This is a genomic window from Pseudoalteromonas sp. OFAV1, assembly GCF_021532595.1.
GTDB lineage: Bacteria > Pseudomonadota > Gammaproteobacteria > Enterobacterales > Alteromonadaceae > Pseudoalteromonas > Pseudoalteromonas lipolytica_C.
In genome coordinates, this window is sequence record NZ_JAKGBG010000005.1 from 115343 (window position 1) to 173013 (window position 57671).

Here is a 57671-nt window from a genome sequence, read left to right on the forward strand (position 1 = left end):
ACAAGCGAGTCTTGTCCGTCTAGCGCTGCGGCTATAATCGCTTCTTGGCCATCACGAAAATCCTTGTAACCAAACACTTGTTTGAGTACGGCGTGTGGTGATCGAACGGGTGTGTTGGACATTGCGGTATTGGTATTCATCGCCGAGCATTTTAGTGGTTTTTTAAGGCGATGTCTTTAGCAATATACCAAATGACCTCAAGATGCAGAATTAAGCGTTTCACAGGTGCTTAATATCAAGGCGTTACTTTGCAACAATGGTAGTCCCTTTTTAGAAGTAAATACATGGGTTTATTTAACGCGTTTTGCTTGCGTCACTGCTTAGTGGGCGTAAAATAATGTTTTTAACCTACAAAGCCAAGCTTATGCCTACCAATATTGAACAGCGAAAAGGGGTTATTTTCGCATGTTTAGCTTTTTTTATGTGGGGTCTTGCACCCATTTACTTTAAGTTTTTGCAGCAAATATCTGCATTTGAAATCTTGATGCATCGCGTTATTTGGTCGGTGTTATTTTTACTTCTTATTATCGCAGCTCGTCATCAATGGCAGCGTATTCGTATTGTGCTTGGGCAACCTAAATTACTACTGATGTTGGTGATAACAGCCAGTTTACTAGGCTTTAACTGGGGCTTATTTATTTGGGCTGTGAACAATAATCATATGCTTGATGCAAGTTTAGGATATTACATCAATCCATTGATCAATGTGTTACTTGGTATGTTGTTTTTAGGTGAGAGACTGCGTAAATGGCAAGGCGTTGCGGTAGGTTTAGCACTTTGTGGTGTGTTACTTCAACTTGTGAGCTTTGGTTCATTCCCCGTGGTTGCTTTCTCACTAGCCGGTTCGTTCGCCATTTATGGATTATTACGCAAAAAGCTGCCAATTGAATCATTACCAGGCTTATTACTAGAAGCGCTTATTTTATTGCCTGTGGCGCTTATTTACTGGTGGTTGATGGCGCCTTCAGCAAGCTCTGATTTAACAGCGAATGATTGGCACATTAACCTGTTACTCATCAGTGCCGGAGTGGTAACAACCTTGCCGCTGTTATGTTTTACAGGTGCCGCAAAGCGCCTGCAGTACAGCACGCTGGGCTTTTTCCAATACATAGGTCCAAGTTTAATGTTTATACTTGCAGTGGCTTTTTACGGTGAAGTATTTGATGCTGAGCGTGTAGTGACTTTTGCGTGCATTTGGAGTGCGCTGGCACTATTTAGTTGGGACTCGTATCGACAAAGCCGTAAACAACGAAAGGCGCAATTAGAAGCGGTGACAAAGCCTGTTTAGGCTTTAGCTAACTAACTTATTGCGTCCAGACTCTTTTGCTTGATAAAGCTTTAAATCAGCCTGTTTAATCAGTTCATCTAGACTGTAAATAGGCTGATGATGAAAGCCTATGGATAAAGTGAAATGAATTTGCTCTTTACTAAACTCTGGGCTGTGCTTTTCAATAAAAGCGCGAAATTTTTCTAGGCGTTGTAATGCTTCTTCTGGATCTTGATCTGCAAAATACACGGCAAACTCCTCACCACCAAAGCGGCCTACTAAATTATCTGCAAAATATTGGGTCATGTGATGTGATAACGCTTTGAGCACTTCATCACCTGCATTATGGCCATAATTATCATTAATAGATTTAAAATGATCAATGTCGATCATGCCCAGGGATACCGACGAGCCAGCTTGTTTAGCGGCTTTTAAATGTCTATTTGCTTCACCGAAAAAGTAACGTCGGTTTGGTAGTTTAGTTAGGTAATCGGTATTTGCTTGTAAACGAATCGTTTTGATGTTTTCAAGCATGTCGACGTTTTGGCTTAGTCGACAGTAGAATTCTTCATTATTAAATGGCTTTCGTAGGTAGTCGTCTGCGCCTGATTTTAAAAAACGCGTTGATAGATGCAAAGTATCATAAGCAGAAATACCGATAATTGCTTTTTCATCGTTGGAGTATAAACGGCGTATTTCAACACAGAGCTCTGCACCGCTCATGTTCGGCATTTCGTTATCAGTTATTATCACTGAAATTGTTGGGTTTTCAGCTAATACTCTGAGAGCATCGACGCCATCAACGGCTTCAATTGTCTGGTATTTGTGGCGAGCTAATAAATGACAAATTAGCTGACGAGTTGCTTTTGAATCATCGACCACTAACACCAGTATTTGCTCATTGCGAGGTAAACGCGCCAGTTGTTTTTCTAGGTATTGATAAGCTTGTTTATTTTCTTTGGTAATGTAATCAATGATTGGGTGCTTTTCGACGATATTACGCGTGGTTTCATCAAGGTTACCGGTCATAACAATAGTCGGTATATCGGCAGCGATGGTGCAGGGGACGGCTTCACCTAAAGGTGCGTCTGGGAGAATAAAATCAACCACAGCACAAAAATAATTGTGCTCACTTATAAGCTTTTTTGCTTCGGCTAAATTACCTGCAATGTCTGCTTCATAGCCAACTTTTTGCGCGATATGTTTTTGCACTCGCGCAATGGTTGGCGTATCTTCAATTATTAGTATTCTTCGAGTCACAGCTTGCCTTGTAATAACTTATTGGCGAAACAAAAGTTATTACAAGTTTTAACCCTAAAAGGGTAAAAAAGCAAATCGTTATAAGCTATCTGACTCAGAATAATACTCAACACTTTGCGGTGTAGGACTGGCAATACGTGAACGACCAAACAAAGTGTGAAACTTCGTTTTACAGGTTGTTTGTTTTAGGTATTTCATCCAAGCGCGTTCAACTGGGTTTGTTGCTTCAAGGTTACCGGTAACAACTTGCACAAATTGAGTTTGAAATTCATTTTGTGGTTCTAGGGTTTTGTTGTATAAACCCTTTAATACAACACCATGCTGTTCGAGAATGTCGGCTTCTAGCAAAGTGAAGTGACCACTACGACCAAAACCGCGTGGGAAGTTTTGATCATCATAAAATTGACGTTGGCTTGCAAATGCCTGACGAAGTGATGAAATGTCATTGCTCATGGCTTTATCCTCATGCCCTAATTTCTTGCAGGAGTATGGATCAAGTTGTCGATTTTATTAAACAAGTTATTTTTATCGTAAGGGTAAAAAATGGATATCGATTTATTGAAGACTTTTGTCGAAGTGGTTCGTACTCGCCATTTCGGCAAAGCAGCTGAAAATTTATATATTACGCAGTCTGCAGTGAGTTTTCGGATCAGGCAGTTAGAGCAAGGTTTAGGCGTTAACTTATTTATTCGTCAACGTAACAATATTCAGTTAACAGCACCGGGTGAGCGATTACTGCCACATGCGCAAATGATCATTACCGGCATGCAACGTGCAAAAGTTGATGTGGCGCTTGCTGATAATATGCACAAGCAGATTAGTTTAGCAGGTACACCTAATATTTGGGATGCTTTTTTACAGTTTGGCATCACAAATATTGTTTCTGCCATGCCGGGTGTATCGTTAGTCGCTGAAGTAAAAGCACAACAAGAAAGTACTCGCTTACTATTAGAGCGTACATTAGATTTAGCGGTACTGTTTGATCCTCCTAAAGTGGATGAGCTAGTTGTTGAACGAATTTGTGAGCTGCCAATCATTCCTGTGAGTGCTTTTGAAACAGCTAACAGCGAAAACTTTTTCGACAATCAATATGTTTATGTTGATTGGGGTACTACCTTTTCTTTGTGGCATGCTCGTGAGTTTAACGGCCACGCGCCTCCTTACTTTAGAACCAGCACAGGGCGTATTGCTCTTGATTTAATTTTGAAGTGCGGTGGTAGTGCGTTTATTCCTAAGTTATTAGTAGAAGAGCAGTTAAAAGCGGGTGATTTATACCATGTTGAAGATGTTGCTCATACCTCGCGAGATGTGTTTGTTGCTTACCACAGAGATAATGAACAAACACCTCTTTTAGAAAAGTTGGTAACCTTACTAACTGAGCTGCAAATAAAAACTTAAAATTTATTTAAATTAGCTTTTATAAAAACTTAACCGTGAAACAGTAAGTTACGTTTTTATTTCAGAAATAATTATATTTCGTGAAGCTAAATTGACGATTTTATTTCAATTGTCATCTTTCTGTCATTTTTCGCTGTCACACTGCGCGCATTGAAACACAACATGTGTTTTTTGTTGCGATTATTGAGGAAACGACATGAAATTTGCAAAGTCTAGCTTATTCCTAGCTTTATTTGGTGGCTTATCTTTTTCTGCATTAGCTGATGTAGATGTATATGGTAAAGCAAACGTGACTGTTCAATCATCAGATGATGGCGAAGGGTCTTTCACAGAAATTAAAAGCAATAACTCACGTTTTGGCTTAAAAGGCTCAGAGAAAATCTCTGAAGGCTTAGAAGCGGTTTATAAATTTGAGTTTGGTGTTGACGTATCTGACGCTGATTCAAAAGGCGACAATGATGACAACATCACTGCACGTAACCAATATGTAGGTCTTAAAGGCAGCTTTGGTCAGGTTGTTATCGGTCGTAACGATACAGCTATGAAGCAATCTCAAGGTAAAATTGATTTATTCAATGACCTTGAAGCAGATATCAAAAATGGTTTCAAAGGCGAAAACCGTTTAGGTGACACAATTTCTTATGCTTCTAAAGATTTCAGTGGCTTCAAAGTATTAGCAACGTATGTGGCTGAAGATGATGTAGATGCTGATAACGGTTACTCAGTAGCGCTAACTTACGGCGATGCAAAACTTAAAGAAAGCAAACTTTATGCATCAATTGCAGCTGACAGCGAAGTAAAAGGTTACGACATTGTTCGTGCAACAGTGCAAGGTAAAGTTGGTGACTTCAAACTAGGTGCTATGTACCAAACACAAGAGAAAGTGGATGGTAGTGCAGAAGCTGATGGTTACTTAGTAAATGCTGCTTACCAAATGAATAGCAACACCTTCAAAGTACAATACCAAGTAATTGACTTTGATGAAGGCGACAAGAAAACAGCTATTTCTGCAGGTGTTGATCACAAGCTAAGTAAAAACACGAAAGTATTTGGTTTCTACTCAACGTTTGATACAGATAATCAAGTTGACCAAGATTACTTAGGTGTTGGTATTGAATACAAGTTCTAATCCAACCCTTGGATAACTCCCTAACTTGTCAGCCCAGCTTATTAGCTGGGCTTTTTTATTGTTTAGTAGGAAATTTATAAATCAGATTGCGCTTTGATTTGCGATCAAGCTTGTGCGTAGTCTGATTTGCCAGCAAGCCAGCGTTGAATCAATTTATCGGTAAGCGTTGGGTAGTCGTTTAATATTTTGAAGGCTATAGGTCTGACATGATTGAGCGTTTGTTTGTCGCGGTTTAGGTCTGCAATTTTAAATTCAGCTAGGCCTGTTTGTTTGGTTCCAAGTACTTCGCCTGGGCCACGAATTTCAAGATCTCGTTCAGCAATCACAAAACCATCATTACTTTCACGAAGCACCCCTAAGCGTTTTTGCGCTGTGGCTGACAATGGTGCATGATAAAGTAAAACACAGTGTGATGCAGTTGCCCCACGACCAACACGACCACGCAGCTGGTGGAGTTGTGCAAGCCCCAGCCGTTCAGGGTTTTCAATAATAATAAGGCTAGCATTAGGCACATCAACACCCACTTCAATCACCGTTGTGGCAACGAGTACATGAATATTACCTGCTTTAAACTCGCTCATAATGGCTTGTTTTTCAGTGGCTTTCATTCGGCCATGTACTAAGCCGACGTTTAGTTCGGGTAGTGCTGCTTTTAATTGCTCTGCGCTATCTTCTGCGGCTTGGCATTGCAGTACTTCAGATTCATCAATCAGGGTGCAAACCCAATACACTTGCCGGCCTTGATCTGTACATGCGGTTTTAACACGTTGAATGATTTCGTCTCGACGGGCATCAGGAATAGCCACCGTTGTAATGGGCGTTCTACCCGGTGGTAATTCATCAATTACTGAGGTTTCTAAGTCTGCGTAGGCTGTCATGGCTAAAGTACGCGGAATAGGCGTTGCAGTCATCACTAATTGGTGTGGGTAACAGTCACCAAAACGGCCTTTTTCACGCAGTGATAAGCGCTGATGAACACCAAAGCGGTGTTGTTCATCGATGATGATTAGCACCAGATTATTAAACTCGACCTGCTCTTGGAATAACGCATGGGTGCCAACAATCATTTGTGCTTCCCCTGAGGCTATTTTTTCAAGAGTGGTTGCGCGCTCTTTACCTTTGCTTTTACCACCTAACCAAGCGACTTCAATGCCTAATTGATTAAACCATTGGCTAAAGTTGATGCCATGCTGTTCGGATAAAATCTCAGTAGGTGCCATTAAAGCTACTTGATAGCCTTCGCTTATAGCGGTGAGTGCACTAAGTGCTGCAACTAAGGTTTTACCTGAACCTACATCGCCCTGTACTAAGCGCATCATCGGAAACGGGTGTTGTAAGTCACCTTTGATTTCTGCCACGACACGACTTTGCGCGTTGGTTGGGCTGAAGGCTAAATTTGCTAAAAACTGTTGCTCAAGTTGGTTATGGGGCTTTAAAGGGACGGCTTTTACGGCTTGCCCTTTTTGGCGTAACTTTAAAAGGCTTAAATTTTGCGCAAGTAACTCTTCAAACACTAACCGTTGCTGGGCAGGGTGCATACCTTGTTCAAGGGCGGTTAAATCAACATCGTTTTGTGGGCGATGTAAGGTCATTAACGCATCGGCTAAGCTCATTCCGGTTGGTTGAAACTGTTCTGGCAGTAATTCTTCTACCGGGTATTTAGACAATAGCGCAAGCGCTTGATCGCTAAGCGCGCGAATAGATAATTGTTTTAGTCCTTCAGTAACAGGATAAACCGGCGTGAGCGTGGTATTTGTAGGTTGCTCTGAAGGGGTATCCGATAGGCTGTATTCAGGGTGTGTCATTTCAAAACCAACACGACCACGGCGTATTTCACCAAAGCAGCGAATGATCTTACCTGCACTTAAAGCATTTTTTTGAGCTACGCTAAAGTTAAAAAATCGCAGCGTTAAACGGCCCGTGCCATCGTTAATTTGGCAAACCAGCATGCGTCTTTTACCAAAGGTGATTTGGCTGGTTTCAATGGTGGCTTCAACACTAACATGGCTATGCGGTTGTAGTTCGCAAATTGGGTGAATGCGGGTGCGGTCTTCATAGCGGTGAGGCAAATGAAACAGCATGTCTTGCACCGTATGAATATTTAGCTTAGCGAGGCGCTCGGCCATTTTCGGGCCGACGCCTTTTAATTCTGTGATTGGGTATAACGCTAAGCTAGGGTGACTCAAAGGTGACTCAAATTGTTAATTAGTAGACTATTTTTTCAGTTTACTTGCACTCGTTAGAGGCATCAAGCGATTGCGTATGTTTTAAGGTATGCCAAAACGTTTCATCAGCAATAATGTTGCCGTTTTCATCAAGCTCAGGATAAGGCAGTTCCTTATCTCGGCATTGCTCAGCAATAATAGGGTGGCAGCCTTCAAATAAAATACGATGCTTAACTTTAGCATCAAGCATATTGCGGTCGTAGAGCCCAGCTACTTCTCTTTGGCGCTGTGCTTCAAATAGAATAAGTGCAGCAGCAACAGACACATTAAGAGACTGCACCATGCCTTGCATTGGAATGATGATGTGCTTATCGGCATGTTCAAGTGCCCGAGGTGAAATTCCATCTCGTTCTTGACCAACAATAACAGCCGTCGGTTTGGTGTAATCAATGTCACGAAAATCAACGGCATCATCACTGAGATTAGTTGCTAAAATTTGTACCTCAGGATTATGGGCACGCATTGTGGCTACAGCCTCATCAATATTGCGGTGTAAATGAGTTTCAAGCCAATTCTTACTACCGCCTGAGGTATTGTTAGTTAACCACTTTTGGTTATCGGGCCACACTGCATGTACATGATGACACCCCGTGGCATCTGCTGTGCGGGCAATGGCTGATAAATTATGATGTTTATGTACTTCTTCTAAACAAACCGTTAGGTCCGTTTGGCGGCGATCTAACACGCGCTTTACACGCTCAAAGCGAGTTGTATCCATAGTTGTGTGCTCGTTGACGGATTCTAATTGGCGCTGATTATACCCTAGGGAACAACAGCACGGCTAATTGGGTTTTGAAGTGAGATCAGCGTTTCTGTTGATTGAATGGCTTCAATCGCTTGGATTTTATTGATCAGTACATCTTGTAAGTGATCAATTGAGCGAGCCATTACTTTGATAAAAATACTGTAATTTCCCGTGGTGTAATAGGCTTCAACCACTTCTTCTAGCTCTTTTAGGTGCAGCAAGGTTTGCGGATAATCACGGGCGTTATTGAGGTTAATACCAATAAAGCAACAGACATCATAACCAAGTTGTTTAGCATTAATACTTACTTGGGTGCCTGTAATAATACCTGCTTGTTTCATTTTTTCGACTCGTACATGAATAGTACCCGCGCTCACAGCAAAGCGTTTAGCAAGTTCTGCATACGCTGTTCGGGCATTTTCCATTAATGCGTTAAGGATGTTTTTATCGAGATTATCGATTTGATAATTTTCCATAGTATTTCTTGCTGCTAATTGTTGAATCAGTAATTTTTATAGCATTATTTTTGTGAAAATTTCAATGTTAAGTTCTTTTTGTTGATGGTTATTGAAAATAATCTTGGTTTAGTTGAGGATTGCTTTATCGGAGAAAGCCAAGCAGCGGGCTTTTCTCATAAAGCAAGTAACAATAACTGGGAATGAGGCCAATTATTATGAGTTCACACTATCTGCAGCAACAGCAGCAAATTAGTAAAGTAAAACAGTTCTTTTCAAGCCAATTAGAACAACAATTAGGGTTAGTTGAAGTACAAGCACCAATCTTGGCAAAGGTGGGCGATGGTATTCAAGATAATCTAAGTGGTACTGAAAATGCTGTCTCGGTCGCAGTAAAAACAATTCCTGGTAGTCAATTTGAAGTGGTTCATTCTTTAGCTAAGTGGAAGCGCAAAACCTTGGCTGATTACGGTTTTTCAGTAGGTGAGGGGCTCTATACGCATATGAAAGCGCTTCGCCCTGATGAAGAGTCACTTAGCCCAATTCATTCAGTGTATGTTGATCAATGGGATTGGGAAAAAGTAATTTGCGAGAGCACGGAGCGTACTCTTGATAAGCTTAAAGAAACTGTTACATCACTTTATCAGGCGATTAAAGCAACCGAGCGCTTTGTAGCGAGTGAATTTGATTTAACGCCGTTTTTGCCTGAGCAAATCACCTTTATACATAGTGAGCAGTTGCGCCAGATGTATCCTGACTTTACTGCGAAACAACGTGAAAAAGCGGTGGCGCAAGAATACGGTGCGGTATTCTTAATTGGTATTGGCGGCACACTCGCCGATGGTAAAATTCATGACGTACGAGCACCGGACTATGACGATTGGTCAACGCAAACATGCAGCAAATTTGCAGGCTTAAATGGTGATATTTTAGTTTGGAATCCTGTGCTTGAAGATGCTTTTGAAATATCTTCAATGGGCATTCGCGTAAGCCCGGATGCTTTAGCTACTCAGTTAGCGATTACTGGCGATCAGGCTCGCTTAGAGTTTGATTGGCATAAACAGCTACTTGCGAAAAAGTTTCCGCAAACAATAGGTGGTGGTATTGGTCAATCTCGACTGGCTATGTTGCTGTTACAAAAGCAGCACATTGGACAAGTACAAGTAGGTGTTTGGCCTGAACAACTAAAACAGCAAGTGGAAGGAATTCTTTAAATTAAGATTAATGACCCTGGTAAAAAGAGGCTTTAAGCCTCTTTTTTATCAACTGGTTTTGAACTCTACCTCAACCTTGTTTTCTTCAAGCTTGACCTTACACGGTGGGTATTGGCGGTTTGTACGCAATACTTTGTCGAAAATATGAATTTCTACACCAGAGTGCAGTGTTTTATTAACAATGAGCTTTGCGTCTTCAAGTAAGTCATGTAGGTGGTTCTCAAGCGTTGATAGTTTTTTTTCTAACATTTCAGCTTGCTCACAGTAATGCATTTGTGTGGCACCTATTTTAGCGAGTAATAGTTTTTTCTTCTCAACATCTTTTACTTGATCCGCTTTTTCTATTGCTTCTTGAAGAGTGTCGAGTTGTGAGTCTGTCTGCGCAAGATCCTTTAGGCATTGATCTGTTTGTGCGGTGACGTCGGCACCTGATGCTGCTAAGTTTATTAACATTTTTGCGCCAGATTCATTGCCAATTTCACCAGCAATAACCATTTGTGCATCTAAAATCTCACCGCCAAACAGTTTGCCCTGTGGGTTATCTTCTTGACCAACTTGTAACAGCTTAGTGGCCTTCATGACACAGTGGCTAGATTGACGTTCAATAAGGATATTATTCGCTTCTAAGTAGCAATATTGGCCATGAGATAAGTGAATATCACCTTGGCAAATAATATTACAGGAAAGACTTTTATCTTCTAGCTGATGGCCAATGACGCCTTGCTTTATTGTGATGTTGCCAGCGGCGGATAAGTTACCTGACTCAACGGTGCCCATTACGGTAATGTCGCCTTTGGCGTTAATACGCATGCCCGGTTCAACGTTGTGAGTAACAATGACGCTACCTTCAAAGTCTACGTGACCACTTTTTACGTTTACATCGGCGATAGTAAAAATATCATCTACGCGCATTCCGTTGGCGATCTCAACCGGCACACCTGCAATGACAGAAATAAGTTCTAGTGGGTTGTTTTTAGAGATTTCGGTGCCTTCACCTGCGACCAAAGTGAGGCTCTCTCCCGGTTTGGCGGGAAGTACATCGCCTGTTACAGTAAAGCCTTCTTTTCCTGGAGTCGCTGGAATTTGCTTAATCAACAGCACGCCGGGCTCAACGCTAGCTAATTTACCAAAATCACGCATGTCAACAGTGCCATCTTCGCGAAGTTTTGGTTTTTTTAGGCGATCTTTTAGTGTTTCGACTTGTGGCACAAACTTGGATGGCTGACCATCAATTGGAAGACGGCCTTTTGCTAAAACACCTTCTGTTTTGGTGCCTGCTGGTAATTCAAATTGCTGTTGTAATAACTTTTCTAAAAATGCCTGTTTGTAACCTCGTGCTACACCTGCTTTTATTAGCTCTTTTTTGGCGTCTTCTAAGCTCATAACTTTGCCGCCTTCAGCGACTGTTAATTCGCCTATCGCCTGCATTTTGTCATCACTTATTTTTACTTCTAGAGTTGCATCATGTTTAGAGGCAACAACGAGCGTACGCTCATTCGATTCACTTTTAAAAAAGTTATTAATAGAGTCGTGATCAACTCGGCACTCACTATAAGGTGATTTCTCAAGTGCTTCGATGATAAATGCAGCACTTGGTGGCGAATGTTCATGAACATCTAATAAAACGTTGCCATTGTGAGCGAGCTTAAACACGTGGAGATCCTTTTATACAACAATAGTGAAAGGGTTACTTAGTAAACCCAAACCATCTCAAAAATTTAGCTTCTAATTGGTATTCAAGCGCTTCAAATAAGGTTTTGATTCACATAATGGTAAAAATCAATAACGCAATATAAATCGCTTTTAAACCAATCGTTTGAACATTTCTTTGAGCCTAATGTTTATCGGTAGTACTTCTTCAAATAAATTGCCAACAAAGGCAAAGTAATTCGTTGATATTAAGCCTATTTAAAATGCAAACTATGACATTTTGAGGTGATCTGAATACCTTTACTATACAGATTGCTAGAGAATCGTTGGTGAGTCAAGAATTTCGGATGAGGTAAAATAGAAATTTGTCAATAAAAGTGCCAGCAACAAATAGCTGCTGGCATAGCTGATTAGTTTGTTGAAGGCAGCTCCATGATACCGTCAATCTCAATTTGCACACCTTTTGGTAAAGCGCTAATACCAATTGCAGCGCGTGCAGGGTAAGGCTGCTTGAAGTATTGACTCATAACTTCGTTAACAATCGCAAAGTTTGATAAGTCAGTTAAGAAGATATTTACTTTCACCATATCTTGAATTTGACCGCCAGCAGCTTGGCAAACAGCAGATAAATTTTTGAATACTTGGTGCGTTTGTTCAGTAAAGTCTTCTGAGATCACTTCCATTGTTTCTGGCACTAATGGAATTTGACCTGATAAATAAACAGCCGTGCCTACTTTAACTGCTTGGCTGTAAGTACCGATTGCTGCAGGCGCATTATCAGTAGAAATAAATGATTTGTTCATAATTATCCTTGTTACTTTTTACGATAGACTCTTTGCACATCAGGCATCACGCGAATGCGGCGCATAATGTTGGCAACGTGAACACGGTTTTTAACCGTGATACCTAGGTCTATCATGTATAAATTGCTTTCTTTTTCATCGGTGGCTATCTCAACTATGTTAGCTTGGGTTGAGGCTACAACATTGGTTAATTTAGCCAGCGCACCCTGATGATTGATGATCTCAATACGCAGAGCGGCTATATATTCTTTTTCTGGGTTATCGTCCCATTTTACAACTAAGTATTTTGAGCGTTCTTTTTCCCAGCCTCGAATGTTCTTACATTCTTGGCGGTGGACAGTCAGACCTTTACCTTGGCTGATATGAGCTGTGATGGCATCACCTGGTACGGGACGGCAGCATTTAGAATAGTTAACTAACATGCCTTCTGTGCCTATGATTGTTGCTTTGGCTTTTTTGGCGATGTCGTTTATATCTTCAACATCGTCTTGCATCAAGCGTTTAGCAATTAATACGCTCATAAGATTACCTGAACCAATCTCTACGAGTAATTCAAGTAAAGTATTTAGATTATGTTCTTGTAATACTCGACGGATATTTTCATCTGGGATGTCATCTAATTTTGACTCACCAAGTGCAGAATCTAATAAACGGCGACCAAGCAACATCGCTTCTTCATGTTGTTGGCTTTTCAGATAGTTACGTATACCTAAACGTGCTTTACCAGTTACAACAAAGTTTAGCCACGTCGCATTTGGGTGCGCGCCAGAGCTGGTGATTACCTCAACAGTTTGCCCTGTATCGAGAGGTTTGCTCAAAGGGTGAGGCTTACGGTTTACTCTTGCACCCACACAGGTATTACCTACGTCTGTATGTACTGCATATGCAAAGTCAACAGCGGTTGCTCCCATTGGGAGCTCAACGATACGGCCATCTGGCGTGAAAACATAAATTTCCTCTGGGAAGAGTTCAGTTTTAACGTTTTCTACAAATTCAAATGATGAACCAGCACTTTGTTGCAGTTCAAGTAAGCTTTGCATCCATTGGCGAGCGCGTTGTTGCGCAGTATGTCCTGCGTTATCACCGGCTTTTTTATACATCCAATGTGCAGCTACCCCTTTGTCTGCCATATGATCCATATCGTGAGTGCGAATTTGAATCTCAACAGGAATACCATGCGGGCCAACCAAAGAGGTATGTAAAGATTGGTAACCGTTGGTTTTAGGAACCGCTATATAATCTTTAAAGCGGGTTTCAATTGGCTTATAAAGGTTATGTGCCACACCTAGTACGCGGTAACAGGTATCCATGTTATCGACATTGATCCGAAACGCGTAAATATCCATCACTTCGTTAAATGACAGCTCTTTATTTAGCATCTTCTTGTAAATGCTATATAGATGCTTTTCTCGGCCAGAAATGGTGGCGTCGATACCTGATTCTTCTAAGCGTGCTTCTATTTCTGTTTTAATATTACTAATGACTTCTTTTCGGTTTCCACGGGCTTTGATAACCTCTGATTTCAAAGCGCGATGACGCATTGGGTATAACGCTTGAAAACCTAAATCTTCCAATTCGTTTTTAATATCATGGATACCTAAGCGATTGGCTATCGGGGCATAAATTTCGAGAGTTTCACGGGCAATACGACGGCGTTTGTCTGGGCGAAGTGCGCCTAAGGTGCGCATGTTGTGAGTTCGGTCAGCAAGTTTAATTAAGATCACGCGAATATCTTGGGTCATCGCCATGATCATTTTTCGATAATTTTCAGCCTGAAATTCTTTTTTATCTTTAAAGCTGAGTTTATCTAGCTTACTCACTCCTTCAACAAGCTCAGCAACGGTCTCGCCAAAAATTTCTGCTAAGTCTTGCTGGCTAAAATCGGTATCTTCAATCACATCATGCATCAAAGCTGCCATGAGTGTTTCATGGTCTAAGTGCATGCCGGCAAGTATTTGTGTAACTTCAACTGGATGAGTGATGTAAGGCTCGCCGCTTGAGCGAGTTTGGCCTTCGTGAGCTTCACGGGCGACCACGTATGCTTTTTGAACCAGCTCTATTTCAGCAGGTGGCAAATATTCGGTTATTTTCTTTTTTAGGCCTTCGAATAGATACAAAGTCACACTCCAATGCGCAAATGAAGTAAATCGGTAACGGTATGAATAGAATATACGATGAAAAGAAGGGCTTGCCAACGGCTAGTGTTGAAATACTAGCCGTTAAGCTAAATCAAAGCAGGGCGCTTGATTATTGGTTGCCACCAACGATAGCAGCAACAGCAGCCATTTCTGCTGCTTCTTGATGTTGTTGCTCTTCACGGTCGATCAGGTCCATAGACGAGCTATTTACTAACCCTTTCTCAATTTCACGTAGAGCAATTACAGTAGGTTTATCATTTTCAGCATCAACGAGTGGATCTTTACCACCAACCGCGATTTGGCGGGCACGACGAGCCGCAACTAAAATTAAGTCAAAACGATTACCAATTGCATCTACTGCATCTTCAACAGTTACGCGAGCCATCTTAGCACTCCAAATAAATTCTTAAGCAAAGGCGTAGTTTACTGTACCAAGTTAAATTCGCCAATAGCTTGTGGTTAATTTTTATCTTATTCTTAAAAAAGTATTATTTAAGTAAGTTCTCTAATAGCGCCTGATGGCGCACAGTTTGGCTTTTTAACGATAAACGTTTAGCCATCACGATCGTTTCGATTTCTGAAAGTGCAGTTTCAAAGTCATCGTTTACAACAACGTAATCATATTCATTGTAGTGGGAAGTTTCAGATTGTGCTTTTGCCATCCGTCCGGCAATTACTTCTTGTGAATCTTGACCACGATTATTTAAACGTGATTCAAGTTCTTCTTTTGACGGCGGAAGAATAAAGATAGTCTCAACATCATTAACTAATTTACGAATTTGCTGAGCACCTTGCCAGTCAATATCTAAAAATACGTCGATTCCAGCGTCTAACTGACTCTCGATTGCTTGTTTAGAAGTACCGTAGTAATTATCAAAAACTTGCGCCCATTCAAAAAAGTCATTTTTCTCGATCAATGCTTTAAACGCTTCAACAGAAACAAAATGATAATGAACACCGTTTTCTTCACCTGGTCGAGGTGAACGAGTCGTGTGTGATACTGACACTTTCATATCGTTGTGTTTTTTGAGTAAAGCACTTATAAGACTTGATTTTCCTGCACCAGAAGGAGCCGATAAGATAAATAAATTTCCGCGAGTTTGCGCCATGATCTGTCTCTAATAAAAAATAAATAGGCTTGGACTATTGCTAACCCAAGCCTTTAATTTATCCATTGTACTTTATTTCGCTAAATGCGCTCAAGTTCACACAAGCGAACCTTTGACATTAAGGAATAAGCTGTATAGATAATCTAAACAGTCTTTTGCAAATTAGATTTTTGCGAAAGCGTCTTGTAGTGGTGGTACTACTTGCTTCTTACGGCTTAATACACCATCTAACCAAACGCGACCGTCTTCTGATTTAACATCATAAGCAGCTTCGATTACTGCTACGTCATCAGACGCAATTAGCATTTCTGAGCCTTCTTTCATGATATCAGTTAACAGGAGTAATACTGAGTGGCGGCCGCCTTCTTCTTTAAGCTTTGCGATGTCTGCTTCAAGATCTGCTTTGATTTCATCAAATACAGCAAGGTCGATAACTTCTAGCTGGCCAATACCTACTAGCTTACCGTTCATATTGAAGTCTTTGAAATCACGCATTACTAAATCGCGTGCTGGCGTGCCTTCAACTGCTGATTTAACCTTGAACATTTCCATGCCAAGTTCTTTGAAATCTTCAATACCAGCGATTTCAGCAAGTGCTTCAACACACTTGATATCAGCCGTTGTGCAAGTTGGTGATTTAAAGATCACAGTGTCGCTTAGGATAGCGCATAACATTATGCCTGCGATATCTTTTGGAATTTCTACATTGTAGAAGTCATACATCATTTTGATGATGGTGTTTGAACAACCCACTGGGCGGATCCAACATTCAAGTGGTGTTGACGATGTTAAGTCGCCTAATTTGTGGTGATCAACAACACCTACAACACGTGCTTCATCGATGTCATCAGGTGCTTGTGTTTTTTCTGTGTGGTCAACGATATAAACGTCTTCGCCTGCGTAGCTAAGTTTTAGCTCAGGTGCTTCGAAACCGAATTTATCTAGGATAAATTGTGTTTCAGGTGATACTTCACCTAAACGCGTTGGGATCGCAGGTTCATTGATTTGGTTTTTTAAGTAAGCAAGCGCAATTGCACCGCAAATTGAATCTGAATCAGGGATCTTATGACCCACTACATACATTGACATTGACGGAACTCCTTTAAATTTGGCGGATATTTTAGCAAAGTATCGACAGATTGATACATAACAGACATGAAATTTTGTTGATCAATTACAACTGCCAATTAATGTCCTTTTTGGTTACACTTTAAGATATTGAAAACTGAGGAAGATACTGATGCGTTTGAGCCGAAAAGCATGGAATAATGTGGTGATTATTTCGATGCTACTGATGATTTTTTTCTTCAATGGCCTCCATAAAAAGCTCAATACTCAGCCCGTTGAAGAAGGAGTGCAAGCGTTACTCCCAGAGCAAAGCTTCATTTTGGCGATGGCATTTCCAGAATTAAAAATTGAGCGTATCGGCACCTCTTGGCGTAGCCAGTCATTGCAAAAAGCCTCTTGGCAAGGCGATGAACAACAGCTCGAACAACTCGTTGAGCTTTGGCAACATCAAAAACTCACTATTGCCAGTATTCCTGTTAGTCAAATTTCTCAGTCGTCAGCAGATTATGTTGCTTCTGTGTGGTTAGCCGGGGAGCAATTGCCTGCTGTTTATCAGTTGTACCATATAGATAGTAAATATTATTTATTAGATAAGCGGTTACAGCGGGTGTTTGTGCTTGAGCAAGCTGATGCCGCTAAGTTATTTCCGTTATACCCGTTTTAAGAGAGTCTCAGATGCCTGAATTACCTGAAGTTGAAGTGAGTCGGTTGGGGATCACCCCACATGTGCTGGGTCAAACTGTTGCTAAAGTAAATATTCACAATGCGAGCATGCGTTGGCCAGTGCCGGATGATGTCTATCAATTACAAGGCCTTAAAGTGACATCAATTGAGCGCAGAGCAAAATATTTACTACTCGGCTGTGAGCTGGGTAGTGTTATTTTGCACTTAGGAATGTCGGGCAACTTACGAGTTGTGAGCGCTGATGAGCCATTAAAAAAGCACGACCATATCGAATTTATTTTAGCTTCAGGTAAAGCGTTGCGGCTTAACGATGCTCGTCGCTTTGGTGCTTGTTTATGGCAAGCGCCAGGTGAATGTCATAATTTGCTGAGCAAGCTTGGGCCAGAGCCATTAACAGATGAGTTTGTGGCACAGCGTGTTTACGAACAGTCGAGAAACAAAAAAGTACCCATTAAACAGTTTATTATGGATAACGCGGTGGTAGTTGGTGTAGGTAATATCTACGCTAACGAATCGTTATTTAAAGCGGGGATCCATCCAAAGAGAGAAGCTGGCAAGGTTTCTTTGCAGCGTTATCAGCAATTAGTGCCTATTATTAAAGAGACACTCGCTGCAGCCATCACGCAAGGCGGCACAACGTTAAAAGATTTTGCTCAAAGTGATGGTAAGCCAGGTTATTTTGCCCAGCAATTACTGGTGTATGGCCGCAAAGGTGAGCCATGTGTTAATTGCGAGGAGCCATTAAAAGAAATTAGATTAGGACAAAGAAGCACAGTGTACTGCTCTAATTGTCAAAAATAACAACGAATCCCTCATCTATGTAGTATTGCAACAGATAGCAAGATAGAGACAGGCTTAAGGAATGAGAAGGTTGTATGCTATTAAACAAATACCTCATAGGATATGTGTTGGTAATGGTGCTTGTTGGTTGCTCAAAAGAGCAACCAAACGAGGTAATTGAAGAAGTTGTTACTGCTAAGGTCAAACAGTTTGATGTGCCTTTATACGGAAACTACGTGGCACGCACAGATGCGTCGCTGGATGTTGAAGTACGCGCGCGGATCACAGGCTTTGTAGAAAGTGTTGAGTTTGTCGAAGGAAGCTGGGTTGATGAAGGGGATTTACTCTATACCATTGACGATAGACCTTACCGAGCCAAGCTTAATCGCGTTAAAGCGGCACTGCAAAAAGACCAAGCAGCGTTGGCTAAAGCCAAACGGGATGTAACTCGTTTAAAACCCCTTTACGAGCAAGATGCAGCAAGCCAGCTCGACTACGACAACGCTATTTCTATTCAAGAGCAAGCGCAAGCGTCATTATCAGCAACCCAAGCAGAGCTTGAAGAAACGAAGCTCGAACTCGAATATACCCGCATTACAGCGCCAATTAGTGGCATGGTAGGTAGCTCTGAAGCTGATTTAGGTGCGCTAGTCGGCACTAACGGTATTTCTTTGCTAACCACTATTCAGCAAATAGATCCTATCTACGTTAATTTTAATATGTCGGCACTGGATTACTTAAACGCAAAACGCCGTATGAGTAGTTTGATGGATCAGCTACAAGCCGAACAAAAAGGTAAAGCGCTTGAAGGATTCGTGCGTATTTCTTTGCCAGATGGCAGCGAATATCGCTACTGGGGTGATGTGAGCTTTACTGACCCTAAGATTAGCCCGAAAACAGGCACCTTTAAAGTACGGGCACAATTACCCAATCCCGACAGTGAGTTATTACCAGGCCAATATACTAAAGCGCGCATAAAGTTGTCGTAGATCAGTAACGCCATTGTCGTCCCTGAGGAAGCTACACAAGTTGAACAGGGTGGTATTTATGTGATGGTGGTGCTTGATTCAGGTGTGATAGAGCGGCGCTTTATTGTTGTTGAGCATTATGGTGAGCAAGGTATTGTGGTCAGTGGTGGCTTGAGTGCGGGTGAACTAGTCGTGGTTAAAGGCTTGCATCGTATTCGTCATGGCCAACAAGTGAAAGCGATTTCACTCGAGGAGTTTGAAAAGCATCAACTAACCCCAAACGCCGATCATCAACTACTCGCCCCAGATAAACCTGCAAAACAGGAAGATAAAAATAAAGCGCAGGGAGTTTAATTATGTTTTCGCATTTTTTTATTAAGCGCCCGGTGTTTGCCATCGTTATTTCGCTAGTTATTTTACTCACTGGCTTGGTCTCGCTTTTTACTTTGCCAATTGATCAATACCCCGATATCGCTCCGCCATCGGTTAAAGTGTCGGCTTCATTTCCGGGAGCAACCGCCGAAACCGCATCTGAATCTGTAGCTATTCCACTTGAACAAGAATTAAATGGCACGCCAAACATGTTGTATATGGAGTCAAAGGCCACTAACTCGGGGAGTGTTGGGATCACACTTACCTTTGATGTTGGTACCGACCCTGATCTCGCCCTTGTAGATGTGCAAAATACTGCAAGCCAAGCTGGCAGTAATTTACCTGTTGATGTGCAAACTGAAGGGGTGACAGTGTCTAATGAAAGCTCAGTCGAGCTTTTGAAGCTAGCGCTGACATCTGATGACCCTCGCTATGACGAAATCTACTTGAGTAACTATGCCAGCATTAATGTTGAAGCGGCTTTAAAGCGCGTACCGGGGGTTGGGCGAGTTCGTAATACCGGCTCGCGCTCTTATGCTATGCGGGTCTTGTTAAAACCTGACATTTTAGCGGGCTATGAATTAACCGTGAATGATGTGAGTGCAGCAATCAAAGCACAAAACAAAGAGGCCGCTGCCGGTGAGATAGGTGCACAACCTATGAAAGATGCCATTAAACTTAACTTTCCGGTACGAGCGCAAGGAAGGCTTAATAAGGTTGATGAGTTTAATAATATTATGCTGCGAGTTAATAGTGATGGCTCGATGATTCGCTTGCGGGATGTCGCAAGGGTTGAGCTGGCTTCCTCTGCGTATACCTTAAACTCAAAACTCAATGAACAACCAGCGACTATTTTACAGGTTTATATGTTGCCAGGCTCTAATGCATTAGCGGTTACTGAGCGTGTTAAGGCAGAGATGGAGCGCTTGAGCGCGGCTTTTCCGAAGGGAGTGAAATGGCAGCTTTTTTATGATGCCTCTGAGTTCATCAAGCTGTCGATTAATGAGGTGATCAATACCCTTATTCAAGCACTAGTTTTAGTGATTTTAGTGGTGTACTTATTTTTGCAAAATTGGCGAACGACCTTGATACCTGCTTTAGCTGTGCCGGTGTCGATAATTGGTACTTTTATCGCCTTGGCTGCATTTGGTTTTACCATCAACAATGTCAGTTTATTGGCTATGGTTTTGGCAATCGGTATCGTCGTTGATGATGCGATTGTGGTGGTCGAAAGTGTTGAGCGACTGATCAATGAGCAAAATATGGAGGTAGTTGCTGCCACTAAACAAGCCATGACAGAGCTTTCAGGTGCCATAGTAGCAACGTCTTTAGTACTTGCGGCAGTGTTTGTGCCGGTGTCGTTTTTAGCCGGTATTACGGGCATTATGTACCGTGAATTTGCGATTTCAATTACCGTTGCCGTGCTCATATCAACCTTAGTTGCTTTGACCTTGAGCCCCGCTTTATGTGCGATTTTCTTAAAACCTAGTACCCCCTCAAAGAATAAGGTTTTTGTTAAGTTTAATAGCTGGCTTGAAGGTATTGGCGAAAAATACACCTGGCTTGTAAAGGCTAGCTGTGCAAAAGCAAAGCGCAGCTACATTGCCTTTTTTATTATGTTAGTAGGAGGCTATTTTATGTTTAGCCAACTACCAAGCAGCTTTATGCCGCAAGAAGATCAAGGGCGCTTTTTTGTTGATATTACCTTGCCAGATGCGGCAACGGTTTCACGTACCAATGAAGTAATAAGCAAAGCAAACCAATTTGTTATGAGCCATGCGGGGGTGGCTTATTCATTCACTCTAGCGGGTGAAAACCGCCGTGCTGGTAGTGCGCAATCGCATGGTCAAATGGAGGTGATTTTACAACCTTGGCAAGTGCGTGCGGAGCAAGGATTTACGGTCACAAGTGTGATGAATGATATACGTAAGCAGCTGTATGCCATTCCCGATGCTGAGTTTAATGTGTTTCAACCATCAGCTGTGGCAGGGCTTGGTTCGGGCTCTGGCGTTGAGTTTGCACTACAAGAAAAAACAGGAGGCAACTTAACAAGCCTAGTTGAATCGCTTGAGGTTTTACTGGCAAGTTTAAATAACCGCCCTGAAGTTGCTAAAGCAAGTAGCTCACTGCGTGGCTCAGTACCTCAGCTGTTTTTAGAGTTAGATAGAGAAAAAGCCATGGCATTAGAGGTGCCGATTGCCGATGTCTACAGCACAATGAAAGTGCTTACTGGCTCATCAACAATTAACGACTTTAACTTATTTGGCCGCGTTTATCGGGTTAAAGTTCAGGCTGAAGATGAATTTAGGGCACGCCCAGAAAACCTCAACGAATTTTATGTGCGTTCTAAAAATGGCGCTATGGTGCCATCAAATGTGCTTGCTAAGCTTAATCTAACAACCGGTCCGTCTGCGATAAATCGCTTTAATATGTTTACCAGTGCCATGGTGAATGTGTCACCAGCTACTGGCTATGCATCGGGTGACGTAATTAACGTAATTAAAGAAGAAATGGCAAAACTACCGCCTAACCTTGGCTATGAATGGACGGGATTAACTTATCAAGAAATTCGCTCATCGGGTCAACTAGGTATTGCGGTGAGTTTGGCGATTGTGTTTGTTTTTTTGTTTTTAGCAGCGCTTTATGAAAGTTGGGCATTACCATTTGCAGTATTGCTTATCAGCCCTATTGCCATGTTAGGGGCCTCTATATTGACCTTGGTGACAGGGCATGAAAACAACTTATTTTTTCAAGTCGCGTTTATTGCCTTGATAGGCCTTGCAGCGAAAAACTCTATATTGATTGTTGAAGTGGCTAATCAGCTTTATCAAGAAGGTATGAATGCCGTTGATGCTGCAATAGAAGCCGCCCGTTCTCGTTTTCGACCCATCTTAATGACCGCAGCCTCTTTTGTGCTTGGCGTTTTGCCGTTAGTACTTGCATCTGGCCCCGGAGCAGTTGGTCGGCAGTCGGTTTCTATGCCTATTTTAGGGGGGATGTTACTGGCAAGCTCTATTGGCATCATATTAGTGCCGTTGTTTTTTATTACCGCGGCACGCTTTGTGAAAAAACAGCAAGCACCCGCCTCTAAAGTGTTAGCAAAGGAGCAAGTTGATGCATAAATTGTTGCCATTGTTTTGTTTTGCTTGCTTACAAGGCTGTGCTGTTGGCCCTGATTTTGAAGTGCCTGAGCATAGCAAAGTCACTAACTTTATGGGGGCCGCAGCAACGCCACAGTCTGAAGCTTTAGCTGGCTGGAAGCAAATATATAGCGACCCACATTTGCAAAAACTGATTAGCCAAGCGCTGGTCAATAATCAAGATATGTTAATTGCGCAATCGAAAATTATCGAAGCGCGAGCTCGATATCGGATTACCGATGCCGCTTTATGGCCTGATGTAAGCGTAGGGCTTACTTCAGAACGAGAAGAAGAGCTTAATAGTAGCCCTGAAAACTCATTTGATTTAAAAGGTTACTTAAGTTGGGAGCTAGACTTATTTGGCAGTAATCGGCGCGCAAGCGAAGCCGCACTGGCAAATTATTATAGCCAAGAGCAAGCTCGCAATGCGTTGCAGCTCGCCTTGATTGCTGATGTTGCACAGCAGTTTTTTGCTCTTAAAGAAGTAGAAGAGCAATTAAAAATTAGCCTGAGTACAATTAAGCTTCGTGAGAAAGAGCTTGAAATTGCGCGTATTCGTAAAAAAGGCGGTATTATTTCAGGGTTAGAACAACGCCAAGCTGAAGTAGAGTTAGAATCAGCAAAGGTGAAGATCCCGCCATTACAGCACAGTGAAAGGCGGATTATTAATCAGTTAAAGTTTTTAATTGGTGATGCTAATGCTGATGTGCAAGGGGGTAATGAGTTATCTGTGCAAACCCTTCCTAAGCAACTACCAACAGGGTTACCTAGCGAACTGTTAAAGCGTAGGCCAGATGTGCAACAAGCCATGTATCAATGGCAAGCAGCAATGGCTGAGATTGGGGTCGCAAAAGCGGCGTTATTTCCAAAACTTAATTTGTATGCTGAGCTTGGTAGTGAAAGTACTGATTTTAGTGATTTGCTTGCCAGTAATTCGCAGGTTTGGTTGCTGGGCTCAGAGCTGTTAATGCCAATATTTAATATGGGCCGCAATCAGGCAAATTTAACGGTTGCGGAACAACGGGCTTATCAGGCAAGTATCAAATACCAAAAAACAGTGCTGGTGGCACTGCAAGAAGTGAGCAATCAGTTATCGAACTACCAGTCGGCAGAGCAAAGCTATGATGCGCAAAGAAGCTTGGTGCTCAGTAGTCAAGATTACTACCGCTTAGCACGACTTAGGTATAGCAATGGTGTTGCCAGTTCACTTGACTTAATGGATGCCCAGCGGCAGTTATTTTCGGCAGAAATAGCGTTATCGCAGGCAAAGAATGACCGTCTGCAAAGCTTAGCAACACTCTATAAAGCCCTTGGTGGCGGATGGTATGATACCAATCCGCAATAATACTTAATCATTTTGAGGGATTAAACCTGTCGCTATCTACGTTAAAAATTTCTGATTTAGAACAACTAAATAACGAAATTTTTGCCTTGCTATCAACGAGGTTTAATTGCCTCAAAATAGATCACTTAATTAAGCGAATTGGTATGAATTGAGCGAACAGGAATTAGAAAAAGTAGTGGATTAATTTAAAGAGCATGCAAAAGCATGCTCTTTAAAAACTTATAACTCAAATGGTGCTACGCCAACGGCTTTCATCTTGTAGCCTACTTGAGCAATTTCACCAGACCAGGTTTCTGTGCTGATAACGCCTGTCACTACGATCGCATCGTACAGGCTTTCGATTGGCACACCGCCTTTAATAGTAACATGCACAATTTGGTTTGGTGGCGGTGGTGGTACGTGAATACACGCTCCAAAATAAGGCACTAGTAAAAACTCGGTGATCACTTCGCTATCGCCTTCTAGTGGTACCACAAAACCAGGCAAACTCACTGATTTTCCATCAAGCTCTTTTACCACAGGTGCATCAAGGTCTGGTTGCACCCAGTTTTGCTCGCTACCTTCATGGTTTGCTTGTGCTTGGGTGTCGATTTGCACATGACCTTTGGGAATTAAATCTTCCCAGAAAATTTCTTTTGGTGCGCCAGCATTGGCTGTAGCGCACATAAATAATGTGACTAAAGCGACGAGTTTTCGAAAAAACGGCATAACATTCCTTAAATTTTAATACTCATACCATCAGCAAGAGAGTAGAAATACGCACGGGTTGCAGGAATTAACCCAACAATAAAGCCTGCGACCATTATCGCAGCTAAGAGCATAAGTTCATAGGATGACAATAAAGCTATATTTAGGCTTATTCCGGCATGGCTTTGCAAGTAATCTGCGCCGAGTAGCATTAAAGCATAGAACAATGAGGTGCCAACAATGCAGCCAAGCCCTGTAATGAGTAACGATTCGACACTGATCAAGGTGAAAATATGCCAAGGCCGTGCGCCAACAGAGCGTAAAATAGCAAGCTCTCTGCGGCGTTGATTTAAGCTTGAAAGCAGGCTCGTTAACATGCCAAGTAAACTGATCAGTACCACGACAATAGAAAATAACAGCAAGATTTTTTCCACGATAGAAAGCATTTCCCAAAGTTCACGCAAGGTAACGCCCGGCATAATGGCAAGCAGTGCTTCATCTTTGTATTGGTTGATATTACGACGCACTTGTAAGGTATAAAGCGGAGAGTCAAAACCAAGTAAAAAAGCGGTTATTTGTTTTGGTGTACCCACTAAATCAACATCATCATGCTGGTCGTGGTCGTGGTCGTGGTCGTGGTCGTGGTCGTGGTCATTTGCATCAGCCTGAGCGGGTTGATGTTGATGAGCATGGCCGCCATGAATCTCATCAATTGCTGCCAGTGGAATATGTAGGGTTTTATCAACAGGCGTCCCCGTTGCTTTTAAAATACCAACCACTTTAAATGGGTTATCGTCATGGTTATGAAAGCTGGTATTGCCCATGCCGTGTGCAATCACCACTTCATCGCCAAGCTGATAGCCTAAGGTGTTGGCAACCTCAGCACCTAACACAACCTCAAACAAGTGATTAAATTCATGACCTTGTGAAAAGCTTAACGGTTGCTTTTTAGCAAAGCGATAGTGCTCAAAATAGTCTTTATTTGTGCCAAGCACAGCTAAGCCTTTGTGGCTGTCGCCAAGCGACATAGGAATAGCCCATTTTACACCGCGTTGACCTGTGATGTATTGGTAACTTTTCCAGCTCACGCCATTGTTAGCATGACCAATACGAAATACTGAAGACAGCAGTAGTTGGATGTCACCGGTACGTGCGCCAACAATTAAATCAGTGCCTGAAATTGTATTGCTAAAGCTACTTTTGGCATCGACTCGAACGCGCTCAATCGACATCAGTAGCATAACGCTAATTGCTATCGTAAATAACGTGAGTAGGGCACTGGCTTTACGGTTTAATAAACTTTTCACGGCGAGTTTAACGAGTAGCATGTGTGCCTCCTTGTAACTCGACAAGGCTGATACTACGAGTAAATAATGTTTGTAGTGTTTCATCATGGCTGACAAACACCAGCGTGCTATTTGCCGCGCTTGCTTGCTCAAATAATAATTTTACGAAGGCTTGGCGATTTTGTGTATCGAGTGCTGAGGTAGGTTCGTCAGCAATGATAATTTCAGGGCTGCCTATAAAAGCACGCGCTGCGGCAACTCTTTGTTGTTGACCAATACTAAGCTGTGCAACGGCTTGATGTTGCAAGGAATCATTTAGCCCTAAAGCACTGAGTAAGCGGCTTGCCTCTGCTGCTAATGTTGCACTATTTTTTAATGCGTTTGTTTGCCTTTGTTTTGAAAACTGGCATCCCAAAGTTACGTTTTCAATAGGGGATAAATAAGGTAATAGATTAAAGTTTTGAAAAATATACCCTATATGGTCGGCACGAAAACGGTCACGTTGACTGTTGCTAAGCTCGTTTATCGCCTTATTAAGTAATTCGATACGACCTTGATTAGGAATAGTAACACCAGCGAGCAGTGATAATAAGGTTGATTTACCACAGCCGCTTGGACCATGAAGAAAAACATGTTCGCCTTGATCAATATCTAATTTAGAAATATTGATCGTCGGCTCAGGTTGTTTTGTGTGCCACTTGAATAGCACGTTTGCAAGCGTGATCATAACGACCTATCAATTGTTACCATCGCCAGTAATTTAATTTTTTGCGCATCTTAAAGTTACGAATAAAGTTACGTGGTTTTGGCTTAAGTGCTGGATTGCTCAATAGTAATTCATTGCTTGCAGCAAGTACACGTTGACTCGATAAGCCGTCTTGATAAGGGTGAAGCTGTTGACAAAACTGCTCAATTTTTTCCATTAATTCAGCTGGTCGTGTAAAGGCATAATCTATCGCCCCAGTTAGCTTATCGGCATCAGTGATATCTATTAGGTGTTCGCCAGGTGCTTGGTTACAGAAAGTGACAACAGGCTTTCTTTGTAAGATAAACATCAACAAAATAGACGAGGTATCACATAGCATGACATCTGCCGCTTGTAATAGCGGTAATACATTATCGGTCTCGACAAAGGTAAGATTCTCATTTTGAAGCGCTTTGTATTTCGCAACAAGCTCGCTTGGCATTTTCGGGTGAAACTGCATTAAAATACGCCACTTTCCTTGCTCACTGTACGCTTTTATCTGCTCGTATAATTTAGGGGCAAGAGATAGGTTGCGAGAAAATGTTGAACAAATTAAAAGCGTTTGCCTTTGATCGCTTTCATCTATGTATGGATTGTTCGCCATTTTCGAAAATAACGGATCAAGAGTTGGCCAACCTGTTTCTTTGGTTATAAAAAAGCCATGTGCTTTAGATAACTCTGAAAATCTTTTACTCGTATTTGGGCCTTGAGTGCAATATAAGTCAAAACAACCTCTTATATTGAAGTGATCTTCATATCCTCTTCGATTTAACTTTCCTGAGTTAAAGCCATGAAAAACAGCTACTTTTTTACCGGGTATAAAGTTTGGAATAATATTGCCAGGTATAAAAGAAATATCCGGATTCCAATCTATTACCGATTCAATTGAAGTGAGACAAGATTCATCAGAGTGCAAAAAGTCAGGATTAACTTCATCACCCTCTAAAAACCATTTTACTTCGCCTCCGCGCGCTAGAATCTCTTTCTGTAAAGGGCGCAAAATAGCGTAAGAGTAGTTTTGAGAAATATACATTAAGTATTTTTTGTCTGCTGTAGCTGCTAAATAATCCAAGAACACCTCCTATTGCGAGACAATATTATAACGAAATCGCGCTTATGACAGCAAAATTACAGAATCGTGAATTATTTATTGTATTTAGCGTTCTTGATTATGCGCAGATAACCGGGCAATGATTGAGCTTTAAGCACGTCTGGATTATTATAGGCGGCCATAACCCCAATCCCATACATGTGCTCACAGGAGCATGCCAAATACTATCGGAGATAGCATGACTAGCTATAAAGTTTTAGACGTAAACGATGATTTACCGATCCGTACAAAAGGTGCGGTTCATAGTGGTAAAGTGCGTTCAGTTTATTGGTTAACTGATGAAGACAGCGCTCGTTTAATTAGTGAAAAAGGGTACCAAGTTCCAAAAGGTACTGAGCTGGCTATTATGGTTATTTCTGACCGCATTTCAGCGTTTGATTGTATTTGGCAAGGTGAAAACGGCTTAAATGGCGTGCCAGGTAAAGGGATTGCACTGAACTCAGTGGCATCTCATTGGTTTAAGTTATTTGATAAAGCAGGCCTTGCAGGTAATCACATTGTTGATATTCCTCATCCATATGTGTGGATTGTCCGTAAAGCGAGTACGGTTAAAGTAGAAGCGATTGCTCGTCAGTATATTACGGGTAGCATGTGGCGTGATTACGCTAAAGGTACGCGTAATTTCTGTGGTATTGATTTACCTGAGGGCTTAGCCGCGAACCAGAAGCTAGAAGAAGTGTTAATTACGCCATCAACCAAAGGTATTATCCGCGGTGTTGCTGACATTCCAGAAGTTGATGATGTGAATATCACGCGTGAAAACATCACGAATAACTTAGCTGTTTTTAACTTTAAGTCTGAAGACGATGTTGCTAAATACGAGCAATTACTTGTTGAGGGCTTTAAGCTGATCAGTGATGAACTTGCACAGCTAGACCAAATCTTTGTCGATACTAAGTTTGAATTTGGTTATGTTGAAGACATTGATGGCTCAGATAAGCTTATTTACATCGATGAAGTGGGTACACCTGATTCATCACGCATTTGGGATGGCCCTGCTTATCGTGACGGTAAAATTATTGAAAACTCAAAAGAGGGTTTCCGTCAGTTATTAATTAATAACGTGCCAGACAGCGACGTGTTATTAAATAAAGACCGCATGGATGAGCGCGAGCAGTTAGCAAAAGATTACGCATTGCCAGAATCTGTGATGCTTGAAGTGTCTAATACTTATGTTGGCATTGCCAGCAAAATAATTGGGCAAGAAATTACGATTCCAGCTGATCCTCGTAGTGAGGTTATAGCGATATTAGATAAAGAGTACGGCTTAATTAAGCACGGTTAACTTTTATCAATCAGATTTAGCAATTTGCTAGGTCAATAATACTAAAGCCAAGCTTTTTTCTAAGAAAACAGCTTGGCTTTTTCTTGCTTTTAACGCTTCTAGTCATTAACTTAAACTAAGATTAACCTATACTAATTAGCTAACTAAGCTAAGCAAGGATCTAATTATGTCGATTTTTGCGCATTGTGCTCGCGCTGTGTGTGGTCTTGCAATATTTTTCAGCTCTATAAACTTATTCGCTGCAGATCTTTCGTTTGTTGTGCGTGACCAATCTGGAGAGCCTTTAGCTAACGCCGTTATTGAGCTTGAAAGTTCAGCACATTCGTCACCGCAATCTTTGCCAGTAGCGATAATGGATCAGGTAGATAAACAATTCTCACCGTCAGTTTTAGTGATCCAACCAGGGCAGTCTGTGGACTTTCCTAACAGTGATAACATTCGCCACCATGTATATTCATTCAAGCACAGTAAAGTATTTGATATTAAATTATATTCAGACCGTCCAGAGCAGCCGGAGCGCTTTGAAGACCCTGGTGTTGTTGTGCTGGGTTGTAATATTCATGACTCAATGGTGGGGTATATCTATGTGGCAAATTCGAACAAAGTCATAAAAACCAATGCTGATGGCAAAGTGACTCTAAACGGCGTGACTTTACCTACTACCTTTACTGTGTGGCATCCTAATCAATTAACACCGCTCACTAAAAAGCAATCAGTCACCTTATCTGAGCAAGGCAAAGATGTAAGCATTAACGTTCAAGAACCTGCACCACGAAACACATTTGGTGAAATGTTTAAGGGCAACAATGATTAATAGTTTAAGAGGGCGCATCATTGCATTGTGTGTGAGCCTAGTCCTTTTGACTAGCTTAGTTAGCTTGGTAAGTTCCTGGTGGTCAGCGAATCGCTTTAATGATCAAAAGTTACTTGAAGACATTAATGTTGCTGAAAATGTTTTTAAACAGTATCTAAGTGCTAAAGAAAGTTTATTACTTACAGCTGCAAAAGTGTTGACCGCTGATTTTGGGTTTAAGCAAGCGGTTGCTACTCAAGACGCAGACACAATTAGTAGTGTGTTGAATAACCACAGTCGTCGCATAAATGCTGATGTGATGATGCTAATTGATTTATCTGGGCAATTAATTTCCGCAAATACTGATTTTAATCATACACCTAGTGAATTTACCCCATTAATGAATCAGCTTATGGTCAATGCTGATCAATCGAACTTTATCGTGTTAGATAAAACGCTTTATCAGGTCATTTTATTGCCAGTTCGAGCTCCTCGTACTGTGGCATATAGTTTAGTGGGATTTGAAATCACGGACCTTGTGGCTGAAGAGCTAAAAAATCTCACCACGATGGATGTTAGTTTTATTGGCGAAGATGATGGTGTGGTTGAAACATCACTGGCAGAGCAGCCAAAAAATAACTCAGTATTAGCGCATTTTAATACGCAAACAACACAACGTATTTTTGGTGAAAAGCCCGTTTATCGTAATCGACTTGTGCAGTTACCTTCTCTACCAGGACATTTAGTTTCTGTATTGTTAAGTGCAGATCTTACTCATAGTTACCGAGAATTTGAGCAGCTGTTTTTTACTATTATTATTCTTGCTGCCATAACGGTTGTGATAGGTGTGCTTACTAGTGGCATATTAGCAAAAAACCTTACCACTCCCTTATCAAAGCTCACCTCACTGGCACAACAATTTGCGCTTGGAAACTATAAAGCTGAGTTTGTAGGTAATAAGCAAAGTACAGAAATCATTACCTTAGTTGATGCATTTAATAACATGGGTAATGACATAAAAGAGCGTGAGCGGCAAATAAGTTTTCAAGCAAGTCATGACTCTTTAACGGGCTTTTTAACCCGCTCTGCGATGTTAGAAGCAATGGAGTCATTATTTGAAGAAGGTGCAGAATACACGCTGGTTGCAATCGATATACGTGGCTTACGTCATATCAATGATAAGTTAGGACCACGTATTGGCGATGATTGTTTAAAAGCGGTTGCACAACGTATTGCCGAATTTGCAGCGCACTCAAAAGGAATGAACGCACGTATTGGGGGGGATGAGTTTTTAACCATTCTACCAGCAAGAGATACCGGGCAGTTTAAAGATGCTGTCATGAAGATGCTTGCACAATTACAAGCGGGTTATTTAATTCAAAGCTTAAACATCACGTTACGCTTTAGTGTAGGAGTTGTGCATTGCTTTTCACAAAGTGTCAGTCCTGAAGATCTAATGAGACGAGCATTGATTGCGGTTGACACCGCTTCTTGTGAGCACAAAGCCATTCATTATTACCAAGAAGGCGAAGATGAAGAACACCTCGAGCGTTTAGCGATTATTGATGAATTAAAGCAGGCATTATTGGATGATGACGGTCAGTTGTTTATGACTTATCAACCTAAGCTAAATATTAAAACACAGCGTATTGATAAAGTTGAATCGCTGATCCGTTGGCAGCGAAAAGACGGTCAATGGGTGTCTCCAGAGTTGTTTATCGACTTAGCAGAACAGTCGGGTGTTATTGTTGAGCTGACATCATGGGTTGTGAAGACCGTGGTTTCGCAAGTTGCACAGTGGCAACAGCAAGGGATTACGATGCAAGCTGCTATTAATGTTTCTGCACAAGATATTGCCTATCCTCACTTTTATTCGCACCTAGCAAAACAGCTAGAACAACATAATTTAAGTGGCCATTTGATCACGATAGAGCTAACAGAGCGCGACATGATCGAAAATGAAGAGCAAGGCATTAAAGCGCTAGAAAACTTAAAAACATTAGGTGTAAAAATATCACTTGATGACTATGGCGTTGGGCAAACCTCATTGGGGCGCTTGAAGCTACTACCTATTGATGAGTTAAAGCTGGATAAGTGTTTTATTTTACAACTCGATCAATCGAAGCAAGATCAATTTATTGTTGAGTCAACGGTGAACTTAGGCCACCAGTTAGGTTTTTCTGTTGTAGCTGAAGGTGTTGAAAATAAACCATCGCTAGACTTATTGATAGACATGAAGTGTGATTATGCACAAGGTTACTATTTGAGTAGACCACTAAAATCAGAGCAATTTTTGCAGTGGTTAGAGGTATACAATGAAGCATCTTAATGGGTTTTTTAGCTTAGTTCTTTTAGCCTTTGCAAGTACGGGACACGCAGCTTCAGGAAAATTATTAGCAACACCAGGCGTATCGCAAGTTGAAGGCAGCGCTGGCGGCGGTATCGTACCTTGGGCGCAACTTGCGGGCTATGCAAGCGATAACGAAATAGCCATCAATGGTTTTTGTAGCCGTGCAGATGTGAGTGATTACAGCTTAGATGTATGTGGTGCACAAGTTAACTTTTATGATCGTGTGGAGCTTAGCTACGCGGAGCAGCGCTTTGAAGTTCCAGTATTAAATACCGATATTGAGCAATCAATTACTAGCGCAAAAGTACGTGTCTATGGCGATATTGTTTACAGTAAATGGCCACAGTTGAGCTTGGGTGTACAACATAAATCATTGGATGATGGGAGTATTGCAAACCTATTAGGTGCAAAAGACACCAGCGGTACTGATATCTACTTAGCTGCCAGCAAGTTGCACTTGGGCGCTCTTGCAGGTTATAACTGGTTTTGGAATACCACCTTTCGCTACAGCGATGCGAATCAACTAGGTTTGTTAGGCTTTGGCGGTGCTGATAGTGATAAAGAGGTATTATTTGAAGCATCGACAGCGGTGTTTTTAACGCACCAATTAGCTGTAGGGGTTGAGTATCGTGAAAAATCCAACAACCTTGGCTTAGGGGAGCAAGATTGGCAGGATGTGTTTATTGCCTGGTTTCCTAATAAACATGTAAGTGTAACAGTTGCGTGGCTCGATTTAGGGCGTATAGCTGGTGCTGACGACCAAACTGGTTGGTATCTTTCTGTAACAGGGTATTGGTAATGATGAAACGTCTTTTTATTCTAGTGTGTTGTATTACTTTTCTTGGTTGTGCAGGCAAAAGTAATGACACCGTTTATCAGCAGATAGGCGGCCAACAAGGTATTGAAAGTCTAGTCGATAGTTTTATCAATCAAATAGGCCGTGATGCTGATATTTTGCCTTATTTTAAGCAAACGAATGTTGCACACTTTCGTCAAGGATTCATTATCCACTTGTGCAGTGTTACCAATGGCCCATGTGAGTATCAAGGTGATAACATGGTCGATATCCATACTGGCATGCATATCACTGAGAAAGACTTTAATCGAGTTGTTGAACTATTAATAAACGCGATGGATGAGCAACAGATCCCGCAAACAGTGCAAAACAAGATTTTAAGCCGTTTAGCACCCCTTCGCCCTGAAGTTATTAATATTTAGCTTTTAACAAACTTTTTATTGATGGCTGAAACAAAAATGTAATTTATGTACAATGGCCGGCATTATCAACTATAAAGCTGTAAAAAATGCAACTATACTTTGATGTTCAACATCTTTATTACATTCCGCAGTACACCCCTGTATTAAAGGAGTTGTTATCAAATGGTCACCAAGTGTCGATGGTTTTTTATGAAAATCAAGATGCACGCAGTTTGGCTGCATGTAAAAGGTTTATAGAAGAACAGGGTATTAATGCGTTTTGGTTAACAAATAAAGGGGAAACCTTCTCTTTCTATCAAAACTCAGACGCAGATTGGGTTATTTTTGGTAATACCTTTGCCGGGGCTGAGCAGCTCAATAAGAAAACGGCGTTGATGCAACATGGTATTGGCCCCAAGCAGTGTTATTATGATGTATCGCATAATAAAACAACGGTACGTTTTGTCGAGGGAGAGCACAGGTTGCAGCGCCTCCAAGCGTTATACCCAGACGGTAACTTTGTTGATAGTGGCTACGCCAAATTAGATCCTATTTTCAACCAAACAATGAGTCATATTGACCTCAGTCGCTTAGGGTTAGACCCTAGTAAAAAAACACTTTTATATGCCCCTACTTTTTATCCAAGCTCGATAGAGTGTATGAGTGACAGTTTTCCTGCACACTGTGAGAAGTTTAATATCATCATTAAGCCGCACTTCTTTAGCTTGTTTAAACAAAAGTACAAAAAGCAGCGAACAAAACTTCAGCGATGGTCAGAGTTTAAAAATGTTTATGTAGCGAACGAGCATGACTTTGATCTAACGCCTTTTTTAGCAATCGCTGATATTATGGTATCTGATGCTTCATCAGCCATATTTGAATTTGCAGCACTTGAAAAGCCTGTCGTATGGTGTGATTTTTATAAGTTACGCTGGTCATATCGTGGTATTTTTTCATTCCGACTTAAATCTCGATTAGATGAAGATATTAAATACTTCAACAAGCTTTGCTCACGGGCAGGAGACTATAACGAGTTGCAAACTATACTTAACTCCGATTTTTGTGAGACAGCAGAGTTTAAAGAGTCAAGAAAACACATTATTAATAAACTAGCGGGTAAAACGGACGGTCGCTCAGCTAAAAGAATAGTATCTTATTTAGAGGAGCATAAATGAAACGTGTAATAACGTTTGGAACATTTGATATTTTCCATGTGGGACATATTAATATTTTGGAACGGGCAAAAGCTTTGGGCGATTATTTAATCGTTGGAGTATCTTCTGATGAACTAAATCAAACTAAAAAGGGTCGTAAGCCTGTATATAGTGAATCAGACAGACTGAAAATTATTAGTTCTCTAAAGTGTGTTGATGAAGTGTTTGTCGAACACTCTCTTGAACTAAAAGGCGAATATATTAAAAATCATCAAGCTCACCTACTTGTTATGGGCGATGATTGGGCAGGACGCTTCGATCAATTTAAACATCTATGCGATGTGACTTATTTAACGCGAACCCCTTCTATATCGACTACAGAAATAATTGAGGTCGTAAGGCAGCCATAATACTGTCATCTAAAATTAACATAATAGCTATATGCACATTTATCTTCTTTCTAATTTAGGTTTTAAGATTTTCTCATATGGCTTTTATTTTTATCTCTCGCAGCAATGTACATGCACGCTATTATAAAAAATTAATTAAACAACTATCCTTCAATTGCACACTGCATATTATGGGCGTACCGCGATTAGGCGCTTTAAAATACCTAAAAATAGCGTCGCAAGTTGACTTTAATAAAGTTATTGCAAATCAACTATTACGCAAGCAGGCACGAAATAGCTTGTGGAGTAATGCAGTAATCATAAAAGTTTATACGATGTTTATGTTATGTGTAGAGCGCTGCCGCTTTGCTAAGTACTATGATTTACTTAAATCAGAGTCACCCGAAGCTCTGGTAATTTGGAATGGTAATAAGCTGCCAAATATCACAGTATGTATGGCTGCTAAACAGCTAGGACTGACTACTTATTTTTATGAAAATGGGCTGCTACCGGGCACGACTAGTTTAGATCCGAGTGGTATTAACTATGCTGCATCTTTGCCAAGAAACAGTCAGTTTTATTTGAATTTCGACAAAGCGAAACAGCTACCATTTTCAGCTCCTGAGTTAATCCCTCGTATAAATCATAAAAAGCGTTGTCAATTTGATGCTATTGAGCTGCCCGAAAGGTATCTTTTTGTGCCTTTTCAAGTGCCTCATGATACACAGATAGCATGTTATTCACCTTGGTTAAAATCAATGGAAGCGTTATATGATGCAGTTGTGGCCTCGGTGAGAGAATTAGCAGATCCAAACCTTAAAGTTGTATTTAAAGAACACCCATCTTGGCATAAGCATTATGCGCACTTGTACGACAAAGACGACGTTGCAATTTTTGCAAATGGCAACTGTACTCGAGAACTCATCAATGGCGCTGAAGCAGTGATTACAATTAACTCGACAGTCGGCTTAGAGTCCTTATTACTAGATAAACAAGTGATTACCTTGGGACTTGCTTGTTACAACATTGATGAGCTTGTACTACACGCCAGTGATCAAGCTACTTTGATTAAGTCCTTAGAAAAACTACAAAATGGCTGGCAAGCAAATAGTATTGTAAGAGATAAATTTTTTACTTACTTAAAGCATGTGTATTGCTTGCCCGGTGTTTGGAAAGAATGTACAACTGAGCATGTTGAAGCGGTCGAAAAGCGCTTAACTCAGCAAGATACATTTGTACAGCTATCGCAAAAGGAAAGTTAATGAAAAACATTGTCTCGCCAGAGTGGCTTAACGAGCATTTAAACCACGATAATTTGGTTATTTTTGATGCCGGAATGGTGCGTCCTGGCCTGCCTGGGGAATATGCGCCTAAAGCAATGCTACCTAATGCACAGCGTTTTGATTTTAAAAATACGCTGGCAGATAGCACTAACCCTGTACCAAGTATGATGTGCAGTAGCGAGCAGTTTACAGAACATATGCAGTTTGCGGGGGTTAACCAAGACTCACTGGTTGTAATTTATGAAGACCAAGGCTTATTCAGTTCAGCGCGTGCGTGGTGGATGTTTAAAGCCATGGGTTTTGATAACGTAAAAGTTTTAAGTGGCGGTTTAGCTAAGTGGCAGGCACTTGGCTTTGCAACACAAGCAAGCTATTCAGCTGCTTCTGGGCAAGGCAATTTTGTTGCAAGCCCGCGTGCTGATTACTTTATTAGTGCTGAGCAAGTGCTTAACTCACTTGATGAGCAAAGCACACTAACACTCGATGCACGCCCTTATGCTCGATTTACAGGAGAGCAAGCTGAGCCGCGTGAAGGTATGCGCAGTGGTCATATTCCTAATAGTCGTTGTTTATCGCTGTCAACCGTATTGAATGATGGTGAGCTTAAACCGCTTAGCGAGTTGCAGGCATTATTTGAGCAACATATAGCGCCGCATCATACCCAATTGCAATTTAGCTGTGGTTCGGGTGTGACCGCTTGTGCAATAGCATTGTGTGCCGATGAATGCGGTTACGCTAACTTACGTGTTTATGATGGCTCTTGGAGTGAATGGGGCGCTCGTCACGACCTACCTATTGAAACAGGCCCGCATCAATAAACTCAGCGTAATTTTGCCAGCTGCCGATACTGTTTTTATTCAGTGGCTGGCGAATTTGTTTTTTACTCGCGGTGGCTGATGCTGCATTGTTTTTATAAAAAGTTAGGCAGTTTTCCTGCCAGCTTAAATCACAAAAAGCATAGAGCTTCTGAGTTTGTTGGGTAGGCTCGGCCACTAATTGCTCATAGCTTTGTAAAAAAACGTTTTCAGGATACTTGTTGGCAAAATGACTGACTAAAGCCAAGTAATCTTGATGGAATGAGGCTATATCTTCAAGTGTAAAGCTGTAGTGATGAAACACACTTTGCGGGCTATACATCTGCCTAAAATTGGCAATGCTGCAATCACGCCACTCCCGTTGCATACAAACGATTTTAGCATTAGGAAATGCCGCTAAAATAAAATCAATATAGTAAAAGTTAAATGGCTGTTTATCACAACTTATAAGTCCATCACTCAGCAGCTGTGCTCTTTGCTGATAGCTAGCGAGTGCTTTAGTTACAGCGGTTGATGAATAAGCTTTATCAAGCATTTCGCTATCAATCACACGAGCTGATTGCGTGGCGTGTTGTATCAATTGCGCAATATCATTTAATTCCCCAATACCTCGTAGCTGTGTACTTTGATTTAGGATTTTTTCAACTAAGGTTGTGCCAGAGCGGGGCATGCCAACAACAAAAACTGGTGAGAACTCAGAGTCACTACTTGCAAGTACTTGCTGCTTACTTTGCGTAATGAGTTTTTGACAAAAGCGGTGGTGTTGGCTTGCTTGATAATTAAGTTTACTTGCTATGGCTTGCTTACTTAGTGCAAAGTACTTAAATGCATTTTTGTAGTCATTGAGGTGCTCATAATTAAGAGCAAGACTATGAAAATACACTTGTTGTTCAACAATGCTTTTTTCTTTATCCGCTAAAGTTTGTAGTTTTTGAATATGTTGCTCTGCATCTAGAACAGTATTGAGTTCAGCCTGCGAATAGTGGGCTTGATAAAAACTAGCTTGCTTTGTGGTTAGTTGCTGTAACAAGCTTTTAGCTTCATTGAACAGTCCGTGAATTTTATAACACACCGCCAAATTATAGCTAATTTGTAGGTTATCTTTATTGCGTTGGTAGGCTGCTTGTTGAAAGCTAAGGGCGTCGTCATAATGCCCTAAACGGGTGGCAATATTAGCTAATGTATCAAAGTCAGCGGCGCTAAAGTCAGTTGTTTGCAACGCGCTTTGATAGTGTACAGCTGCATTACTTACTTTGCCTAACAGTACGTATAACTTGGCAAGGGCTAAATGGTAAATCGCAAAAGAGGCTAGGCTTAGCGCTTTTTCAAGGAGTTTAATCGCTTTGTTGATATCACCAGCTGCGGTGTTAACTTCGCTGAGTAAAAAGTAACAAACGTGGTCTTCAGGATTTTGCTTTAGGCGCTGCACAAGTAGGTAATGTGCATCGTTTAGTTGCTTGTTGCTTAACAACTGTTGGATATGAGCGCGAAGCGCTTGTTGGGTATCATTTAGCATAAGCGCATATTATATCAATTCACCAGAATACTTAATTATTAAAAAGCCCTGCCTAAAGGTGGCAAGGCTTTTATGGGTATGTTTAATTACAGCTCAAAGTTGTAGCTAAACTTCATACCGATAGTACGAGGCGCAGTGGTGTAGTGACCATAAACACGCTGTAGCTCAGGTAGCTCTTTATTAAGCTCAGCATATTGCGACATACCAGCCCAAGACTTATCACGACGTACAGAAGTGAATGCATATTTATCGAATAAGTTGTCTACGTAAAGCGTTGCAGACCACATATCGCCAGTAATTTTGGCAGATAAGTTACTTAATGCATAACCCGGTAATACTTCGCCGTCTGCTTTTAAGCCTACTTTGGTGATCACATCGCTTTGCGCTGTAATTCCGTAGTTTACGCTTAATAGTTTATCGCCTAGGATATCTTGCTCGTAACGAAGACCAAATGAGAATTGATGCTCAGGAGCACCCGGTAAACGGTCGCCTTTAGCACCATCATAGTAGCTTTGGTATTGCGCTAGGTCGTCGCCTAATACACCAAATAAGTAAGGCGCATCTTCGGTTAATTCAGCTTTTGCATACGCGTATGTCGCATACGCTGCCCAGTTATCACCAATCATTGCGCGAGTAGAAAGTTCAACACCTTTAGAATTAGCAGAGCCTGCGTTCGAGGTAATTAATTCTTGGCCATTTACAGTGCTGCTACCAACTTGCGCATCTTTCCAATCAACATTAAATAGCGCTGCATTGAAGTGTAGGCGGTTACGTAACCATGACGACTTAAAGCCTAGCTCGTAGTTGACTGTTGTATCTGGCTTGTAATCTTCTTCGTTTGGTAGAGCACAAACAATTTGTTGCTCAGGTAGTACATCAGGGCACGGGGCAATACCGTTACCACCACCAATACGGAAACCCTCACTCACGGTAAAGTAAGCAAGCACACCATTATCGAATGTATAGTTAGCATTAAACTTGAATAAGTTTCCGTTATCGCTGGCGCTTACATTTTCCATAACTAGATTATCGAGTGAATCAAAATCCCCTGAGTAAAGCGGTGTTGCAGAACCTGATGTTGTTGATACATCGTATTCGTAAAAACGAGCACCTAGAGTTACATCAAACTGATCTGTGATGCTGTAGCCGATTTCACCAAAAAGTGCTTTTTCAGTGGTTTCACTATCTGAAATTAGAATGTACTCAAGGTCTTGTTCAACATTTGGAATGCCGCCACCCCAGTACTCAGTCAGACCCGGCGTGTACTCACGATCATCTGAGTAGCTTTCTACTTTGTTATAGAAGCCACCTACAATCCAGTTAAAAGCGCTACTGCTATTTGAAACTAAACGAAGTTCTTGCGTAAACGTATCACGGTCTGAGGTGTCGTGTGTATAGCCAACAAAAGAAGGGAAGTCGGCATAACCTGACCAAATATCGTAAAGAAGATCAGTTTGATCGCGCTGACCAGACTGTTCATAGCTAGACCAACCAGATGCAGATACCAGCTCAGCAAAACCAAGATCTGCTTTTACTTCTAAGCTTAATAAATCGTTTTCTTCTTCGCCAGGCTCAAGTACACGAGCTACGTTTTCGTACTTTCCTGGGATGCCTTGTAGCGCACTGCTATCAGCAAGTGAGCCGTATTGCGATGTTGAGTTACCGCCATTTTCTTGCTTTTGATAAAAGTAGTTAAGTGTTGCATCAACATCTTCGGTTGCAAGCCAACGAAGTGATAAACGTGCTGTGGTAATTTGCTCGTCGTTAACATCGCTTACGCTTTTTAAGTTGGCGTTTACATCGCTGCTGTCTGAAAAGTCAGGGTTCGGGTTTGACACTCCAGGCTCTTGAACAACGTGCGTATAGTCAATGTAACCAGGGTTATCGTAATAGTTTAAGCTGGCACGAAATGCGAGTTTTTCTTCAATAAGCGGAGTGTTGAATACCACGCCAAACTCACCGCCGGTGCCGTCGCTTTCGTTGATACTAAATACATCGCCTGTAACCTGACCTTCTGTTAGATCTAGATCGGGCTGCTTAAGTAAGTAACGGATCGCACCGCCTAAAGTTCCCGCGCCATAAAGTGTACCTTGTGGACCAATTAACACCTCTACACGGTCAACATCAGTTAAACGTAAGTCGATGCTAAGTGGAATTTCACCAACATAAGTGGCCACTGTGCCACTATCAGAAATACGATCAGAGGTATTTGTGTTTAAACCACGAACGATTATCGGAGAACCTTCACGGCCACCTTGATCAGAAATTGTTAAGCCTGGTACCCAGCGCGCGACATCTTCAAGATCACCAATGTTTTGGTCGCTAATTACATCGCCATTTAGGGCTGTGATATTAAGCGGTGCATCTTGCACTGAACCTGCACGTCGTGTTGCAGTGATTTGAATAGTTTCAATTGATTTATCAACTTCTATTGCATCTTCAGCTGCAACCGCCATATTGCTATTGATTAAAACCGCAGAAATTGCACTTGCAAGTAGAGCAGGCTTAAAGGTGTTCATGATTGATTCCGATTATGTTGTAGTAAATTTATGCTCAAAAATTAAACAAAGGTAATAATTTAAGCGTAATTCTAGAGTGAATTAGTGAATTTATATCCAATTATAATGTATTTTTATTCTTTTCGTCATGTCTTATTTGCAAAAAAATTCACGTTATTTGAATAAATACTCTAGTGAGGAGTCGTTAGTCATTGAAGGGACAATGAGTACACCCGTTGGTGCAGCACTTATCACGCTTTAAAAAGAACCAGCGGCTAAACACCATATAGTTGTTTTCTAATGTGTAATCGAGGTTTTCAATCAAATTACCATGCTGGTAAAAGGGTTTCGCAAAGGCTATTTGCTCAGCCAGGGGCTGTTCATATAGTTTTGATAAAAAGATATTTATCTGTTTTATAGTACACTCACGACATAAGCAGGATGTTGCATTATTAATAGGTAAGATTGCAGGCAGTTCGTTACACCAGCAGGCATTTATATCATCAGCACGACATGTTAATGAGGCACCGCAGTGTGAGCAGGTAAGGGTTGTCATTGAGTCAAGGATTAACCGGTCAGTTTAAAAGGTAAGCATAGCAAATGGATAAATTACACGCATTAAGTCAGTTCGCTTGTTTTGGGGAGCTTTGGGATGAGGCTATCACTGTAATTGCTGCCTGCCCAGATAGCCAAGAGGGTGAATATATATTGACCAAGACAGTATTTCGCCAAGTTCTAGAGCGGGCCATTAATGGTGAAATTGATTTTGATGATCTGGTGCTTTGGGCCAGTGTTTTAGAGTCTCGTAAAGATATAGATGAGAGTGCCGTTGAAGGTGCTGTGTATGCTTTAAGTAATCATGAACAAATGGGTGAACTTACAAAGATGACATTAGTAAGGTTGTTAGCCTTGGTATAAAAATAACTCATCATTAGATGGTAGATTTCTATTACTATTAATTTTAGCTACAATATGCGCCGTTTAATTTTTCGGTAATCACAGTGGCTAATATTTTTAATAACGCAGTTTTAGCGCTTCGCGCGCAGCAAATGAGCGAATCAAGGCGCGAATTTAAAGCACGAGGTGCAAAGCTTACTCGTTGTGAGCGTTGTTTATTAGCTGAAAACTATTGCATTTGTGAAGGTGTTGAACAAGCGCAGTGTAATGCTGCAGTGTGTTTACTGATGTATCATAATGAAAGCTTTAAACCATCGAATACAGGGCGCTTGATTGCTGAAATTATTCCTGAAAACTATGCCTTTAAGTGGGACAGAACAGAACCTGATCACGCATTATTAGCCTTATTACAAGACCCACAATATCAGCCTATGGTGATTTTTCCGGCGAGTGATGTTGAAGATGAAACGCGAGTAATCGATGAAGTATCGCCACAGCAAGGTAAGCGCCCATTGTTTATCTTTTTAGATGGTACTTGGCGTGAAGCAAAAAAGATGATTCGCAAAAGCCCTTATTTAGATAACTTACCTGTATTGTCTATTACCCCAGAAAAGCTTTCAGATTATCGTTTACGAGTTGCTCCACATGAGCATCAACTTGGTACAGCTGAGGTCGCGATAATGGTGCTTGCGCTTGCTGGTGAAGTAGATGCTACACAAAAGCTCGAAACGCACTTTATAAAGTTTAGGGATGCATATTTACTAGGAAAGCGAAATAAAGGACGCCCAGAGTAATACTAATTTGCTTAATTAATCCCTCAAAATGATTAAGTATTATTGCGGATTGGAATAACTATTTTCAGGCAAAAGAAAAGCGCGAACTATTGCTAGTCGCGCTTGCGGAATCTTCTTAATTTTTTGCATCCTGCAATTGAATCTAATCAACTCCCTAAACTTTGCCTATCCATGCGATTGCACTTTACTTTTTGGTTCTATGCAATGTAAGGCTTTCCAGCCTTGTTTCCTTGTCACTCCTTTACATCCATGCGGGTAATTTCTTTACCTATCCTTTACGCGTCGTCCTGACACTATCCATATGTTAGCAATTCCATTGCGATACCTTTCGGCCTGTCCTTTAATCCACTTTTGAAACATCCTGTATAACAACGTCCTGTTGTTATGCCATTTCACATCATCCTGATGTTGTCCTTAGTGTGTCATTCCATTGCGTTACTCTTCCTGAGCCTGTCCTTAGTTCCTTTTTATCCTAATGAACCTTATTCCGCGGTTTTATGAGTAATACTTCCATATCCGTTTACTCATTAAGCTTCTTGCTTAGTTGTTGTATATAAGTATAGGGAATTAGTGAGCATCGAATAGGTCAAAATCGCAATTAAAATAACGGTTACATTATTGTAATTAATAATAAACCACTATTTATCAATGCTTTAAGCTTTTTTAGGGGCGGTTTTTCGAGTTTTTTTACTCAATAACTGCCATTTAGGTGAGATATATCTTACAAGTAAGTTCTCAAATGGCAGTACGTAAAGTTATAGGGGGAATTAAACGGGTGCACTTTTAGCAGAGTATAGGTAAAATATTTTGATAATTGTTATTATTTAGGTGCCAACAATGAAAAAAACAGCCTTACTGATTTTGACTACTTTAATGAGTACGTCAGCACTTTCTGCAGATGTGGTTAATATTTACTCGTTTCGTCAACCATTCTTAATTCAGCCAATTTTAGATGACTTTACCAAGCAGACTGGTATTAAAACCAATGTGGTGTTTGCGAAAAAAGGCTTAATTGAACGTGTGAAACGTGAAGGTAAGCACAGCAAAGCAGATTTGGTGCTTACTTCAAACTTTAGCGCACTTATTCAATTAGAAGATCTTGGCTTAACTCAATCAATAAAAAGCGATGTTATAGATGCAAATGTTCCTAGCACATTTCGTGATGCTGACGGCCAATGGATCGCTTTAACGAAACGAGTTCGTAATGTTTACTCTTCAAAAGAGCGTGTTGGCGCACTCGCTGATTTAAGTTATGAAGATTTGGCTGATCCCAAATATAAAGGCAAAATCTGTACTCGCTCAGGTAAGCATCCATACAATTTAGGTTTAGTTGCTTCTATGGTTGCGCACCATGGCGAAGCAAAAACTAAACAATGGTTAGAGGGCGTTAAAGCCAATTTAGCACGTAAGCCACAAGGTAACGACAGAGCGCAAGTCAAAGCTGTGAAAGAAGGGTTATGTGATCTGGCATTAGGCAACAGCTACTATTTTGGTAAAATGATGCAAGATGAGCAGCAAAAGTCATGGGCCGAAGCGGTTAATATTAACTTTCCAAACCAAACCAATCGTGGCTCACATATTAATGTTTCGGGTGTTGTTATGACGCGATATGCTAAAAATCCGGAAAATGCCTTGAAACTGATTGAGTATATGACCGACAATAAAGCGCAAAATATGTATGCTTCGGTCAATATGGAATACCCAGTAAAGCAAGGGGTTGCATTGTCTGAGATGGTTGCGTCATGGGGTGAGTTTAAAGAAGATAGTCTTGCTCTTGATGAAATAAGTAAATACCGTCCTGTTGCGTTAAAGCTTATTGACGAAGTAAAGTTTGACTTATAACGAGGTTTTTCCTCGTCTTTTATAAAAGCTGTTTTTTAACAGCTTTTATTTTATCTGGTATTAATCCACTTATGCATGTGAAGTTTTCGTTGTCGCGTTGGCAAGTATTGGCTTGGCTAATCGGTTTGCTACTTGTTACGCCGCTAGGTTTTTTATTGTTTGAATCTCTGCAAGGTGGTTCGGATGTCTTTCAGCATTTATTCGATACTGTTTTGTGGGACTACACGCGTAATACCCTTGTACTCATAGCTGGGGTTGGGCTATTGAGCTGTGTTATTGCGCTGCCGCTTGCGTGGTTGACTGCGTACTGTGAATTTCCTGGTCGAAAACACTTTGAATGGGCACTGATGCTGCCTTTGGCAATGCCAACTTATCTCATTGCTTATGTTTATACGGACTTACTTGATTATGCTGGGCCTGTGCAAATTGCGCTCAGGGACTGGTTTGATTGGCAGTCACCCGATGATTATTGGTTTTTTGATATTCGAACTTTGCCGGGTGCAATTATTATGATTGCATTAGTGCTGTATCCGTATCTTTATCTTATTTTTAAAACGGCCTTAAGAGAGCAATCTTTTAAATTAGTGCAAGCTAGTCAGTTAATGGGGTTATCGCCATTACAAAGCTTTTTACGGGTAAGTTTACCGCTTGGTCGAGGGGCAATTGTGGCAGGAGTTACGTTAATCAGTATGGAAGCTATGGCTGATTTTGCCACTGTTAATTACTTTGCAGTGAGCACATTAACGACCGCTGTTTACGATACCTGGCTTGGCTATTATTCATTAACCGCTGCGGCAAAAATATCAGGCATTATGCTGCTTATTTTGTTTCTCACTATTATGGTTGAGCGCTTTAGTCGTCGTAATCAAGCTGTGTATGAACGCCAGTCGAGCATTAACAGCGCAACCTTATATCGCTTAAAAGGTAGCACAGCATGGGCTGCAAGTTTAGTCTGCACAGTTGTGCTGGTACTTGCTTTTATCTTGCCAGTTGGAGTGCTTGTTAAATACGCCATTGTTTATGCGGATGAAGCATGGAATGGGGCATTTTTTAATTATGCTTGGCAGAGCTTTAAAGTCGCCATTGTTGTCAGCCTAGTGACAATCCTTCTTAGCTTGTTGGTACTGTTTTATCAGCGTATTGCTAAACAAGCGTATCCACTTATTCCGGGGCGTTTAGCAAGTACGGGTTATGCGCTACCGGGTACGGTACTGGCGATTGCGGTATTGTTACCACTAACACAAATTGATGATGCACTTAATCAATGGCTTGAACCAATAGGTTTATCGCCGGGCTTACTTCTGAGTGGGACATTATTTGCGATGATTTTTGCGTATATTGTGCGCTTTTACGCGATTGCACATGGCGCCCTTGAAAGCAGTTTTTTACGTATTAGCCCTTCTCTTGATATGGCAAGTCAATCTATGGGTAAAAGTGCATTTCAAACCTTGTATAAAGTACATCTGCCTTTACTTAAACGCGGCATTTTAACCGCTGGGCTTCTGGTATTTATTGAATGTATGAAAGAGCTACCCGCGGCCTTGTTATTACGACCGTTTAATTTTGAAACTCTTGCAACTCATGTTTTTCAATATGTTAGTGATGAGCAGTTAGAGTTAGCGTCTATCTCAGCCCTATTTATTGTGTTAGTCGGGCTTATTCCTTTGTATTTCGTTAATCGTTCGATGGAGCAAAATCACTCATGAGTCATTTGATAATTAAAAATTTAGCTTATCAATACAATGGCACTAAGGTATTGGATGCGCTTAACTTGAATGTTGAACAAGACGAAATCGTCTGCCTGCTTGGGGCAAGTGGTTGCGGTAAAACAACGACTTTAAAAGCGATTGCCGGAATTATAGAGCCCTCACAAGGTTTTATGAGTATTGATTCGCTAGTCGTTAATGATGATAAGCATTTTGTTGCACCAGAAAAACGTAATATTGGCATGATGTTTCAAGATTACGCGTTATTTCCTCACTTATCGGTGAGCGACAATATTGCATTTGGTTTAACCAATATGAGTAAGTCGCAAAAGCGTGATCGCGTGGATGAAATGCTGAGCTTAGTTAAGTTAACTGGCTGTGCAGAACGTTATCCGCATCAATTATCAGGTGGTCAACAACAGCGTGTTGCAATTGCTCGTGCGCTTGCTTATAAACCCAGCTTGTTATTACTTGATGAGCCATTTTCTAATATCGATACGCAGGTTCGCTTTGAGTTAATTGCCGACATCCGCCGTATCATTAAAGCTCAGCAAGTATCTGCAGTGTTTGTTACCCATTCGAAGGAAGAGGCGTTTGCGTTTGCTGACACCTTGGCTGTAATGCATGGTGGAAAAATAGCCCAACAAGGCTCATCAGAACAGTTATTTAGCCAACCTAACTCAAAGGAGGTTGCAGAGTTTCTTGGTACAGGCATATACTTAACGGCGAAAGTCTTAACGCCAACTGAATACGAAACGGCGTTTGGTGTAATACATTCACTCACAGTAAATAACAGTGCTCACAAACAAGGGCAAGTTTATGTACGGCCTCATTATATTCAGTTATGTGAAGCTGATCAGAGTGATGAAAATAGCCTGACAATTTTGCACAGACGCTTTATAGGCACACGTTATGTTTATCGTGTGAATATAGCGGGGCAGGAGTGTGAAGTCGCTGCAGAGCAAGACCGCGTGTTTGCAGTTGAGCAGCCTGTAAAAATAAAAATAATGCCGCACACAGTCAATTTTTTTCATGATTAGTACTGCTTAACAATCTTGAATTCTTGGCTAGGTGCAAATAACGAGAAGCTAAGGATTCACTATGGCGCAAGCGCAATCTGGGATTTGTGCTGAAGCAAACTTACATGGTTTGCACCTGTTTTTTAATGTTTATGATGGCCATGACGAGTCATTACGTAAAAAGCTAAAACGCGTGAGCGTCATTCAAGATGAGTTTGCGGATCAGTTCTCAGAAGCCATGCTGTCGTGCGTGGTTGCGCTTGGTGCGCAATATTGGCCGCATATTTTGCCTGAGTTTATTCCAAGTCAATTACAAAGCTTTCCTAATGTGACTCATAGTGAACATGTTATGAGTGCACAGCCATTTGATTTATTTGTACAAATTCGTTCAGACCGTGAAGATGTTAATCATCTTTTTGCCCTACAGATCCTGAAATTATTTACGCCAGATGTAGAGCTTGTGGAGCAAGTGCGTAACTTTCGTTTTTTAGATGGCCGCGACTTTAACGGCTTTATTTATGCGGGTGACACCCCTCATGGTAGACAAAAACGCAGTACGGCATTGATAGACAGACCGGGGCATTTTGAAGATCAAGGCAGCTACATTCATGTTCAGCGCTTTGTGCACGATTTAAGTGTTTGGCAACATTTGTCGTTATCAGAGCAAGAGCAAATTATGGGGCGTACTCGGCTTGATAACACCTTAATTATGCCTGCACTCGAAACTAGTCATGCAGTTCGTAGTGAACTAAAAGATGAAAATGGCCAGCCGTTGATACTTAATCAGAGCATGCCGTTTGGTGATGTTCATAAGCAGGGTATTTTAATGGTGTCATGTGCCGCGCAAGGTGATGCGTTTGAGCAGGTATTAAAGAGTCGCTTGGGGCAGGGCGATTGCTACGACCATTGGCTTGATTTTACTCAAGCCGATATGGGGTCGGCGTTTTTCGCCCCGTCAGTAAACTTTTTGAAGCAGCTTTAAACTGTATCGAATAAAGTGCGCACGCGATCAAGCGTGACATCTATTTCAGAAATCTTTGCAGGAGCGATAAAAATTGTGTCGTCACCTGCAATTGTACCAAGTACCCCATCAGCTTTACCTAATGAGTCTAGTAAGCGCGCGATAAGTTGTGCTGCACCTGGGCTGGTACGAATAATAATCATCATTTCGTTATGCATAATATCGATAACGAGTTGACGCAATGGGCTTTTCGCTGTTGGTACTCCCATTTCAGCGGGTAAGCAATACACCATTTCTTGTTTTGCATTACGGGTGCGTACCGCGCCAAACTTACTTAACATGCGAGAGACTTTACTTTGGCTTATGTTGTCGAAGCCTTGATCTTTTAATGCTTCGACAATCTCACCTTGTGAGCCGAAGTTTTCTTCTTTTAATAGCGCTTTGAACGCTTTGATTAGTGCTTCTTGTTTGTCTTGTGGTTGCATGTTGCCGTATCTGTAGTCATAAAACGTGAAGTAATTCTACACAACTCTGCATACTTATGCAGTACTAGTTTACATTTCTCGCCCTAAATGCTGTGTGTTTACAGTATAGTTTACAACTATGGTCGAAATTATACGCGAAATAAGCAGGATAAATTTGTTTTTAGTCGCTAATTTCATTATCTTTAGGGCCACAAATATTTCCTACCTCAAATTACGGAGAATTCCAATGAAAGTTGCTGTTTTAGGCGCAGCTGGCGGTATCGGCCAAGCATTGTCTTTATTATTAAAAACAAGTTTACCTGCAGGTTCTGAATTATCATTATACGATGTTGCCCCTGTTGTTCCTGGTGTAGCGGTTGATCTTTCTCACATCCCAACAGACGTTAAAGTTGAAGGTTTCGGTGCTGATAACCTAGACGATGCTTTAGCTGGTTGTGATATCGTTCTTATCCCAGCGGGTATGCCGCGTAAGCCTGGTATGGACCGTGCGGACCTTTTCAACGTAAACGCAGGTATCATCAAAACATTAGCTGAAGGCATCGTTAAAAACTGTCCTAAAGCGTTAGTTGGTATCATTACTAACCCAGTAAACGGCACTGTGCCAATCGTTGCTGAAGTATTCAAAAAAGCGGGTACTTACGATGCTGGCCGTGTATTCGGTATCACAACACTTGACGTGATCCGTTCAGAAGCATTTGTTGCTGAACTTAAAGGTTTAAGCGCTACTGACGTTAAAGTTCCAGTGATCGGTGGCCACTCAGGCACTACAATCCTTCCTCTTCTATCTCAAGTTGAAGGTGTTACTTTCACTGACGAAGAAGTCGCAGCATTAACTCCACGTATCCAAAACGCAGGTACTGAAGTTGTTAACGCTAAAGCGGGTGGCGGTTCAGCGACTCTTTCAATGGGTGCAGCAGCAGCACGTTTCTGTATGTCTTTAGTTAAAGGCTTACAAGGTGAAGAAGTGGTTGATTACGCATACGTTGCAGTTGAAAACGGTGACGCAGCATACTTTGCACACCCAGTACGTTTAGGTAAGAACGGTGTTGAAGAAATTCTTTCTTACGGTGAATTAAGCGCTTTCGAAGAGCAAGCTAAAAACGACATGCTTGAAACGCTTAATAAAGACATCCAAGAAGGTGTTGATTTCATCAACGGTTAATTTCGATAGATGATAGGTGCTATTAAAGCACCTAAAACAAAAAAGCCTGCATATGCAGGCTTTTTTAATGGCTCGAATAAATAGAGTTTAATGATCGCGGGCAACGGCGATGCGTGCCAAGCTCTCTAATGCTTGCTTGTATGGCGTTTCTGGTAAAAATGCAATACAGGCGATGGCTTTATCTGCCTCTTGCTCTGCCTTTTGCATTGTAAACTCAAGTGCTTTGGTATCAGCTAACGCCTCAAGAATACTGTCTAGGTGATCCATACCATTGCCAAGTTCAATTGCTTCACGAACGAGCTTGATTTGCTCTGGCGTGCCTTTTTGCATGGCATAAATAAGCGGTAAGGTAGGTTTACCCTCGGCTAAATCATCACCAATATTTTTACCAAGTTGCTCAGCATCGGCGTTGTAATCAAGCACATCATCAACAAGCTGAAAGGCTGTTCCTAAATGCATGCCATAAAGGTTTAATGCCTCAAGCGTTTTATCATCTTGTTCAGTGATAATTGCTGCAAGGCCAGTTGCTGCTTCAAATAACTTAGCTGTTTTGCTGTAAATGACCTGCATATAGCTTTGTTCTGTGGTGTCAGGATCGTTACAGTTCATTAGCTGTAATACTTCACCTTCAGCAATGACATTCGTTGCATCAGCTAAAATTTCCATGATTGGCATTTTACCAAGACCAACCATCAACTGAAATGAGCGTGTGTAAATAAAATCACCAACTAGCACGCTAGCGGCATTGCCAAACTCAGCATTTGCTGTAGGCGTACCACGACGTAAATGTGACTCATCAACAACATCATCATGCAGTAAAGTTGCAGTGTGAATAAATTCGATGATAGTGGCCAGTGTAATGTGGTCTTTACCTTCATAGCCTAAAGCTTTTGCTGCTAAAATGGCCAACATAGGGCGAACACGCTTACCACCGCTGTTTACTATATATAAACCGAGTTGATTGACCAATGCGACATCTGAGCGCATTTGGGCATGTATAAGTTGATTGACGTCATTCATCTCATGATCGATTAACGTCTGGATAGCTTTTATATCCATTGATCTCCGAGCCAATATTTATGGGTATACGAGGCTGATTGTACAACAAAAAAAGCACTTGCTCGATATTTTGTGCTGATTCAGTAAAAAAACACTGTAAAGTTTTTTATTTTAAATCAAATTTGAACAGTTAATTGTAGTTGTTTGGTTGAATAGTAAACATGCTTGCATTTATTTAACGGCGCTTTTGACGTGTTAATTTAATTGTCATGAGATCGTAAAAACCGCTTGGCATACGTTGTTTTTAGGATAGAATAAGGAAAAATATTGAATTGCTCTCAATGCAGCTATTTTTTATTCATTTTATAGCAAAAGAGGCTTGCTAGTTTTTGCGCATTAGCGTAAACTTCGCGCCCTATTGAAGAATATTTTAGTTGCGTCGATTTGAGGGCGCACAGACGGAGTTAATTATGTACGCGGTTTTCCAAAGTGGTGGTAAACAGCACCGTGTGACTGAAGGTCAAACAATTCGTCTTGAAAAATTAGACGTTGAAACTGGTGCAGCAGTTGAATTTGATTCAGTACTTTTAGTTGCTGATGGTGAGAAAATCGAGATCGGTGTACCGTTCGTAAACGGTGGTAAAGTAACAGCTGAGGTTGTTTCACACGGTCGCGGTGAGAAAGTGAAGATTGTTAAATTTAGACGTCGTAAGCATTCTCGTAAGCAAATGGGCCATCGTCAATGGTTCACTGAAGTTAAAATCACTGGCATTAGCGCTTAATTAGAGGTACTGAGAAATGGCACATAAAAAAGCAGCTGGTAGTACTCGTAACGGTCGCGATTCAGAAAGCAAACGCCTAGGTGTTAAGCGTTTTGGTGGCGAATCAGTTCTAGCGGGTAGCATCATTGTTCGTCAACGTGGTACTCGTTTCCACGCTGGCGCAAACGTAGGTATCGGTAAAGACCACACTATCTTCGCAAAAGCAGATGGTAAAGTTCAATTCGAACAGAAAGGTCCTTTAAACCGTAAATACGTAAATATCGTAGCTGAGTAATCATCTCGATATTTGAAAAACCCCGCCTTTGCGGGGTTTTTTGTTTTAAGGCAAATAATAAGGCGTATAAATATATATCTAAGCTAAGCCTGCAATCAGAAGGGCTTAGGTATATAATAGAGTTATTAACAAGCCAATCTTAAAGTGAGTAATCATGAAGTTTGTAGATGAAGTAGAAATTCGTTGTGACGCGGGTGATGGCGGCAGCGGTGTCGTATCTTTCCGACGTGAAAAATATGTACCAGACGGCGGTCCTGATGGCGGCGATGGCGGCGATGGCGGCAGCGTTTATCTACAAGCCGATGAAAACTTAAATACCTTAATTGACTATCAATTTGAGCGTTTTCATAAAGCAGAGCGCGGCACAAATGGCCAAAGCCGTAACATGACAGGTAAAAAGGGCGCTGATTTGACGCTTAAAGTACCTGTAGGTACGCGTATCACTGACGTTGACACTGAAGAGTCACTAGGTGATTTAACTAAACATGGTCAAAAAATTGTAGTTGCGAAAGGTGGTTTCCATGGCTTGGGAAATGCACGTTTTAAATCAAGTACTAACCGCGCACCACGTCAAAAGACACTAGGTACACCTGGTGAAGTTCGCAGCCTACGTTTAGAGTTAATGTTACTTGCAGATGTTGGCTTACTTGGCTTACCAAATGCCGGAAAATCAACGTTTATTCGCAGTGTTTCAGCAGCGAAACCAAAAGTGGCGGATTATCCGTTTACGACGCTAATTCCTAACTTAGGCGTGGTTCGTCCTGATGCAAATAAATCATTTGTGATTGCTGATATTCCAGGTCTTATTGAAGGGGCTTCAGAAGGTGCAGGCCTTGGTATTCGCTTCTTAAAGCACTTAGAGCGTTGTCGTGTATTACTACACATTATTGATATTATGCCAGTTGATGGCACTAACCCTGTGGATAATGCCTTTGCAATTATTAACGAGCTGCACCAATACAGCCCTAAACTTGCAGAAAAGCCGCGTTGGTTAGTTTTCAATAAGATTGATTTATTGCCGGAAGATGAAGCTGAAGCGCTATGTAATGAGATTGCTCAAGAGCTAGGTGAAGAAACTAATGTTTACCGCATCTCTGCAGCAAATAAGCAAAATACCCAAGCATTATGTCATGACATCATGGCGCTGCTTGATAGTATGCCGAAAGAAAAATTCGCTGAAGAAGAGAAAGAAGAAGTTGAATTTAAGTGGGATACTTACCATCAGAAAGCAACATCTCAAGACGATGATGATTGGGATGACGACTGGGACGATCACCCTAACGTTATTTACACTAAAGAGTAACTATACACTTTTTAAGTTGTGAAACTTAATTCGGGTTTAGTGATGTTAGTGTGGGGGCTTTTGCTTACTTATTATCTAATTATCATTCTGTTACAGGGAGCTTTGGCTTCCTGTTTACATAATTACACTCAATACATTAATTGTTAAAGAGACAATCGATATAAGTAGTTGTTGTTATATAAATCTGCATATACTGTATGTAAAATAAAGAGTGCTGAGAAATTAACATGGAAGTTAATAAGAAGTTTGAAATTCAAGTTCAAAAGGATCATCTGTCAAAGGTCGCATCAGGGAAGCCAAAAGCTGGCTTAATTGAATTAATTTGGAATGCTCTTGATGCAGATGCCAATAAGTCAAAGTTTTGTCTTCAATAGCTGTAATGAAAAGTTTTGTTGATAAATAAAATTAATCGTCATATTATTAATTCTAGTATATAGAGATACACTTACAACCTTCCGAATCGAGACTTATGTTTAACCAAGTATTAACCTTGGCGGCATGAGTTTTGTCCGCCAGTATGAAAGGCGGATTCAATGTTTACACCCAAATCACAAAAAAAATTGCACTATCAGGCTGTGTGGCTCGAAGAATTGTTTGCCTTTTTACATTTTGGGGACTCGTCACAGCCAAATTTTGTTGCTTTCTATTCATTCACTCGACTTTTAACGATTTCAGAGTGATTGTATATGAAAGTTTACTATGAAATAAAAACAACAGAAATTAAACCTTACACGTATCGGACCCCCTTAGTTTCAGTTGATGAACACGGGGAGCTTTCTGTTGAGTATTCCAAGCAATCACCTACCTATATAAAAAGAGTTACTTTATTAAACCTTGTTGGTCGCGACGAGTCAGGCAAAGTCACTTCTTATGAGCCGATGGATTATGTAAATAGATTCCTCTTAGCTCACCACATAGACGAAGATAAACAAGAATCAGATCAGTACAGTAAAGGCTTAGTTCACTTTTTTTCTTTTTTAATTGCTTCACAAGAACTTTGGGATGAAGGATATGACGAAGACTTTTACGACGAGTTAGTCGATCTACCTAGACCTAGATGGGATTGGTTTCCACCGACAAAAAGTAAAAAAATCACTTATCAGTACCGTGTAGCATTAAAAAAAGCGGTGTTAGATGAAAGTGATCCAAGCCGTCGCATAGCTAGAACGACTGCAACAGCCTATATGAACGCCGTTACGAAATTTTACTCATTTCACCTGCGTAGTGGTTACGAGTTTAATAATAAACCGTTCGAGCATGAAGTTATCCCACTCCACTTCACAGCAGGTGGCACAAGCATGCAGGCTTATATGGCTATTGATATCCACACGACAGACTTACGTTTGAATTTTGGTAAATCTAAGAAAAACGACGGCGGCGCTTTACCTTCTTCACGTCGAGACTTGCGCCCTTTAGCAAATAGCGAATGGAAGCAAGTTGAAAAAATTCTGACGGATACACAAAAAGTTGTTAAGAACGTCGGAGGTGAATTGAAGTTGGTGTCGCTGCCCATTGAGTTTTGTTTATTTTTCCTTGTGTCGCGTTATACAGGTTTACGAAAAGAAGAGGTAGCAAGCCTTCATCTAGGTCAAATTGTTCCCCCCGATCTTACAAAACCCCTAATGCGTATCGGTGTTGGCGGTGAGTACGGTTCGCTTACAAAGACTAAAGGTGGCGGTAATAAATCACGTCGCACTATTATCCCAACTCGCACTATGCGCCTGCTATACAACTACAGTCGAAGTGACCGTTATCAGAAGCGCTTAGCAAAATTTAAAGCTCTTTGTGAGGTAAAACGAGTTGAGGGTAATAAGGCGTTCTTCGCTGCGGAAGATAGTATTCACGAGAACAAAAAATATCTGTTTATCAGTCAAACGGGTGTACCGCTTTTCACAAAACCCACAGAAGCGAACACTCGTTGGAATGAAGTACGTGCAACCGTAGAGAAGAAAACAGGTCGTAAAATTAAAGGAACCATACATAACTTACGTTCTACCTTCGCTGTCACCCTGTTCAGAACTTTATTACGCAAGACAACGTCAGATATTGCGCTTGCGCAGGTTTCAGAATGCTTAGGCCATGAAGAAGAAGCTACGACGCTAATGTACTTAAAAATCGCTCAGGATGAGCCTACAGGCGATGAAATCTACGAGGACGTTTTAGATTACTTAGGTGTGTTTGATTGCATTGATGTAGACGATAGTGACCTGACACACGGTGAGATGAACGATGAGCAATAAACGTAAATCATTACTTCCCTCGAAAGAGATGGTCGCGCCAAAGGCGACGGTTGAGCCACTTCGAATTGAGGATATGGTGATTAAGGTACAAGGGACAGGATGTGGTTATTTTAAGCGTTTGAAATACAAAGGATGCCCAGCGATAAGTGTTAAGGGGCAAGAATTTAAAACAGGACAGGAATTGATTGATGCTGGTCGGGATGATTTTGTTCGTGAGTGTTACCGACTAATGAGCGAAAACGTGAACCGTACCACGTTAGGTCATTTTTATGGATTAACACATTATCTTAAGTGGATAGATGCTACAAACCAGCAGGTTCCCAAAGACGGTTACCTAGCCATCGAGCTAATCGACACCTACATGGGGTGGTGCCAGCAGCAAAATAAGTTAGGGAGTATGTCGATACCTAACTATAGGGAACGAAAAAGTGTTATTTCATGGCTCCTAAGACAAACCAATCATAGCCAAGAGGCTGCACGGCTGCCGACTATAAAGGGGGTGAGAGCTTCAATGCAACACCACAAGGCTTTGGATTTAGAAAGTGAGCTTAAACCTACGGTTAAAGCGCTTTTTAGGGCATATAACGTTCTATTAAAACACTTTAATGAAAAGACAACGCCTGATCTGCATCCTTTGTATGATGAAGAGCTAGTTGAAAAAGAAGCTACCAAACGTAAGCTAAAAGGTCGTACTCTTGCAGGCTATAGAGGTGTATTCAAAAAGGCTCTATGCCAAGTACACCCCAATAACATTATCACTAAAGTTGCCATGATGCTGACTTATATGTTCACAGGTATGAATACTAAGCCATTGGCTGGAATGCGAATCGCTGATGTATCGTTTAAAGAGGTGCAAGGCGGTAACTTTATTTTAAATTCGGTTAAGGGGCGCGCAGGCTACCAAGAGCAAGATAACGCAATGGGGTTCAGTACACATGCGAAAAGATTTATTGAGTCTTGGCTTAATGTGGCAAAAATCATGGCAGAGGGTGATGAGGAAGCATACTTGTTCCCTTATTTCACTAAAGACAATGAGGTTGTTTCATATAATCAAACCCAAGGGAAAGCATATCGAACAATAAACGGCCTATTAGCACGCATGGGGCTAACAGAAATAACCCCTTCTAAACTTAGAAAAACCAAGTCGGATACATTATACCGTGTTACCGAGTCAGTGTACCTCGTTGCTATGAGCAATAATAACTCAATGGAAGTAACAGCACGGACGTACATTCACGGAACTACAAAAGAACATGCGAAGAACTTAAGCGCGGCTATGAGCGCCAAACTATCAATAGTGAGAGGTCAGGATGTTAACGAAGCCGTTGAGGAAGCGAAGTTTTACCATGGTGATATTTTAGATGATTACGAGTATCAAAGGTTGAGAAAGGGTGAAGACCGAACGCATGAGGCACGAACCCCTACTGGAACTCGATGCAACGATAACCGTAAAGGAGCAGCATCTCTTATCAATAAATCTTTAAAGAAGGCAGGGGTTATTACAGACAAGCATGAAGAAGTTTGTACTGATTTTTTACAGTGCTTTAGTTGTGACGAGCATGCGTTTGTAACTGATGTCGATGATATATGGCTAATGCTGAGCTTCAAAGAAACACTGAAACAGTTGCTACAAACGCCCTCTATAAATTCAATGCCTGAGCGCAAGTATACAGACCTCTTGCAAACAATAACTAGTGTTTTAGAAGGCTTTCAAGAGAAAAATAAAGCTAACTACAACCAAGCCCTTGAAGTGTCGAAAGAGAAGCCACACCCGCTATATTCAAATGTGTATAGCCTAAACGACCTGTTGGAGATATTCGGATGAACAGCTCAACTCAAATGAGATTAAACGTTGTACCTAGTTATAATGAGAATTACGTGGTAACGAAACATCCAGACGAAGCGCCTCTGAGTCGTGTGTTTGACCTACTGTGGGATTTCTCAGGGCAAGAAAAAACTCGGGTTAATGGCGGCTCAGTTATTTCTTTTAAAGCGGTTGATGAAGCCTTCCGAGCAGATATTCAATCAACACTGGCCTTTTTAAGTAAAATGTACAAAGAGCTAGAAGGAGAGCTAGCTTCTCTAAGTCAAGTAATGAGCTGGAAGCTTGGGCTGTCGCATATCATGCTTGTCAATAAAAATGCTGACTGGGCAAGCTTTTCAGATGATCGCGTATACAAGATATTTAAAGTGAAACTGAAAAAACACATACAAGAATCAAAACTCAGTGAAACCACTGCCAACAATATAATAACCGTACTAAATCTATTTAATAAGTCGGGTTTGTGCGTAATAAAGGTGAATGGCCTTGAAATTACAGGTTGGGTGGTAAAAGAGGTTGAGCAGCA

Annotated in this window: 54 protein-coding genes (2 of these 54 running past the window's edge); 33 read left to right on the forward strand and 21 right to left on the reverse strand. The window is 41.2% G+C overall.

Annotated elements, in window-relative coordinates:
• Nucleotides 1-140 carry the beginning of a DNA helicase RecQ gene (gene recQ / locus L1267_RS04705; protein ID WP_138557039.1) on the reverse strand. Its footprint begins 1684 nt before the window's first position, so only the first 140 of its 1824 coding nucleotides appear in the window; the start codon lies at nt 138-140; the stop codon falls past the left edge of the window.
• Nucleotides 141-364: 224 nt separating this feature from the next.
• On the opposite strand from recQ, the gene rarD reads away from it, so the two are divergent.
• Complete coding sequence (gene rarD / locus L1267_RS04710; RefSeq protein WP_235382257.1) at nt 365-1288, forward strand: EamA family transporter RarD; 924 nt, start codon at nt 365-367, stop codon at nt 1286-1288.
• Between the two features lie 3 nt (nt 1289-1291).
• Here rarD and L1267_RS04715 read toward each other — a convergent pair whose 3' ends face one another.
• Complete coding sequence (locus tag L1267_RS04715) at nt 1292-2527, reverse strand: diguanylate cyclase (protein WP_235382224.1); 1236 nt, start codon at nt 2525-2527, stop codon at nt 1292-1294.
• Between the two features lie 78 nt (nt 2528-2605).
• Nucleotides 2606-2980 (reverse strand): DUF413 domain-containing protein, encoded by a 375-nt coding sequence (locus L1267_RS04720; RefSeq protein ID WP_135926162.1) that lies wholly within the window; start codon nt 2978-2980, stop codon nt 2606-2608.
• A 90-nt stretch (nt 2981-3070) separates the two neighbouring features.
• On the opposite strand from L1267_RS04720, the gene L1267_RS04725 reads away from it, so the two are divergent.
• Together L1267_RS04725 and L1267_RS04730 are read left to right on the forward strand one after the other, a co-directional pair.
• Complete coding sequence (locus L1267_RS04725; RefSeq protein WP_135926161.1) at nt 3071-3925, forward strand: LysR family transcriptional regulator; 855 nt, start codon at nt 3071-3073, stop codon at nt 3923-3925.
• A 196-nt stretch (nt 3926-4121) separates the two neighbouring features.
• Nucleotides 4122-5054 (forward strand): porin, encoded by a 933-nt coding sequence (locus tag L1267_RS04730; protein ID WP_135926160.1) that lies wholly within the window; start codon nt 4122-4124, stop codon nt 5052-5054.
• A gap of 104 nt (nt 5055-5158) precedes the next feature.
• Here the strand turns inward: L1267_RS04730 and recG are convergent, their stop codons facing one another.
• Genes recG through asnC form a run of 3 tightly spaced genes read right to left on the reverse strand, consistent with a single transcriptional unit; the run spans nt 5159 to nt 8500 of the window.
• Complete coding sequence (gene recG / locus L1267_RS04735; RefSeq protein WP_235382225.1) at nt 5159-7240, reverse strand: ATP-dependent DNA helicase RecG; 2082 nt, start codon at nt 7238-7240, stop codon at nt 5159-5161.
• A gap of 40 nt (nt 7241-7280) precedes the next feature.
• On the reverse strand, nt 7281-7997 hold the full coding sequence (gene trmH, locus L1267_RS04740; RefSeq protein WP_235382226.1) for a tRNA (guanosine(18)-2'-O)-methyltransferase TrmH: 717 nt from the start codon (nt 7995-7997) through the stop codon (nt 7281-7283).
• Between the two features lie 44 nt (nt 7998-8041).
• Nucleotides 8042-8500, reverse strand: a complete 459-nt coding sequence (gene asnC / locus L1267_RS04745) for a transcriptional regulator AsnC (RefSeq protein ID WP_062567385.1) — start codon at nt 8498-8500, stop codon at nt 8042-8044.
• A gap of 197 nt (nt 8501-8697) precedes the next feature.
• Between asnC and asnA the strand changes: the two genes are divergently transcribed.
• Nucleotides 8698-9693 carry an aspartate--ammonia ligase gene (gene asnA, locus L1267_RS04750; RefSeq protein ID WP_135926157.1) on the forward strand — a complete coding sequence of 332 codons (996 nt, stop codon included), beginning with the start codon at nt 8698-8700 and terminating at the stop codon, nt 9691-9693.
• Between the two features lie 48 nt (nt 9694-9741).
• On the opposite strand, the gene L1267_RS04755 is transcribed toward asnA, so the two are convergent.
• The 6 genes from L1267_RS04755 to L1267_RS04780 form a co-directional block, all read right to left on the reverse strand.
• Nucleotides 9742-11346 carry a DUF342 domain-containing protein gene (locus L1267_RS04755; protein WP_138557035.1) on the reverse strand — a complete coding sequence of 535 codons (1605 nt, stop codon included), beginning with the start codon at nt 11344-11346 and terminating at the stop codon, nt 9742-9744.
• Nucleotides 11347-11753: 407 nt separating this feature from the next.
• Entirely contained in the window at nt 11754-12146 is a 393-nt protein-coding gene (locus L1267_RS04760) for a RidA family protein (RefSeq protein ID WP_135926155.1), read from the reverse strand.
• Between the two features lie 11 nt (nt 12147-12157).
• The gene (gene spoT / locus L1267_RS04765) at nt 12158-14263 is read right to left on the reverse strand and encodes a bifunctional GTP diphosphokinase/guanosine-3',5'-bis pyrophosphate 3'-pyrophosphohydrolase (protein WP_135926154.1); all 2106 of its coding nucleotides are present in this window, start codon (nt 14261-14263) and stop codon (nt 12158-12160) included.
• A gap of 130 nt (nt 14264-14393) precedes the next feature.
• A complete protein-coding gene (gene rpoZ / locus L1267_RS04770) occupies nt 14394-14669 on the reverse strand; it encodes a DNA-directed RNA polymerase subunit omega (RefSeq protein ID WP_036973056.1) in 276 nt (91 codons plus the stop codon).
• Between the two features lie 103 nt (nt 14670-14772).
• Complete coding sequence (gmk, locus tag L1267_RS04775; RefSeq protein ID WP_235382227.1) at nt 14773-15393, reverse strand: guanylate kinase; 621 nt, start codon at nt 15391-15393, stop codon at nt 14773-14775.
• A gap of 162 nt (nt 15394-15555) precedes the next feature.
• Nucleotides 15556-16482 (reverse strand): manganese-dependent inorganic pyrophosphatase, encoded by a 927-nt coding sequence (locus L1267_RS04780; RefSeq protein WP_138557034.1) that lies wholly within the window; start codon nt 16480-16482, stop codon nt 15556-15558.
• A gap of 151 nt (nt 16483-16633) precedes the next feature.
• Here L1267_RS04780 and L1267_RS04785 point away from each other — a divergent pair, with 151 nt between their 5' ends.
• From L1267_RS04785 to L1267_RS04810, 6 genes are all read left to right on the forward strand, one after another.
• A complete protein-coding gene (locus L1267_RS04785; RefSeq protein ID WP_235382228.1) occupies nt 16634-17125 on the forward strand; it encodes a hypothetical protein in 492 nt (163 codons plus the stop codon).
• A gap of 11 nt (nt 17126-17136) precedes the next feature.
• On the forward strand, nt 17137-17946 hold the full coding sequence (gene mutM / locus L1267_RS04790) for a bifunctional DNA-formamidopyrimidine glycosylase/DNA-(apurinic or apyrimidinic site) lyase (protein WP_235382229.1): 810 nt from the start codon (nt 17137-17139) through the stop codon (nt 17944-17946).
• A 74-nt stretch (nt 17947-18020) separates the two neighbouring features.
• Nucleotides 18021-18914, forward strand: a complete 894-nt coding sequence (locus L1267_RS04795) for an efflux RND transporter periplasmic adaptor subunit (protein ID WP_235382230.1) — start codon at nt 18021-18023, stop codon at nt 18912-18914.
• A gap of 60 nt (nt 18915-18974) precedes the next feature.
• The gene (locus L1267_RS04800; protein WP_235382231.1) at nt 18975-19247 is read left to right on the forward strand and encodes a hypothetical protein; all 273 of its coding nucleotides are present in this window, start codon (nt 18975-18977) and stop codon (nt 19245-19247) included.
• 2 nt (nt 19248-19249) lie between these two features.
• On the forward strand, nt 19250-22387 hold the full coding sequence (locus L1267_RS04805; protein ID WP_235382232.1) for an efflux RND transporter permease subunit: 3138 nt from the start codon (nt 19250-19252) through the stop codon (nt 22385-22387).
• Nucleotides 22380-23750 (forward strand): efflux transporter outer membrane subunit, encoded by a 1371-nt coding sequence (locus L1267_RS04810; protein WP_235382233.1) that lies wholly within the window; start codon nt 22380-22382, stop codon nt 23748-23750. The genes L1267_RS04805 and L1267_RS04810 overlap by 8 nt, the downstream gene beginning before the upstream one ends.
• 219 nt (nt 23751-23969) lie before the next feature.
• On the opposite strand, the gene L1267_RS04815 is transcribed toward L1267_RS04810, so the two are convergent.
• Genes L1267_RS04815 through L1267_RS04830 form a run of 4 tightly spaced genes read right to left on the reverse strand, consistent with a single transcriptional unit; the run spans nt 23970 to nt 27540 of the window.
• On the reverse strand, nt 23970-24458 hold the full coding sequence (locus L1267_RS04815; RefSeq protein WP_235382234.1) for a DUF3299 domain-containing protein: 489 nt from the start codon (nt 24456-24458) through the stop codon (nt 23970-23972).
• Nucleotides 24459-24466: 8 nt separating this feature from the next.
• On the reverse strand, nt 24467-25765 hold the full coding sequence (locus tag L1267_RS04820; protein ID WP_235382235.1) for an ABC transporter permease: 1299 nt from the start codon (nt 25763-25765) through the stop codon (nt 24467-24469).
• Complete coding sequence (locus L1267_RS04825; RefSeq protein ID WP_138557027.1) at nt 25752-26450, reverse strand: ABC transporter ATP-binding protein; 699 nt, start codon at nt 26448-26450, stop codon at nt 25752-25754. The genes L1267_RS04820 and L1267_RS04825 overlap by 14 nt, the downstream gene beginning before the upstream one ends.
• A 16-nt stretch (nt 26451-26466) precedes the next feature.
• Nucleotides 26467-27540 (reverse strand): CDP-glycerol glycerophosphotransferase family protein, encoded by a 1074-nt coding sequence (locus L1267_RS04830; protein WP_235382236.1) that lies wholly within the window; start codon nt 27538-27540, stop codon nt 26467-26469.
• A gap of 217 nt (nt 27541-27757) precedes the next feature.
• On the opposite strand from L1267_RS04830, the gene L1267_RS04835 reads away from it, so the two are divergent.
• The 9 genes from L1267_RS04835 to L1267_RS04875 all read left to right on the forward strand — a co-directional run bounded on the left by L1267_RS04835 (nt 27758) and on the right by L1267_RS04875 (nt 36848).
• On the forward strand, nt 27758-28864 hold the full coding sequence (locus L1267_RS04835) for a phosphoribosylaminoimidazolesuccinocarboxamide synthase (protein ID WP_235382237.1): 1107 nt from the start codon (nt 27758-27760) through the stop codon (nt 28862-28864).
• Between the two features lie 166 nt (nt 28865-29030).
• Nucleotides 29031-29678 carry a methylamine utilization protein gene (locus L1267_RS04840; RefSeq protein ID WP_138557025.1) on the forward strand — a complete coding sequence of 216 codons (648 nt, stop codon included), beginning with the start codon at nt 29031-29033 and terminating at the stop codon, nt 29676-29678.
• Nucleotides 29671-31986, forward strand: a complete 2316-nt coding sequence (locus L1267_RS04845; protein WP_135926141.1) for a bifunctional diguanylate cyclase/phosphodiesterase — start codon at nt 29671-29673, stop codon at nt 31984-31986. Before L1267_RS04840 ends, L1267_RS04845 begins: the two co-directional genes overlap by 8 nt.
• Nucleotides 31973-32806 (forward strand): DUF3034 family protein, encoded by an 834-nt coding sequence (locus L1267_RS04850; protein ID WP_235382238.1) that lies wholly within the window; start codon nt 31973-31975, stop codon nt 32804-32806. Before L1267_RS04845 ends, L1267_RS04850 begins: the two co-directional genes overlap by 14 nt.
• A 2-nt stretch (nt 32807-32808) precedes the next feature.
• The gene (locus L1267_RS04855) at nt 32809-33225 is read left to right on the forward strand and encodes a group I truncated hemoglobin (protein ID WP_235382258.1); all 417 of its coding nucleotides are present in this window, start codon (nt 32809-32811) and stop codon (nt 33223-33225) included.
• 86 nt (nt 33226-33311) lie between these two features.
• On the forward strand, nt 33312-34379 hold the full coding sequence (locus L1267_RS04860; RefSeq protein WP_235382239.1) for a CDP-glycerol glycerophosphotransferase family protein: 1068 nt from the start codon (nt 33312-33314) through the stop codon (nt 34377-34379).
• The gene (locus L1267_RS04865) at nt 34376-34768 is read left to right on the forward strand and encodes an adenylyltransferase/cytidyltransferase family protein (RefSeq protein WP_135926138.1); all 393 of its coding nucleotides are present in this window, start codon (nt 34376-34378) and stop codon (nt 34766-34768) included. Before L1267_RS04860 ends, L1267_RS04865 begins: the two co-directional genes overlap by 4 nt.
• Nucleotides 34769-34845: 77 nt before the next feature.
• Nucleotides 34846-36009, forward strand: a complete 1164-nt coding sequence (locus tag L1267_RS04870) for a capsular polysaccharide export protein, LipB/KpsS family (RefSeq protein ID WP_235382240.1) — start codon at nt 34846-34848, stop codon at nt 36007-36009.
• Nucleotides 36009-36848 (forward strand): sulfurtransferase, encoded by an 840-nt coding sequence (locus L1267_RS04875; protein WP_235382241.1) that lies wholly within the window; start codon nt 36009-36011, stop codon nt 36846-36848. Before L1267_RS04870 ends, L1267_RS04875 begins: the two co-directional genes overlap by 1 nt.
• Here L1267_RS04875 and L1267_RS04880 read toward each other — a convergent pair.
• The 3 genes from L1267_RS04880 to L1267_RS04890 all read right to left on the reverse strand — a co-directional run bounded on the left by L1267_RS04880 (nt 36823) and on the right by L1267_RS04890 (nt 41415).
• Nucleotides 36823-38361: a tetratricopeptide repeat-containing sulfotransferase family protein gene (locus L1267_RS04880; RefSeq protein ID WP_235382242.1), complete on the reverse strand. Its 1539-nt coding sequence runs from the start codon at nt 38359-38361 to the stop codon at nt 36823-36825. The genes L1267_RS04875 and L1267_RS04880 overlap by 26 nt on opposite strands.
• Nucleotides 38362-38447: 86 nt before the next feature.
• Complete coding sequence (locus L1267_RS04885) at nt 38448-40880, reverse strand: TonB-dependent receptor (RefSeq protein WP_235382243.1); 2433 nt, start codon at nt 40878-40880, stop codon at nt 38448-38450.
• A gap of 184 nt (nt 40881-41064) precedes the next feature.
• On the reverse strand, nt 41065-41415 hold the full coding sequence (locus tag L1267_RS04890) for a DUF5522 domain-containing protein (RefSeq protein ID WP_235382244.1): 351 nt from the start codon (nt 41413-41415) through the stop codon (nt 41065-41067).
• 44 nt (nt 41416-41459) lie between these two features.
• Between L1267_RS04890 and L1267_RS04895 the strand changes: the two genes are divergently transcribed.
• The 6 genes from L1267_RS04895 to L1267_RS04920 all read left to right on the forward strand — a co-directional run bounded on the left by L1267_RS04895 (nt 41460) and on the right by L1267_RS04920 (nt 48099).
• Nucleotides 41460-41777, forward strand: coding sequence for a hypothetical protein (locus tag L1267_RS04895; RefSeq protein ID WP_235382245.1), 318 nt, complete (start codon nt 41460-41462; stop codon nt 41775-41777).
• A gap of 131 nt (nt 41778-41908) precedes the next feature.
• The gene (locus L1267_RS04900; protein WP_135926318.1) at nt 41909-42550 is read left to right on the forward strand and encodes a tRNA-uridine aminocarboxypropyltransferase; all 642 of its coding nucleotides are present in this window, start codon (nt 41909-41911) and stop codon (nt 42548-42550) included.
• Between the two features lie 837 nt (nt 42551-43387).
• Complete coding sequence (locus L1267_RS04905; protein WP_235382246.1) at nt 43388-44392, forward strand: Fe(3+) ABC transporter substrate-binding protein; 1005 nt, start codon at nt 43388-43390, stop codon at nt 44390-44392.
• Nucleotides 44393-44463: 71 nt separating this feature from the next.
• A complete protein-coding gene (locus L1267_RS04910; protein ID WP_235382247.1) occupies nt 44464-46098 on the forward strand; it encodes an ABC transporter permease in 1635 nt (544 codons plus the stop codon).
• On the forward strand, nt 46095-47138 hold the full coding sequence (locus L1267_RS04915; RefSeq protein WP_135926129.1) for an ABC transporter ATP-binding protein: 1044 nt from the start codon (nt 46095-46097) through the stop codon (nt 47136-47138). The genes L1267_RS04910 and L1267_RS04915 overlap by 4 nt, the downstream gene beginning before the upstream one ends.
• 61 nt (nt 47139-47199) lie before the next feature.
• Nucleotides 47200-48099: a Dyp-type peroxidase gene (locus L1267_RS04920; protein ID WP_135926128.1), complete on the forward strand. Its 900-nt coding sequence runs from the start codon at nt 47200-47202 to the stop codon at nt 48097-48099.
• Here the strand turns inward: L1267_RS04920 and argR are convergent.
• Nucleotides 48096-48563: a transcriptional regulator ArgR gene (gene argR / locus L1267_RS04925; protein WP_138557014.1), complete on the reverse strand. Its 468-nt coding sequence runs from the start codon at nt 48561-48563 to the stop codon at nt 48096-48098. The two genes, L1267_RS04920 and argR, sit on opposite strands and share 4 nt — an antisense overlap.
• 226 nt (nt 48564-48789) lie before the next feature.
• Here argR and mdh point away from each other — a divergent pair, with 226 nt between their 5' ends.
• Complete coding sequence (gene mdh, locus L1267_RS04930) at nt 48790-49725, forward strand: malate dehydrogenase (protein WP_135926127.1); 936 nt, start codon at nt 48790-48792, stop codon at nt 49723-49725.
• A gap of 87 nt (nt 49726-49812) precedes the next feature.
• Here mdh and ispB read toward each other — a convergent pair whose 3' ends face one another.
• Complete coding sequence (ispB, locus tag L1267_RS04935) at nt 49813-50784, reverse strand: octaprenyl diphosphate synthase (RefSeq protein WP_135926126.1); 972 nt, start codon at nt 50782-50784, stop codon at nt 49813-49815.
• A 410-nt stretch (nt 50785-51194) separates the two neighbouring features.
• On the opposite strand from ispB, the gene rplU reads away from it, so the two are divergent.
• The 7 genes from rplU to L1267_RS04970 all read left to right on the forward strand — a co-directional run.
• On the forward strand, nt 51195-51506 hold the full coding sequence (gene rplU, locus L1267_RS04940; RefSeq protein WP_036965957.1) for a 50S ribosomal protein L21: 312 nt from the start codon (nt 51195-51197) through the stop codon (nt 51504-51506).
• Nucleotides 51507-51522: 16 nt separating this feature from the next.
• Entirely contained in the window at nt 51523-51780 is a 258-nt protein-coding gene (rpmA, locus tag L1267_RS04945; protein ID WP_054551015.1) for a 50S ribosomal protein L27, read from the forward strand.
• A gap of 154 nt (nt 51781-51934) precedes the next feature.
• The gene (cgtA, locus tag L1267_RS04950; RefSeq protein WP_235382248.1) at nt 51935-53083 is read left to right on the forward strand and encodes an Obg family GTPase CgtA; all 1149 of its coding nucleotides are present in this window, start codon (nt 51935-51937) and stop codon (nt 53081-53083) included.
• A 227-nt stretch (nt 53084-53310) separates the two neighbouring features.
• A complete protein-coding gene (locus L1267_RS04955) occupies nt 53311-53457 on the forward strand; it encodes a hypothetical protein (RefSeq protein WP_235382249.1) in 147 nt (48 codons plus the stop codon).
• Nucleotides 53458-53961: 504 nt separating this feature from the next.
• Complete coding sequence (locus tag L1267_RS04960) at nt 53962-55323, forward strand: site-specific integrase (protein ID WP_235382250.1); 1362 nt, start codon at nt 53962-53964, stop codon at nt 55321-55323.
• A complete protein-coding gene (locus L1267_RS04965) occupies nt 55313-57148 on the forward strand; it encodes a hypothetical protein (RefSeq protein WP_235382251.1) in 1836 nt (611 codons plus the stop codon). Before L1267_RS04960 ends, L1267_RS04965 begins: the two co-directional genes overlap by 11 nt.
• Nucleotides 57145-57671, forward strand: the start of a protein-coding gene (locus L1267_RS04970) for a hypothetical protein (protein WP_235382252.1). It continues 1447 nt past the right edge of the window; the window shows 527 of its 1974 coding nt (coding positions 1-527); it begins with the start codon at nt 57145-57147; the stop codon falls past the right edge of the window. The genes L1267_RS04965 and L1267_RS04970 overlap by 4 nt, the downstream gene beginning before the upstream one ends.

Coding starts and splice junctions, on each gene's coding strand:
- rarD (WP_235382257.1), top strand. CDS start 365: ATGCCTACCAATATTGAACAGCGAAAAGGGGTTATTTTCGCATGTTTA.
- L1267_RS04720 (WP_135926162.1), bottom strand. CDS start 2,980: ATGAGCAATGACATTTCATCACTTCGTCAGGCATTTGCAAGCCAACGT.
- L1267_RS04725 (WP_135926161.1), top strand. CDS start 3,071: ATGGATATCGATTTATTGAAGACTTTTGTCGAAGTGGTTCGTACTCGC.
- L1267_RS04730 (WP_135926160.1), top strand. CDS start 4,122: ATGAAATTTGCAAAGTCTAGCTTATTCCTAGCTTTATTTGGTGGCTTA.
- trmH (WP_235382226.1), bottom strand. CDS start 7,997: ATGGATACAACTCGCTTTGAGCGTGTAAAGCGCGTGTTAGATCGCCGC.
- asnC (WP_062567385.1), bottom strand. CDS start 8,500: ATGGAAAATTATCAAATCGATAATCTCGATAAAAACATCCTTAACGCA.
- asnA (WP_135926157.1), top strand. CDS start 8,698: ATGAGTTCACACTATCTGCAGCAACAGCAGCAAATTAGTAAAGTAAAA.
- L1267_RS04760 (WP_135926155.1), bottom strand. CDS start 12,146: ATGAACAAATCATTTATTTCTACTGATAATGCGCCTGCAGCAATCGGT.
- rpoZ (WP_036973056.1), bottom strand. CDS start 14,669: ATGGCTCGCGTAACTGTTGAAGATGCAGTAGATGCAATTGGTAATCGT.
- gmk (WP_235382227.1), bottom strand. CDS start 15,393: ATGGCGCAAACTCGCGGAAATTTATTTATCTTATCGGCTCCTTCTGGT.
- L1267_RS04780 (WP_138557034.1), bottom strand. CDS start 16,482: ATGTCAATGTATGTAGTGGGTCATAAGATCCCTGATTCAGATTCAATT.
- L1267_RS04785 (WP_235382228.1), top strand. CDS start 16,634: ATGCGTTTGAGCCGAAAAGCATGGAATAATGTGGTGATTATTTCGATG.
- mutM (WP_235382229.1), top strand. CDS start 17,137: ATGCCTGAATTACCTGAAGTTGAAGTGAGTCGGTTGGGGATCACCCCA.
- L1267_RS04795 (WP_235382230.1), top strand. CDS start 18,021: ATGCTATTAAACAAATACCTCATAGGATATGTGTTGGTAATGGTGCTT.
- L1267_RS04805 (WP_235382232.1), top strand. CDS start 19,250: ATGTTTTCGCATTTTTTTATTAAGCGCCCGGTGTTTGCCATCGTTATT.
- L1267_RS04810 (WP_235382233.1), top strand. CDS start 22,380: ATGCATAAATTGTTGCCATTGTTTTGTTTTGCTTGCTTACAAGGCTGT.
- L1267_RS04815 (WP_235382234.1), bottom strand. CDS start 24,458: ATGCCGTTTTTTCGAAAACTCGTCGCTTTAGTCACATTATTTATGTGC.
- L1267_RS04820 (WP_235382235.1), bottom strand. CDS start 25,765: ATGCTACTCGTTAAACTCGCCGTGAAAAGTTTATTAAACCGTAAAGCC.
- L1267_RS04825 (WP_138557027.1), bottom strand. CDS start 26,450: ATGATCACGCTTGCAAACGTGCTATTCAAGTGGCACACAAAACAACCT.
- L1267_RS04835 (WP_235382237.1), top strand. CDS start 27,758: ATGACTAGCTATAAAGTTTTAGACGTAAACGATGATTTACCGATCCGT.
- L1267_RS04840 (WP_138557025.1), top strand. CDS start 29,031: ATGTCGATTTTTGCGCATTGTGCTCGCGCTGTGTGTGGTCTTGCAATA.
- L1267_RS04845 (WP_135926141.1), top strand. CDS start 29,671: ATGATTAATAGTTTAAGAGGGCGCATCATTGCATTGTGTGTGAGCCTA.
- L1267_RS04850 (WP_235382238.1), top strand. CDS start 31,973: ATGAAGCATCTTAATGGGTTTTTTAGCTTAGTTCTTTTAGCCTTTGCA.
- L1267_RS04855 (WP_235382258.1), top strand. CDS start 32,809: ATGAAACGTCTTTTTATTCTAGTGTGTTGTATTACTTTTCTTGGTTGT.
- L1267_RS04860 (WP_235382239.1), top strand. CDS start 33,312: ATGCAACTATACTTTGATGTTCAACATCTTTATTACATTCCGCAGTAC.
- L1267_RS04865 (WP_135926138.1), top strand. CDS start 34,376: ATGAAACGTGTAATAACGTTTGGAACATTTGATATTTTCCATGTGGGA.
- L1267_RS04870 (WP_235382240.1), top strand. CDS start 34,846: ATGGCTTTTATTTTTATCTCTCGCAGCAATGTACATGCACGCTATTAT.
- L1267_RS04875 (WP_235382241.1), top strand. CDS start 36,009: ATGAAAAACATTGTCTCGCCAGAGTGGCTTAACGAGCATTTAAACCAC.
- L1267_RS04880 (WP_235382242.1), bottom strand. CDS start 38,361: ATGCTAAATGATACCCAACAAGCGCTTCGCGCTCATATCCAACAGTTG.
- L1267_RS04885 (WP_235382243.1), bottom strand. CDS start 40,880: ATGAACACCTTTAAGCCTGCTCTACTTGCAAGTGCAATTTCTGCGGTT.
- L1267_RS04890 (WP_235382244.1), bottom strand. CDS start 41,415: ATGACAACCCTTACCTGCTCACACTGCGGTGCCTCATTAACATGTCGT.
- L1267_RS04895 (WP_235382245.1), top strand. CDS start 41,460: ATGGATAAATTACACGCATTAAGTCAGTTCGCTTGTTTTGGGGAGCTT.
- L1267_RS04900 (WP_135926318.1), top strand. CDS start 41,909: ATGAGCGAATCAAGGCGCGAATTTAAAGCACGAGGTGCAAAGCTTACT.
- L1267_RS04905 (WP_235382246.1), top strand. CDS start 43,388: ATGAAAAAAACAGCCTTACTGATTTTGACTACTTTAATGAGTACGTCA.
- L1267_RS04910 (WP_235382247.1), top strand. CDS start 44,464: ATGCATGTGAAGTTTTCGTTGTCGCGTTGGCAAGTATTGGCTTGGCTA.
- L1267_RS04915 (WP_135926129.1), top strand. CDS start 46,095: ATGAGTCATTTGATAATTAAAAATTTAGCTTATCAATACAATGGCACT.
- L1267_RS04920 (WP_135926128.1), top strand. CDS start 47,200: ATGGCGCAAGCGCAATCTGGGATTTGTGCTGAAGCAAACTTACATGGT.
- argR (WP_138557014.1), bottom strand. CDS start 48,563: ATGCAACCACAAGACAAACAAGAAGCACTAATCAAAGCGTTCAAAGCG.
- mdh (WP_135926127.1), top strand. CDS start 48,790: ATGAAAGTTGCTGTTTTAGGCGCAGCTGGCGGTATCGGCCAAGCATTG.
- ispB (WP_135926126.1), bottom strand. CDS start 50,784: ATGGATATAAAAGCTATCCAGACGTTAATCGATCATGAGATGAATGAC.
- rplU (WP_036965957.1), top strand. CDS start 51,195: ATGTACGCGGTTTTCCAAAGTGGTGGTAAACAGCACCGTGTGACTGAA.
- rpmA (WP_054551015.1), top strand. CDS start 51,523: ATGGCACATAAAAAAGCAGCTGGTAGTACTCGTAACGGTCGCGATTCA.
- cgtA (WP_235382248.1), top strand. CDS start 51,935: ATGAAGTTTGTAGATGAAGTAGAAATTCGTTGTGACGCGGGTGATGGC.
- L1267_RS04955 (WP_235382249.1), top strand. CDS start 53,311: ATGGAAGTTAATAAGAAGTTTGAAATTCAAGTTCAAAAGGATCATCTG.
- L1267_RS04960 (WP_235382250.1), top strand. CDS start 53,962: ATGGATTATGTAAATAGATTCCTCTTAGCTCACCACATAGACGAAGAT.
- L1267_RS04965 (WP_235382251.1), top strand. CDS start 55,313: ATGAGCAATAAACGTAAATCATTACTTCCCTCGAAAGAGATGGTCGCG.